The 56,059-nt window shown below is 70.1% G+C and carries 53 protein-coding genes; 28 read left to right on the top strand and 25 right to left on the bottom strand.

Going from position 1 to position 56,059, the window contains the following annotated elements; translation table 11 throughout:
- Positions 1–368: 368 nt before the first annotated feature.
- On the bottom strand, positions 369–521 hold the full coding sequence (locus tag ACLZN2_RS40605; RefSeq protein ID WP_416984683.1) for a hypothetical protein: 153 nt from the start codon (positions 519–521) through the stop codon (positions 369–371).
- A 335-nt stretch (positions 522–856) separates the two neighbouring features.
- On the opposite strand from ACLZN2_RS40605, the gene ACLZN2_RS40600 reads away from it, so the two are divergent.
- The 3 genes from ACLZN2_RS40600 (at position 857) to ACLZN2_RS40590 (ending at position 4,140) form a co-directional block, all read left to right on the top strand.
- A complete protein-coding gene (locus ACLZN2_RS40600) occupies positions 857–1,018 on the top strand; it encodes a hypothetical protein (RefSeq protein WP_416984682.1) in 162 nt (53 codons plus the stop codon).
- Between the two features lie 108 nt (positions 1,019–1,126).
- The gene (gene alr / locus ACLZN2_RS40595) at positions 1,127–2,344 is read left to right on the top strand and encodes an alanine racemase (RefSeq protein ID WP_416984681.1); all 1,218 of its coding nucleotides are present in this window, start codon (positions 1,127–1,129) and stop codon (positions 2,342–2,344) included.
- Between the two features lie 305 nt (positions 2,345–2,649).
- The gene (locus ACLZN2_RS40590; protein ID WP_416984680.1) at positions 2,650–4,140 is read left to right on the top strand and encodes an MFS transporter; all 1,491 of its coding nucleotides are present in this window, start codon (positions 2,650–2,652) and stop codon (positions 4,138–4,140) included.
- 209 nt (positions 4,141–4,349) lie between these two features.
- Here ACLZN2_RS40590 and ACLZN2_RS40585 read toward each other — a convergent pair whose 3' ends face one another.
- On the bottom strand, positions 4,350–5,483 hold the full coding sequence (locus tag ACLZN2_RS40585; protein WP_416984679.1) for a hypothetical protein: 1,134 nt from the start codon (positions 5,481–5,483) through the stop codon (positions 4,350–4,352).
- A gap of 539 nt (positions 5,484–6,022) precedes the next feature.
- On the opposite strand from ACLZN2_RS40585, the gene ACLZN2_RS40580 reads away from it, so the two are divergent.
- Positions 6,023–7,372: a hypothetical protein gene (locus tag ACLZN2_RS40580; protein WP_416984678.1), complete on the top strand. Its 1,350-nt coding sequence runs from the start codon at positions 6,023–6,025 to the stop codon at positions 7,370–7,372.
- Between the two features lie 509 nt (positions 7,373–7,881).
- Positions 7,882–10,164, top strand: coding sequence for an Ig-like domain repeat protein (locus ACLZN2_RS40575; RefSeq protein WP_416984677.1), 2,283 nt, complete (start codon positions 7,882–7,884; stop codon positions 10,162–10,164).
- 106 nt (positions 10,165–10,270) lie between these two features.
- Here the strand turns inward: ACLZN2_RS40575 and ACLZN2_RS40570 are convergent, their stop codons facing one another.
- From ACLZN2_RS40570 to ACLZN2_RS40560, 3 genes are read right to left on the bottom strand one after another with little or no spacing between them, the layout of a single operon-like run.
- On the bottom strand, positions 10,271–10,600 hold the full coding sequence (locus ACLZN2_RS40570; protein ID WP_416984676.1) for a TfoX/Sxy family protein: 330 nt from the start codon (positions 10,598–10,600) through the stop codon (positions 10,271–10,273).
- The gene (locus ACLZN2_RS40565) at positions 10,597–10,728 is read right to left on the bottom strand and encodes a hypothetical protein (RefSeq protein WP_416984675.1); all 132 of its coding nucleotides are present in this window, start codon (positions 10,726–10,728) and stop codon (positions 10,597–10,599) included. The genes ACLZN2_RS40570 and ACLZN2_RS40565 overlap by 4 nt, the downstream gene beginning before the upstream one ends.
- Positions 10,722–12,053, bottom strand: a complete 1,332-nt coding sequence (locus ACLZN2_RS40560; RefSeq protein ID WP_416984674.1) for a hypothetical protein — start codon at positions 12,051–12,053, stop codon at positions 10,722–10,724. The genes ACLZN2_RS40565 and ACLZN2_RS40560 overlap by 7 nt, the downstream gene beginning before the upstream one ends.
- Before the next feature lie 66 nt (positions 12,054–12,119).
- Here ACLZN2_RS40560 and ACLZN2_RS40555 point away from each other — a divergent pair, with 66 nt between their 5' ends.
- Positions 12,120–13,400 carry a molybdopterin-dependent oxidoreductase gene (locus ACLZN2_RS40555; RefSeq protein WP_416984673.1) on the top strand — a complete coding sequence of 427 codons (1,281 nt, stop codon included), beginning with the start codon at positions 12,120–12,122 and terminating at the stop codon, positions 13,398–13,400.
- Between the two features lie 328 nt (positions 13,401–13,728).
- On the opposite strand, the gene ACLZN2_RS40550 is transcribed toward ACLZN2_RS40555, so the two are convergent.
- The 3 genes from ACLZN2_RS40550 to ACLZN2_RS40540 are packed head-to-tail and all read right to left on the bottom strand — an operon-like array spanning position 13,729 to position 15,820.
- Positions 13,729–14,517 (bottom strand): class I SAM-dependent methyltransferase, encoded by a 789-nt coding sequence (locus ACLZN2_RS40550; protein WP_416984672.1) that lies wholly within the window; start codon positions 14,515–14,517, stop codon positions 13,729–13,731.
- Positions 14,514–15,131 carry a TIGR04282 family arsenosugar biosynthesis glycosyltransferase gene (locus ACLZN2_RS40545; protein WP_416984671.1) on the bottom strand — a complete coding sequence of 206 codons (618 nt, stop codon included), beginning with the start codon at positions 15,129–15,131 and terminating at the stop codon, positions 14,514–14,516. The genes ACLZN2_RS40550 and ACLZN2_RS40545 overlap by 4 nt, the downstream gene beginning before the upstream one ends.
- Positions 15,128–15,820: a glycosyltransferase family 2 protein gene (locus ACLZN2_RS40540; protein WP_416984669.1), complete on the bottom strand. Its 693-nt coding sequence runs from the start codon at positions 15,818–15,820 to the stop codon at positions 15,128–15,130. Before ACLZN2_RS40540 ends, ACLZN2_RS40545 begins: the two co-directional genes overlap by 4 nt.
- Before the next feature lie 112 nt (positions 15,821–15,932).
- Between ACLZN2_RS40540 and ACLZN2_RS40535 the strand changes: the two genes are divergently transcribed.
- Both ACLZN2_RS40535 and ACLZN2_RS40530 read left to right on the top strand, forming a co-directional pair.
- A complete protein-coding gene (locus ACLZN2_RS40535; RefSeq protein WP_416984667.1) occupies positions 15,933–16,652 on the top strand; it encodes a response regulator transcription factor in 720 nt (239 codons plus the stop codon).
- 2 nt (positions 16,653–16,654) lie between these two features.
- Positions 16,655–17,773, top strand: a complete 1,119-nt coding sequence (locus ACLZN2_RS40530) for a sensor histidine kinase (RefSeq protein ID WP_416984666.1) — start codon at positions 16,655–16,657, stop codon at positions 17,771–17,773.
- A gap of 21 nt (positions 17,774–17,794) precedes the next feature.
- On the opposite strand, the gene ACLZN2_RS40525 is transcribed toward ACLZN2_RS40530, so the two are convergent.
- Positions 17,795–18,796, bottom strand: a complete 1,002-nt coding sequence (locus tag ACLZN2_RS40525; RefSeq protein WP_416984665.1) for an NAD-dependent epimerase/dehydratase family protein — start codon at positions 18,794–18,796, stop codon at positions 17,795–17,797.
- Between the two features lie 239 nt (positions 18,797–19,035).
- Here ACLZN2_RS40525 and ACLZN2_RS40520 point away from each other — a divergent pair, with 239 nt between their 5' ends.
- On the top strand, positions 19,036–19,773 hold the full coding sequence (locus ACLZN2_RS40520) for a flavodoxin family protein (RefSeq protein ID WP_416984664.1): 738 nt from the start codon (positions 19,036–19,038) through the stop codon (positions 19,771–19,773).
- 281 nt (positions 19,774–20,054) lie between these two features.
- Here ACLZN2_RS40520 and ACLZN2_RS40515 read toward each other — a convergent pair whose 3' ends face one another.
- Positions 20,055–20,708: a TetR-like C-terminal domain-containing protein gene (locus tag ACLZN2_RS40515; RefSeq protein ID WP_416984662.1), complete on the bottom strand. Its 654-nt coding sequence runs from the start codon at positions 20,706–20,708 to the stop codon at positions 20,055–20,057.
- Positions 20,709–20,899: 191 nt separating this feature from the next.
- On the opposite strand from ACLZN2_RS40515, the gene ACLZN2_RS40510 reads away from it, so the two are divergent.
- The 6 genes from ACLZN2_RS40510 (at position 20,900) to ACLZN2_RS40485 (ending at position 26,253) form a co-directional block, all read left to right on the top strand.
- On the top strand, positions 20,900–21,670 hold the full coding sequence (locus tag ACLZN2_RS40510; protein WP_416984661.1) for an SDR family NAD(P)-dependent oxidoreductase: 771 nt from the start codon (positions 20,900–20,902) through the stop codon (positions 21,668–21,670).
- A gap of 220 nt (positions 21,671–21,890) precedes the next feature.
- Positions 21,891–22,670 (top strand): SDR family oxidoreductase, encoded by a 780-nt coding sequence (locus tag ACLZN2_RS40505; RefSeq protein ID WP_416984660.1) that lies wholly within the window; start codon positions 21,891–21,893, stop codon positions 22,668–22,670.
- Between the two features lie 518 nt (positions 22,671–23,188).
- Positions 23,189–24,520 carry a ferric reductase-like transmembrane domain-containing protein gene (locus tag ACLZN2_RS40500; RefSeq protein WP_416984697.1) on the top strand — a complete coding sequence of 444 codons (1,332 nt, stop codon included), beginning with the start codon at positions 23,189–23,191 and terminating at the stop codon, positions 24,518–24,520.
- 44 nt (positions 24,521–24,564) lie between these two features.
- Positions 24,565–25,185, top strand: coding sequence for an FMN-binding protein (locus ACLZN2_RS40495; protein WP_416984659.1), 621 nt, complete (start codon positions 24,565–24,567; stop codon positions 25,183–25,185).
- Positions 25,186–25,576: 391 nt separating this feature from the next.
- The gene (locus tag ACLZN2_RS40490; protein WP_360346029.1) at positions 25,577–25,858 is read left to right on the top strand and encodes a hypothetical protein; all 282 of its coding nucleotides are present in this window, start codon (positions 25,577–25,579) and stop codon (positions 25,856–25,858) included.
- Complete coding sequence (locus tag ACLZN2_RS40485; protein WP_416984658.1) at positions 25,855–26,253, top strand: PIN domain-containing protein; 399 nt, start codon at positions 25,855–25,857, stop codon at positions 26,251–26,253. Before ACLZN2_RS40490 ends, ACLZN2_RS40485 begins: the two co-directional genes overlap by 4 nt.
- Here the strand turns inward: ACLZN2_RS40485 and ACLZN2_RS40480 are convergent.
- The 3 genes from ACLZN2_RS40480 to ACLZN2_RS40470 form a co-directional block, all read right to left on the bottom strand.
- On the bottom strand, positions 26,213–26,854 hold the full coding sequence (locus tag ACLZN2_RS40480; protein ID WP_416984657.1) for an SUKH-4 family immunity protein: 642 nt from the start codon (positions 26,852–26,854) through the stop codon (positions 26,213–26,215). The genes ACLZN2_RS40485 and ACLZN2_RS40480 overlap by 41 nt on opposite strands.
- A 725-nt stretch (positions 26,855–27,579) precedes the next feature.
- On the bottom strand, positions 27,580–28,854 hold the full coding sequence (locus ACLZN2_RS40475; protein ID WP_416984656.1) for an MFS transporter: 1,275 nt from the start codon (positions 28,852–28,854) through the stop codon (positions 27,580–27,582).
- A gap of 56 nt (positions 28,855–28,910) precedes the next feature.
- Entirely contained in the window at positions 28,911–29,819 is a 909-nt protein-coding gene (locus tag ACLZN2_RS40470) for a DMT family transporter (protein WP_416984655.1), read from the bottom strand.
- 131 nt (positions 29,820–29,950) lie between these two features.
- Between ACLZN2_RS40470 and ACLZN2_RS40465 the strand changes: the two genes are divergently transcribed.
- The 4 genes from ACLZN2_RS40465 to ACLZN2_RS40450 all read left to right on the top strand — a co-directional run bounded on the left by ACLZN2_RS40465 (position 29,951) and on the right by ACLZN2_RS40450 (position 35,789).
- The gene (locus ACLZN2_RS40465; RefSeq protein ID WP_416984654.1) at positions 29,951–30,883 is read left to right on the top strand and encodes a LysR family transcriptional regulator; all 933 of its coding nucleotides are present in this window, start codon (positions 29,951–29,953) and stop codon (positions 30,881–30,883) included.
- A gap of 613 nt (positions 30,884–31,496) precedes the next feature.
- The gene (locus ACLZN2_RS40460) at positions 31,497–32,597 is read left to right on the top strand and encodes a hypothetical protein (protein WP_416984653.1); all 1,101 of its coding nucleotides are present in this window, start codon (positions 31,497–31,499) and stop codon (positions 32,595–32,597) included.
- Between the two features lie 99 nt (positions 32,598–32,696).
- Positions 32,697–33,443, top strand: coding sequence for an isopenicillin N synthase family dioxygenase (locus ACLZN2_RS40455; RefSeq protein ID WP_416984652.1), 747 nt, complete (start codon positions 32,697–32,699; stop codon positions 33,441–33,443).
- Positions 33,444–33,617: 174 nt separating this feature from the next.
- Entirely contained in the window at positions 33,618–35,789 is a 2,172-nt protein-coding gene (locus tag ACLZN2_RS40450; protein ID WP_416984650.1) for a glycoside hydrolase family 3 protein, read from the top strand.
- 15 nt (positions 35,790–35,804) lie between these two features.
- Here the strand turns inward: ACLZN2_RS40450 and ACLZN2_RS40445 are convergent, their stop codons facing one another.
- Positions 35,805–36,809: a LacI family DNA-binding transcriptional regulator gene (locus tag ACLZN2_RS40445; RefSeq protein WP_416984649.1), complete on the bottom strand. Its 1,005-nt coding sequence runs from the start codon at positions 36,807–36,809 to the stop codon at positions 35,805–35,807.
- A gap of 766 nt (positions 36,810–37,575) precedes the next feature.
- On the opposite strand from ACLZN2_RS40445, the gene ACLZN2_RS40440 reads away from it, so the two are divergent.
- Both ACLZN2_RS40440 and ACLZN2_RS40435 read left to right on the top strand, forming a co-directional pair.
- Positions 37,576–38,277, top strand: coding sequence for an SDR family oxidoreductase (locus ACLZN2_RS40440; RefSeq protein WP_416984647.1), 702 nt, complete (start codon positions 37,576–37,578; stop codon positions 38,275–38,277).
- 32 nt (positions 38,278–38,309) lie between these two features.
- Positions 38,310–38,681, top strand: a complete 372-nt coding sequence (locus tag ACLZN2_RS40435; RefSeq protein WP_416984646.1) for a DUF1330 domain-containing protein — start codon at positions 38,310–38,312, stop codon at positions 38,679–38,681.
- 98 nt (positions 38,682–38,779) lie between these two features.
- On the opposite strand, the gene ACLZN2_RS40430 is transcribed toward ACLZN2_RS40435, so the two are convergent.
- The gene (locus tag ACLZN2_RS40430; protein ID WP_416984695.1) at positions 38,780–39,595 is read right to left on the bottom strand and encodes an oxidoreductase; all 816 of its coding nucleotides are present in this window, start codon (positions 39,593–39,595) and stop codon (positions 38,780–38,782) included.
- A gap of 91 nt (positions 39,596–39,686) precedes the next feature.
- Between ACLZN2_RS40430 and ACLZN2_RS40425 the strand changes: the two genes are divergently transcribed.
- Positions 39,687–40,211 (top strand): TetR/AcrR family transcriptional regulator, encoded by a 525-nt coding sequence (locus ACLZN2_RS40425; RefSeq protein ID WP_416984645.1) that lies wholly within the window; start codon positions 39,687–39,689, stop codon positions 40,209–40,211.
- A 25-nt stretch (positions 40,212–40,236) separates the two neighbouring features.
- Here the strand turns inward: ACLZN2_RS40425 and ACLZN2_RS40420 are convergent, their stop codons facing one another.
- From ACLZN2_RS40420 to ACLZN2_RS40405, 4 genes are all read right to left on the bottom strand, one after another.
- On the bottom strand, positions 40,237–40,806 hold the full coding sequence (locus ACLZN2_RS40420; protein ID WP_416984644.1) for a TetR/AcrR family transcriptional regulator: 570 nt from the start codon (positions 40,804–40,806) through the stop codon (positions 40,237–40,239).
- Between the two features lie 273 nt (positions 40,807–41,079).
- Entirely contained in the window at positions 41,080–42,210 is a 1,131-nt protein-coding gene (locus ACLZN2_RS40415) for a 4Fe-4S binding protein (RefSeq protein ID WP_416984643.1), read from the bottom strand.
- 272 nt (positions 42,211–42,482) lie between these two features.
- Positions 42,483–43,052: a TetR/AcrR family transcriptional regulator gene (locus ACLZN2_RS40410; protein WP_416984642.1), complete on the bottom strand. Its 570-nt coding sequence runs from the start codon at positions 43,050–43,052 to the stop codon at positions 42,483–42,485.
- Positions 43,053–43,188: 136 nt separating this feature from the next.
- Complete coding sequence (locus tag ACLZN2_RS40405; protein WP_416984641.1) at positions 43,189–44,688, bottom strand: MFS transporter; 1,500 nt, start codon at positions 44,686–44,688, stop codon at positions 43,189–43,191.
- A 422-nt stretch (positions 44,689–45,110) separates the two neighbouring features.
- Here ACLZN2_RS40405 and ACLZN2_RS40400 point away from each other — a divergent pair, with 422 nt between their 5' ends.
- Both ACLZN2_RS40400 and ACLZN2_RS40395 read left to right on the top strand, forming a co-directional pair.
- Positions 45,111–45,980, top strand: a complete 870-nt coding sequence (locus tag ACLZN2_RS40400; protein ID WP_416984640.1) for an alpha/beta fold hydrolase — start codon at positions 45,111–45,113, stop codon at positions 45,978–45,980.
- Positions 45,981–46,007: 27 nt separating this feature from the next.
- Complete coding sequence (locus ACLZN2_RS40395; RefSeq protein WP_416984639.1) at positions 46,008–46,178, top strand: hypothetical protein; 171 nt, start codon at positions 46,008–46,010, stop codon at positions 46,176–46,178.
- Between the two features lie 20 nt (positions 46,179–46,198).
- On the opposite strand, the gene ACLZN2_RS40390 is transcribed toward ACLZN2_RS40395, so the two are convergent.
- Genes ACLZN2_RS40390 through ACLZN2_RS40375 form a run of 4 tightly spaced genes read right to left on the bottom strand, consistent with a single transcriptional unit; the run spans position 46,199 to position 48,522 of the window.
- The gene (locus ACLZN2_RS40390) at positions 46,199–46,549 is read right to left on the bottom strand and encodes an ASCH domain-containing protein (protein ID WP_416984638.1); all 351 of its coding nucleotides are present in this window, start codon (positions 46,547–46,549) and stop codon (positions 46,199–46,201) included.
- The gene (locus ACLZN2_RS40385) at positions 46,546–47,667 is read right to left on the bottom strand and encodes a hypothetical protein (protein ID WP_416984637.1); all 1,122 of its coding nucleotides are present in this window, start codon (positions 47,665–47,667) and stop codon (positions 46,546–46,548) included. Before ACLZN2_RS40385 ends, ACLZN2_RS40390 begins: the two co-directional genes overlap by 4 nt.
- A 46-nt stretch (positions 47,668–47,713) precedes the next feature.
- Positions 47,714–48,118, bottom strand: a complete 405-nt coding sequence (locus tag ACLZN2_RS40380) for a hypothetical protein (RefSeq protein ID WP_416984635.1) — start codon at positions 48,116–48,118, stop codon at positions 47,714–47,716.
- Positions 48,118–48,522, bottom strand: coding sequence for a recombinase family protein (locus ACLZN2_RS40375; RefSeq protein ID WP_416984634.1), 405 nt, complete (start codon positions 48,520–48,522; stop codon positions 48,118–48,120). Before ACLZN2_RS40375 ends, ACLZN2_RS40380 begins: the two co-directional genes overlap by 1 nt.
- 120 nt (positions 48,523–48,642) lie before the next feature.
- On the opposite strand from ACLZN2_RS40375, the gene ACLZN2_RS40370 reads away from it, so the two are divergent.
- From ACLZN2_RS40370 to ACLZN2_RS40360, 3 genes are read left to right on the top strand one after another with little or no spacing between them, the layout of a single operon-like run.
- Positions 48,643–49,686: a helix-turn-helix domain-containing protein gene (locus ACLZN2_RS40370; RefSeq protein ID WP_416984633.1), complete on the top strand. Its 1,044-nt coding sequence runs from the start codon at positions 48,643–48,645 to the stop codon at positions 49,684–49,686.
- The gene (locus ACLZN2_RS40365) at positions 49,683–50,372 is read left to right on the top strand and encodes a YdcF family protein (RefSeq protein ID WP_416984632.1); all 690 of its coding nucleotides are present in this window, start codon (positions 49,683–49,685) and stop codon (positions 50,370–50,372) included. Before ACLZN2_RS40370 ends, ACLZN2_RS40365 begins: the two co-directional genes overlap by 4 nt.
- Positions 50,373–50,389: 17 nt before the next feature.
- Entirely contained in the window at positions 50,390–51,196 is an 807-nt protein-coding gene (locus ACLZN2_RS40360) for a WbqC family protein (protein ID WP_416984631.1), read from the top strand.
- Positions 51,197–51,236: 40 nt separating this feature from the next.
- On the opposite strand, the gene ACLZN2_RS40355 is transcribed toward ACLZN2_RS40360, so the two are convergent.
- Complete coding sequence (locus ACLZN2_RS40355) at positions 51,237–52,952, bottom strand: mobilization protein (RefSeq protein WP_416984630.1); 1,716 nt, start codon at positions 52,950–52,952, stop codon at positions 51,237–51,239.
- Complete coding sequence (locus tag ACLZN2_RS40350; RefSeq protein ID WP_416984628.1) at positions 52,949–53,290, bottom strand: plasmid mobilization relaxosome protein MobC; 342 nt, start codon at positions 53,288–53,290, stop codon at positions 52,949–52,951. Before ACLZN2_RS40350 ends, ACLZN2_RS40355 begins: the two co-directional genes overlap by 4 nt.
- Before the next feature lie 899 nt (positions 53,291–54,189).
- On the opposite strand from ACLZN2_RS40350, the gene ltrA reads away from it, so the two are divergent.
- Entirely contained in the window at positions 54,190–55,986 is a 1,797-nt protein-coding gene (gene ltrA, locus ACLZN2_RS40345; protein WP_416984627.1) for a group II intron reverse transcriptase/maturase, read from the top strand.
- The last annotated feature ends 73 nt before the right edge of the window (positions 55,987–56,059 follow it).

The following is a 56,059-nucleotide window of genomic DNA, read 5'->3' as shown; positions in this document are numbered from 1 at the left end:
GCGCCCGGGCATTCACGGGCAGCGGGCTGATCCGTCGTTCACCCCGCCGCGCACGATCCCGATCCCGATCCCGAGGCGGCGACAGGCGCGTTGAGGCGCTGGTATCCCTGGAACACCGGGATGCCCCGAACGCTCCTCAGAAGACTCTCCAGACGCGAGGACACCTCGCCCGCGTCCGTTCCCCGGAAGAACAGGTGCAGTGCCATACCGCTGCCGTCCTCCTTCGCCCTGACGTGCTGAAGACCGTATTCCGGTCGCGAATGCACCCAGAGAGCGTCCTGGACGACCTGGGACTCGCCCGCCGGGGGCGGCAGACCGTCATGCCGCCGCAAGTACGTGTATGCGCAGATCACCCTTCATCCCCTCGGTCAGTCCCAGATGACGCTGTCCGTGCCCACCTTCGCGGCACCGACACCCCGGTCACCGCTGCCCCACGACGTCCCGCCCACGGCGGACGCGAGGCCGACCAGCACCGCGGCCGACAGGACCAGGGCGAACAGGGTACGAGTGGTGACGCGCATGGCAGATCCATTCATTCGGGGAAGCCCGGCGGCTCCGTCCTTCCTGAACGAGTCTGTCCCAGCCGGGTGGGTGCGCGGAAGGCGAGAAGGCTGTCACCAATGGGCCTGGCCACAAGGTGACACCGGGACGGCGCCGGCCTTCGCGGGGACCCCGTGGACGCTTCCGGACAGGCCGCTTCCGACCAGCGCGAACGGCTGTCATCCGCTGCGAACGGCCCGCAATGATGAAGACCTCGCCGGGAGGGATCACAGCGGATCGCCGTCCGCGCCCTCCGGCGATGTTCGGATCGTCAACGCCGGTCGCCGATACCGGCCGCGCCCAGGGAGAACCGATCATGGCCAAGAACCTTGCCCCCACCGCCCGTACGGCCGAAACGACCGCCGTCGGTGGCACCCGGGACACGAGGACCCGCGACCGTGGCGCGCACACCGTCGTCGTGACGGTCGCCGCGCACCCCCGGAAGCTGACCAGGGCCGACTTCGTCCTCGTCAACTGAGAGACCCCTTCCTCTGAGAGATCCCTCCCTCTGAGAGTCCCTCACTCTGAGAGATCCCTTCTTCCGAGAGATCACTTCCTCCAACTCGCCGGCAGGAGAGCCGCAGTCATGCGCCATTCACCCCATCTCAGGGCACCCCATCTCAGGGCACGCGCCGAGATCGACCTCGCCGCGCTGCGCTCGAACGTGCGTGCCTTGAGCGCGCGGGTCGCGCCCGGTGGCGCCGCACTCATGGCCGTGGTGAAAGCCGACGCATACGGTCACGGCATGGTCGAGTCCGCCCGCGCCGCACGGCAGGCCGGCGCGCGATGGCTGGGCACGGCCACCCCGCACGAGGCGCTCGCCCTGCGCGCCGCAGGCATCGAGGGACCCCTCATGTGCTGGCTGTGGACCCCCGGCGACCCCTGGCTCCCCTGCGTCGAGGCCGACATCGACGTGTCCGTCAGCGACCTCTGGGCGCTCGCCGAGGTGAGAGACGCCGCCCGCCGGGCGGGGCGCACCGCCCGCGTGCAGCTGAAGGCCGACACCGGACTCGGCCGCAGCGGCTGCCAGCCCGCCGACTGGACCGAACTGGTCGCCACGGCGCTCGCGGGACAGGCCGCCGGCGAACTGACCGTCACCGGCCTCTGGTCGCACCTCGCGTGCGCCGACGAGCCCGGACACCCCTCCATCGACGCGCAACTCGACCGTTTCCACGAGATGGCCGAGCACGCGGAAAAGGCCGGCGTCGAACCGGAGGTCCGGCACATCGCCAACTCCGCCGCCGCGCTCACCCTCCCCCGGACACACTTCGATCTCGTACGGGTCGGCATCGCCCTGTACGGAATATCGCCGAGCCCCGACATCGGCCGGCCCGAGGACTTCGGCCTGCGGCCGGTGATGACGCTGTCGGCATCCCTGGCACAGGTCAAGGGAGTTCCGGCGGGGCACGGTGTCGGCTACGGCCACACCCACACGACCGGGCACGACACCACGCTGGGTCTGGTGCCCGCCGGATACGCCGACGGCATCCCACGCCAGGCCTCCGGTCACGGGCCGCTGCTGATCGAGGGCGAGACCGCGTGGCGACGGGTCGCCGGACGGGTGGCGATGGACCAGTTCACCGTGGACCTCGGCGGCGCCACCTTGGCACCCGGTTCCCGAGCGCTGCTCTTCGGACCGGGCGACCGAGGGGAACCCACCGCCCAGGACTGGGCCGACGCGGCGGGCACCATCGCATACGAGATCGTCACCAGAATCGGCCCACGAGTCCCACGCGTCTTCCTCAACGAGAGCACCACCCCCACTGACGCACGCGGTTCGTGGGAGGCCGCCTGGTCGCGCTGAAGCGCGGCATCCCGGCATCCCGGCACGCCTGCCCGCCTGCCCGCGCACGGCCGCCGACGGCGCCTTCCGCCCTGGCCCGCACACGAGCCACCCGCAGCCCGGCCAGAGGCTTCCCCCCCCCCGCCCCGCCCCGCCCCGCCCCGCCCCGGTCCGGCTCGGCCGGTAGACACCCCTGCTGCCCACGGCGCCCACGGCGCGCGACATCGCACACCGCGCACGCCCGCCGCCGCGGCCCCGCACGCTCACGCTCGTCCCCACTGGCACCGGCCCGCCCCAGGGGCCGTACGACACCCACGGATGTCCCCATGTCTCTTGTCACGTCCACGCGGCCCGCCGCGATCGCCCCGCCGTCGCCCCGTACGGTCTCCAGCAGCCGTTTCGTCCTGTACTCGGCGCTGGTCAGCTTCTTCCTGATCTCGCTCGACGGTGCCGCCATCAATGTGTCGCTGCCCGCGATCTCGCAGGACATCGGCGGCGGTATGTCGGGCCTCCAGTGGGTCATCGACGGCTACACCCTCACGTTCGCGGCGTTCATGCTCTCCGCGGGGGTGTTCTCCGACCGACTGGGCGCCAAGCGTGTGTACGCGATCGGACTCGCCGGGTTCAGCCTCGCCTCCGCCGTCTGCTTCCTGGCTCCGAATCTGGGCGCGCTGGTCGCGGCCCGGATGGTGCAGGGCCTGGCTGCGGCGCTGATGCTCCCGACCTCCCTCGCCCTGATCCGCCAGTCGTACGACGACCAGGCGGAACGCGCGCGTGCCATCGCGGTGTGGACGGCCACGGGCGGTGTCGCGATCGCGCTGGGTCCCGTCATCGGAGGGATCGTGACCTCTGCCACCGGATGGCGCATGATCTTCCTCCTCAACGTACCCATCGGCATTCTGGGCCTGGCCCTCCTCAGCCGCGTCGCCCCCTCGCCCCGCCGCTCCGCCCCCATCGACATCCCCAGCCAGCTGACGTTCCTCCTGGCTCTCGTAGGCATCACCCACTCCATCATCACCATGAGCCACGCCGGGTTCGCCTCCCCCGTACCGCAGACACTGCTTGTCTCCCTGGTGGCCCTCGGCGTCTTCTTCGTCCTGCAGACCCGCCGCGCCCAGCCGATGGTCCCCCTGCGGATTCTGCGTACCCGCTCCGCCCTGGTGACCATCACCTCCGGATTCGCCATCAACGCGGTGTTCTACGGGATGGTGTTCGCGCTCGGCCTCTACTTCCAGCAGGTGAACGGCTACAGCCCCGTACTGGCGGGGGCCGTGTTCCTGCCCATGTGCGCCATCGACCCCGTGGGCAACCTGGTCGTGATGAAGCTCGAAGCGCGGTACGGAAACCGGGCAGCCCTGGTCCTGGGCCAGCTCCTCATGGCTCTCGGGGCGGGCCTCATGCTGATGATCGACAGCTCGACCCCGGCCTGGCTCACCGCCCTCCTCCTGCTTCCCCTCGGCTTCGGCGCGGGGCTCGCCGTACCGCCCCTGACCTCCACGCTCCTGGAGGGCGTGCCTGCCGGGCTCGCCGCCACCTCCGCGGCCGTGCTCAACACCTGCCGACAGGTGGGAAGCTGCTTCGCCATCGCCCTGCTTGGTGGACTCGTGGCCAAGCCGGCCGGATTCCTGGACGGACTGCACACGGGCATCCTGGTGGGTGTGGCGATCCTGGTAGCCACCGCCGCCATCGCGTTCGTCTTCCTCCGCCGCACGCCCGCCCCGACCACGCAGTCGACGTCCAGCACGGTCGTCGCCCCTGTGGCGATCACCGACCAGGCCCAGGTCAAGACCCGGGACGACCTCGAACTCGCGTCGTGAGGCTGGAGTCCGAGTCGCGCGACGTGCAGGAGAAGCCGGCCCCGGGTGCACCAGAGACCGGCGCGGACAACGCCCTGGCCATCCGGGCGACGGTGCGGGATGCGATCGTCCCCCCCCGGGGCGAGGCCGGAGCCCTGCCCGGCTCAAGCCCCTGGAGCGCGGCGGTGAGCGGCACGGCGAGGCGGTCGACCGGGCACTCGCGGACCTCGCTAGCCGGTGCAGCCGGGGAGGGCGCCTGGAGGTCGGCAGTTGTCGGGTGTGTTGGCGAAGACGAAGCTGTTGACCAGGTTGACGGTGCTGCCGGGGGTCTCGAAGATGCCGCCGCCCTCGAGCACCGCACGGTTGCCCACCACGAGGCTACGGGTGAGGGTGGCTGTGCCCGTCCAGTTGTAGAGCCCTCCACCCCGGGAGTTGGCAGCGGTGACCTTGTTCGCCCAGAGGGTGGAGGAGTTGACGTTGAGGGTGCCGTCGTAGTTGTGCAGCCCACCGCCCTCGACGGTCGCGGTGTTTGCGTGAACGGTGCTGTGGTCGACGGTCAGAGAGCCGGTGAGGTTGAAGACCCCGCCGGCGGTGTCGGCGGTGTTGTCCTGCACTCTGCTGCCGGTGATCGTCCCGGTGCCGGCGTTGTAGACGCCACCCGCCACCTCGGCGGAGTTGTTCCGCACAGTGCTGGACTCCATGAGGAGGGTGCCGAGACTGTGGACGCCGCCGGCGTGGTGGGCTTTGTTGCCCGACACGGTGGTGGAGCGGATCGTGAGGCCGCCGCCGTAGACGCCTCCGCCGCCCCAGTCGACGGTGTTGTCGCTGACGGTGCTGCCGGAGATCGTGGCGCTGCCGACGCCGATGGACGCGACGGCGCCGCCCTCATGCGCATGGTTGCCGGTCAGGGTGCTGTTGTTGACGAACAGGCTGCGGTCGTTGTTGACGAAGACGGCGCCGCCGAGTTCGTCACCGAGACGTCCGTTGCGCAAGGTGACCCTGTTGAGGGTGAGTCTGCCGTCCGCGCCGCCGACCTCGAGGATGCGGAAGTTCGGGGTGGTGGGGTCGGCGGCGCGTTCGATGACGGCGTTCGAACCGTTGATGGTGACGGGCTTGCTGATCACCGGCAGCCCGTTCGGTCCGTTGCCGCCGACGGCAGGAGCGACCGTGTCCAGGGTGTACACGCAGTTCGCGGCCAGGTCGATGACACCGCCGCCCGCCTGATTGGCGGCGTTGACGGCGGCCACGAGGGCCGCTTCGTCACAGGCGATCGGTGCGGCGTGGGCCGGGGTGGGAAGGGTGGCGAGCCCGAGGGCCAGTGTCATCGCGGAGAGTGCGCCACCCGCTCTGGGTGTGAAATGCAAGGAAGGCTCCTTACGGCGGTGAGAGTGCCCGGCGAAATACCATGACAACCCGGGTGAATCAGACCTGGCTCCTGAACGCTATGGGAGCCGTCCGCCACGAGCCCGCCGCACTGGTCCGAACGGTGAACGGCTGCCTCCCTCGATGGCACCAGGGGGCTGTGTGATCGCGGAGTAGCGGTCGCCTCGGGAGAGGCAAGCGGCCATGGATCGGCTGACCGCCGAACTGCGCGCTCACAGGCTCGCGGACGTCAAGCGTGAACAGGCGCTGACTTCTTCATGGAGCGGGTGGCGAGAACCGAACTCGCGCTCTCAGCTTGGGAAGCGATGGCGCCTGGGCGGACTCGATGGTTCTGACCTGCGATCGTGGCGCTGGTGGGACACATGAGCCTCGCTGCCCCCTACGCGAGTGATCAAGAAGACGGTAAGAATCAGGCACCGCGGGCCCGTCACCTACAACTTTTCGTCTCGGCAGGCCGTCCAATTCGCGCCCGGTGCTGGTCACTGCGCCGGGGTTTCTTCTGTCCCATTTGGGGGATGCCATGAGTTCTGTCTCCATCGGGCGGGTACTGCGTCGCGGGGCATGTGCCGGAGCCGTGGGAGCGTTGGTGGTCGCCGGTCTCGGGAGCGGGGTCGCCTTCGCCGACGACGAGGCGCAGAGCGATCAGCTGTGGATCCAGGCGCCGTACGAGCAGACGGTCACCGTCGCTCCGGACGGCGGCACGGCGCAGTACCGGTCGCTGGCGCTCGGCCTGTACCACGACAACGACAACTTCACCGTCACCGACGGGCGGCTGACCGTCGACGTCTCCGGCCTCGCCGGTGTCGCGGACGTGTCCTGGCCCGACAACTGCACGCCGGACGACGCCGGCACCGTCGCCGTGTGCGATACCGGGAACGTGCCGACCCGCTACAGCGCGCAGGTGCGGCTGCAGGTGCGGGCCGCCGCCGGCGCCGCCGTGGGAGCGCAGGGCGCGATCGAGTACTCCGCCGAGGCCACCGGCGGACCCGACGGCACGCTCGTCGCCCCGGAGGGTTCCGCGGAGACCTTCGTCACCGTCGGCTCCGGCCCGGACCTGGGCATCAGCGCCCCGCAGGACGTCACCGACGTCGCGCTCGGCACCAGCCTCACCGTGCCGTTCTCCGTCACCAACACCGGCAACGAGACCGCCCACGGCTTCAGCGTGAAGATGTGGGCGACGTACGGCCTGGACGTCGTCACCCGCTACCCGCAGTGCACCTACACCGGGCCGGACGACGGCGGCGAGTACACACCCATGACGTACGTGACGTGCTCCTTCGACACCGACGTCGCGCCCGGCGCCACCGTGGAGCTGCCGGAGCCGCTGCGGCTCGCCGTCACCGACCACGCGCTGTACGAGCGGTTCGACTACGGGGTCGAGCCCGGCGGCGACGCCACCGACCTCGACGGCTCGGACAACGGCCGCTCCTGGCACATCAACGCCGACAACACCGCCGACTTCGCCGTGCGCGGCTCTGAGGTGAGCGGCGCGGCCGGTGACACCGTCACCGCCGGCTTCCGCTTCGTCAACCGCGGCCCGGCCTGGGTCGGCAACGTCGCCTCCGGCGACCCGGTCGCCGTGATCGACTACTACCTGCCGGAGGGCACCACCGCCACGTCCGTGCCCGACACCTGCCACACCGCCTGGACGTCCGGCGACGACCCGGCCATCGGCCACTACGCCTGCACCCTCCCGCTGTGGGCCAAGCCGGACCTGAAGGTCAGCTTCCCGTTCCAGCTGCGCATCGACCGGGTCGTCCCCGACGCGACGGGACACGTCGTCGTCCACCCCCACTCCGACACGTCCACCACCTTCGACCCGAACACCAAGAACAACTCGGCCAAGGTGGTCGTCAACCCGTCCGCCTGACAGCGGTTGGGGGCCGCGCAGGGAGACGTCGCTCTTGAGATCGTGTCCCTGCGCGGCGGTTGGCCGCAAGAACAAGGCCGCCGAACGACGCATCACCACCGACGCCCAGGTCGACGCCCTGGCCGAAGCGATCGCTATCCCCCGCCGACGGCTCACGGTCTGCCGGCGGGTACGGACCGATCCGCCCGAGGAACTGGTCGGCCTCCGCCGCCGGGACCTCGACGACCTGCGGATCGGGGTCCGGCTCGCCGAGCCGGAGAGTCGCCGTCGGCGTCGACGGGACCGTCCGATGGCGCGGGCCGCGGCAGCAATGAAGGCAGCCGTCTGCCCGAAAAGACGAGGTGGACATCGCCGTGTGAGGGGCCCCGGATTCTCCTCTTCCCGAGCACAACCATTCCGACGGCTCCGTTGTCACACCCGTGTCATAGGCATCCGGAACATGCCGCGCCCGGTGCCTTCCAACCTCCGGTGACGCGCGGCCTCCCACGGCTCATGGGGTTTGAACCACCTTGCGCAACCGCAGAATCTCCACCGCGACGGCACTCGCCGTCCTCTTCAGTTCCGTGGCGCTGACGGGCCTCGGGTCCACGGCCGCCCACGCCGACGGCAACACCGTCCTGCCCGTCGCCTCAGTCGCCGACATCGTCGTGGACAGCGTGCACGAGCGCGTCTTCGTCAGCGACCGGGCCGACGGCAAGGTCGTCGCCACCGACTACAGCGGCAACGTCGTCGGGACGCTCGGCTCGCTGCCGGAGGCCGGCGGCCTGGAACTCTCGGCCGACTCGCAGACGCTGTACGTGGCCGTCGCGGGCAGCGACGAGATCGCGGCGATCGACACATCCGGCCTCACCGAGTCCGCGCGCTACTCGACCGGCACCGCCGACGCCCCGACGACCCTCGCCCGCGCCGGCGGGAAGCTGTGGTTCGGCTACGGCACGGCGGCGTCCGGGAACATCGGCTCCCTCGACCTCTCGGGACCGGACCCCGTCCTCGCCGTGGCCCAGGACAGCGGCAGCCGCTGGTACTACGCGCCCCGGCTGGCGTCCAACCCTGCCGCGCCCGGTGTGCTGGCCGCCGCCGTGCCGGGCCTCAGCCCCTCCGCCGTGGCGACCTATGACGTCTCCGGCGCCGACGCGCCCAGGCTCGTCGCCCAGGGCGAGGCCGGCAGCAACCTGCGCGATCTCGCGGTGACCCCCGATGGCGACCAGGTCGTCACGGCCAGCGGCGCACCCTACGAGCACCAGGTGCTGTCCACCACCGACCTGCAGAAGGTCGGTAGCTACCCGACCGACGCCTACCCGAACGCCGTCGGCATCGCCGCGGACGGCACCGTAGCCGCGGGCATCGACGGCTACTACGAGCCGGACGTCTACATCTTCAAGCCCGGTACCACCCAGCCGGTCCGGACGTACGACTTCGCCGACACCGGCACCGGCACCCTGGTTCCGGGCGGCCTGGCCTGGGAGCCGGACGGCAACCACCTCTTCGCGGTCACCGGCAACGGCAGCACGTACCGCCTCAACACACTGGACGCGCCGACCAAGGCCGCCACCACGGTGACGGTGAGCGCGCCTTCCTCGGCCGTTCCGGGTAAGTCGCTGACTGTCACCGGGAAGGTCAGCGGCGGCGATGCGCTGCCGGCCGGGACGTCGCTGACGGTCACCCGTACCGATGCGGAGTCGCCGTCGGGCAAGGCGCTGGCCCCGGTGACGACGGGTGAGGACGGGTCGTTCTCCTTCACCGACACTCCGTCGGTCGAGGGCGACGTGACGTACACCGTCTCCTACGCGGGCGACACCGCCCACGCCTCGGCGTCGGCCACGCGGACCGTGGCCGTCGCCCGCAACGCCACCACCGTTACGGTGAGCGCCCCCGCCACGGCCACCCGCGCCAAGTCGCTGACCGTCACCGGCAAGGCCGCCAACGCCGACGCGCTGCCGGCCGGCACGGTGCTGACCGTCAAGCGCACCGACCTGGAGTCACCCTCCGGCAAGGCGCTGGCCTCGGTGACGACCAAGGCGGACGGCACCTTCTCCTTCACCGACACCCCGCCCGCCGGCGGCGACGTGAAGTACACCGTCTCCTACGCGGGCGACGCGACCCGTGCCCCGGCCTCCGGCTCGGACACGGTGGCCGTCTCCCGGACCGCCACCACGCTGAGCCTGAACAACAACGGCAAGGTGTACTCCTACGGTCAGGACGTCACCTTCACCGCGCACCTGGGCACCACCTACAAGAACCGCACGGTGGAGATCTGGGCCAACCCCTACGGCTCGGACAAGCCCAACGTCCTGGTGAAGAAGGCGACCGTCAACTCCAGCGGAAACGTCTCCGCCGTGGTGGACATGAAGCGGGACACCACCGTCACCGCGGTCTTCGCCGGTGACGCCCGCACCGCCCCGAAGTCGGTCAAGGTCACCGCGTACGCCAAGGTGAGAGTCTCCACCTCGCTGACGAAGTACTACAAGACGGGCAAGCTCAGCGCCAGCTCCTCGACGACGTACTACTGGTACCGCAAGACCACCGGCCCGCTGTTCACGACCACGATGAGCTACTACCCGGGCCGCAGCCACCGGCTGGACATCGACGTCTACTACCAGGGCGCGTGGCACCGCGGTTACGAGGAGTTCATCAAGCTGGGCGCCGACGGCAAGAGCGTCATCGACCTCGGTGCCTCCGACGAGGCGGGCCTCCGCGTCCGGGTCCGGTCGGCCTACATCAACGACTCCTCCGGAGACAACGTCAACTCCACCACCTACAGCTCCTGGAAGTACATCTACTTCACCAACTGACCTGCGGACCAGAGACAGCCGGGACTCGTCAACGTGTGCGTGTCTCGGCTGTTTCAGTCGGCCAGGAAGCCGAAGGGACCCGAATCCCGCATGCCGTGCCCCCGCCTCACTTGGGCGGCAGGCCCGCCGCGAACGCGCGTCCCTCCTCGACCCAGGTGCCGAGCGCATCGTCCTCCGCGACCGCGGTGCCCTCCACCACGACCCAGCCGCGCATCGGACGGCCGGTCATGTCGAAGATCCGTGCCCCCGGCCGTGCCAGCGCCGCGTCCGTCGCCTCCGGGCCGACCCTGTCGTCGCCGGTGACGCCCACGGCCATGTGGCCGCGGTACAGAAACGCGAGCCCGCCGAACATCCGTTTCTCGCTGATCGCCGGGTCCGCCCAGCCGTTCCCGGATCCGCTCGGCCAGTCCTTCGTCGTACGCCATCGCCGGCTCACCCCTGTTCCACAAGCCGTGCCTGCAGGTCGCGCAGGTCCTTGGCGAGGTTGCCCCGCACCTGGCGGGCGAGCAGCGGGGCGGCCAGCCGGTAGAAGCCACCGTCCTCGCTCCCGCCCGGCGTCACCACCCGGTACGCAGCAGATGGTTGAGAAGGAGTGCGAGTGCCGCCTGGGCGGCAAGCCAGGCGCGGGGTCGGGTGAGGAACGCGCAGGCCGGCAGCAGCCACACCGCGAAGGGGAGCCAGATGCGTTCGGTCTCGGCTTTGCTCATGCCGGACAGGTCGGCGATCAGGAGGGCGAGGAGGGCCGCGGTCACGAGAAGGGCGAGGCGGACGTGGCCGGGAGGTTCGGTGCGCCGCCGGAGCAGCACGGCACCCGTCCGCCGTAGCCCCGCTGCCGTCGCCAGGCCCGTGATCAGGACCGTGCAGGCGAGGTTCGCCCATACCCAGTAGCCGTAGGGGCGGATGCCACCCGCGCCCTGGTGGTAGCGCGTGACCAGCAGACGGTACGCCTCCCACCAGTCGAACCCGGCGAGGGCGAACGCCGTCGGCACGACGGCCAGACCTGCGAGCAGCGGCGCGAGCAGCATGGGCCGTTCCCGGACGTGTCGTCGGCCGAGCAGCAGCGCCGCCGCGCCGATGAGTGCGACGAGGGTGAGGCCGTACGAGAGGTAGCAGGTGAGCCCGAAGAGGAGTCCCCCTGCTGCCGCCCTCCACAACGACCGACCGCTGACCGCGAGTGCCGGCAGTGCCACGGCCCACGCCGCGACGGCCGCGAAGTACGCGTCGGCCGAGGTGCCCATCCACACCGCGGCAGGGGCCAGGACCAGGAAGGGCGCCGCCCGTCGCGCGAGGCTCTCACCGGCCAGTGCCCGTACCGCGACCAGCACGGCCAGGCACGCCGTCGCGCCGACGGCGATGCACCACATCCCGGCCCAGCCGCCGCCCCGCAGGCCGATCCGGTCGAGGAGGACGAAGGTGAGCGTCGCCGCCGGGGGGTGCCCGGCGACATGGGCGGGCCAGTTGTCGGGGGAGTCGATGAGGATGTGGTGGGTGAATTCCCGCAGGGTGGCCGGGATGTCGTCGAAGCGGTCGATGACCTGGAGATACTCGTGGGGTGTGGTGAGTCGGCCGGCGATCCCTCGTTGCCGGCCGTCGATCAGGGCGAGGGAGGCGATCCAGGCCGTTGCGGTCGCCCAGGCCGTGGCGAGGAGGGTCGGCCAAGGCAGGCGGGCGGCGAGGACCGGGCCGTACGCCACCACGGCCGCCGCCACCAGCACGGCGGCCGGGGTACCGGGGCCGACGTGCGGGTCCCAGGTGGCGAGCAGCGGGGGCCAGTTGACGAACAGGGTGTGATGGGAGTGCTGGATGTGCCGTCCGACCAGTACGGCCGCCGTGACGAGGAGGGCGGCGGCCAGGGCGGCGCACAGGTCGCGGAGGAGGGGGCGGGTCACATCCGCACGCTAGGCCGGGCGATGGGTTGAAGTACCTCCGTCCGGGCCGGACGTCAGCGTTTCGTCATGGGTCGCGGGGCCGTTCCGGGGGTGTGTCGGACCTACGGTCGAGCCATGACACGGTCTCCTTCCTCGCCGGGTTTCTGGCGCAGCCCCCTGCGCGGCCCGTGGCTGACCTCGGTGCTGGGCGTCGTCCTGCTCGGCGGGATCACGGTGCTGTTCGTGACGGGGCTGGTGTCCTACGCCGCCTACAACCCGAACCTGGCGCCGGTGAACGACAAGACCCCGGACAAGGGGATCCTGGGCTTCTACCTGTTCTCCTGGCCGACCGACCCGCACTGGCTGTATCGGCTGAACCAGGGTGTTCACGTCACGCTCGGCATCACCTTGATTCCTGTGCTGCTGGCCAAGCTGTGGTCGGTGATCCCGAGGCTGTTCGCGCTGCCGCCGGCCCGCTCGCTCGCGCACGCGCTGGAGCGGATCTCGCTGCTGTTGCTGGTCGGCGGCGCGCTGTTCGAGTTCGTGACGGGCGTACTCAACATCCAGCTGGACTACGTCTTCCCGGGCTCCTTCTACACCCTGCACTTCTATGGGGCGTGGGTGTTCATCACCGCGTTCATCGTCCACGTCGTACTGAAGACGCCCATGGCGCTGCGCAATCTGCGGCAGCTGCGGGATCTGCGGGAGGAGAAGGACGACCTGGTCTCCCCGCGCCCGGATCCGCCGACCGTCTCGCGGCGCGGTGCCCTGTGGTTCGTCGGCGGCGGCTCGCTGCTGCTGTTCGCGACCACGGTCGGGCAGAACTTCGACGGGCTGCTGCGGCGCACCGCCCTGCTGGCCCCGCACGGCGGAGCCGACCCCGGTAGCGGCCCGAGCGGCTTCCAGATCAACAAGACGGTCGCATACGCCGGAATCGATACGGCGGAGACGGCCGAGGACGCCTGGCGGCTCGTCGTGACCGGACGCACCGGCACCGTCCGGCTGAGCCGCGCCGAGCTGGCCCGACTTCCTCTGCGCAGTGCGGCGTTGCCCATCGCCTGCGTCGAGGGCTGGTCGACCTCCGACCAGTGGTGGCGCGGGGTGCGGTTGCGCGACCTCGCCGCGCTCGTCGGATACGACGACGATCCGCCGGACGTGCTCGTCGAGTCCCTCCAGCGGCGCGGAGCCTTCCGTCGCGCGGCCCTGCGGGCCAACCAGGTCGCCGACCCGCGCTCCCTGCTCGCCCTGTACGTCAACGGCGAGGATCTGTCCCCCGACCACGGCTTCCCGGCGCGGGTCATCGTGCCCGCGGCGCCCGGTGTACTGAACACCAAGTGGGTGGCCCGTATGACGTTCGGAGACCTCTGATGCGCCGACTGATGCGCCCAGCGCTGATTCCTGTGGGCAGTCCCTTCCAACTTCTGCTGCTCGCCGCCTCGTTCGCTCTCGCCGGTTACGCGGGCGTCCGCCTCCTCGCCGACGACTGGTTCGGGGTGGCGGTGTGGTTCGTGGGGGCGGCGCTGCTGCACGACCTCGTGCTGCTTCCGCTGTACGCGCTGGCGGACCGGGCCGTCGTGCAAGGGCTCGGCGCGACGGGACGACGGGACTGGGCGATGTACGTCCGGGTCCCCGCAGCGCTGTCCGGCCTGCTCCTGCTGGTGTGGTTCCCGCTGATCAGCGGGATGGTGGAGCGGCGTTACCGCCTGGGCACCGGATTGTCTCCGGAGGGCTTCCTGGCCCGCTGGCTGCTGATCACCGCCGTGCTCTTCGGCGGCTCGGCGCTGCTGCTGGCGATGGGGGTCCCCCCGCTCGAGCGAAGCCGAGAGTGGGGGAGGCTGCGCAGGGCGACGAAGCAGCGCCCCCCGGCCGTCCACTGACCGACAGCCCTCCACCCGGCCCTGCGGGCGTGCCGCAGCAGGGCCGGGGTGCCGAGCCGCGCCCAGGGGAACGCGCCGTCCGATCCACAGCTGTGGATGACGTCGACGACCTGCACCTCGACGCGCTCGTCGATGTCCACCGGCGCTGTCTCGGCGATCAACAGGCCGCCGGGGGTGAGGAGTCCGGCCACCCGGTCCAGCAGGGCGCGCGGATCTCCGCCGATGCCGACGTTGCCGTCCATGAGCAGGACGGTGCCCCAGCGGCCCTCGCCGGGCAGGGAGTCGAAGACGGAGCGCCGCAGTGCCTGGCCCCCGAGCCGTACGGCGTGGTGGACGGCGGTCTCGCTGACGTCGATGCCGAGGACGGTCCGGCCGCGCGCGGCGAGTTCCGCGACGAGCCGCCCGGGTCCGCAGCCGACGTCCAGCACGGCACCCTCGCACCGGTTCAGTACGTCCAGGTCGACCGGGTCGGCGTGCGCGCACCAGCGTTCGACGTCGAGCGGCAGCAGCCAGCCGTCGGCGCGGCGCAGGAACAGTGGGCCCCGACCGGCACGCAGGGCGGTGGCGTAGGGGGCGGCGGCGGCCCAGGCCGCGGGCGTCGTGGTCATGGGCGCGTCACCGCCCGGCACCGGGCCAGCCTGGCCGCGAACTTCCCGCGCGGGGCCAGAGCGGCGACGGCGTGGGCGTCCGCTGCCGTGTCGACGTCCCGCAGCAGGGGCATGTCCCGCACGCGCAGCCCCGCGCGCACCAGCCGCTCCCGTTGTGCGGCGCCGGTGACCGGCGTCGACATGGGCACGCCCCGGAGCAGGGCGGGATCGGGCTCGGCCAGCCCGAGGGCCCAGAAGCCGCCGTCCTCGGCCGGACCGAAGTACGCGTCGCAGCCGGTGAAGCCGACGGTGAGCAGCTCGGGCGTCACCTGCGGGGTGTCCATGCCGATCAGCAGAGCGGGGCCGTCGCACCCGGCGAAAGCGGCCGCGAGCCGTTCGTCGAGACCGCCCGCGCACTGCCGTACGACGTCGAAACCGGGCGGAAGCCAGGGACCGGGAGTGCCGTCCAGCACGAGGACGCGGCGGGCGGCGGGCGTTGCCGCCACGGTCCGCAGGGTGTCGGCGAGGGCTGCCTCCGCGAGCGCCGCCGCTTCCGACGGCGTGAACGGCGGGGTGAGCCGGGTCTTGACGCGGCCCGGCACCGGCTCCTTGGCGATGACGAGGAGAGTGGTCACCGGGGCGTCCTCTCGCGTACGGGGGCTTCGTTCAGCACGCGGCTCATGTCCCGTACCGCCTGCCAGGTGCCGCGCCAGGTGCCCGTCACCTTCGAGGCGCCGGTGCGGGGCAGGTAGGGGACGTCGTGCTCGGTGATGCGCCAGCCCGCGTCGGCGGCGCGCACCACCATCTGGAGCGGGTAGCCGCTGCGCCGGTCGGTGAGGCCGAGCGCGAGCAGGGGCTCTCGGCGGCCGGCGCGCAGGGGGCCGAGGTCGTGCAGGCGCAGACCGGTGCGGCGGCGCAGCAGCAGGCTGAGCGCGAGGTTGCCGGCGCGGGCGTGCGCGGGCCACGCGCCGCGGCCGCTGGGCCGCCTTCGCCCGAGTACGAGGTCGGCGGAGCCCTCACGCACTTCGTGCACGAAGGGCGTGAGCAGTGCCGGGTCGAGGGAGGCGTCGCAGTCGCAGAAACAGACGACGTCGGCGGTCGCCGCGCCGAGCCCGGCCTGGCAGGCGGCGCCGAAACCCCGGCGGGGCTCGTGCACGACGGTCGCGCCGAGTGCGCGGGCGATGTCCGCGGAGCCGTCGGTGGAGCCGTTGTCGACGACGAGGGCCCGCCAGCCTGCCGGGATGCGGGCCAGGACCCAGGGGAGGGCCTCGGCCTCGTCGAGGCAGGGGAGCACGACATCCACGGTGTTCGTGTCGGTGGTCACGACTTTCACCCTACGAACACGAACGGGACATATCGGACTCCGGCTCCTTACGAAACAGGGACGTCGAAGGCTGTCGGGGTCTTCGGGGGCGGCGCGGTGCGACGCTGGAGGCATGCAGCAGTCGTACGAGGTCACAGGGCAGGCCGGGCGGATCCTGGTGGTCGATGACGACCCCACGGTCGCGGAGGTCGTCGCCGGCTACCTGGACCGGGCCGGATATGTCGTCGACCGGGCCGACGACGGTCCGGCAGCCCTGACCCGGGCCGCCGCACACTGGCCGGACCTGGTGGTGCTGGACCTGATGCTGCCCGGCATGGACGGCCTGGAAGTGTGCCGGAGGATGCGCGGCCGCGGGCCCGTGCCGGTCATCATGCTCACCGCGCGCGGCGACGAGGACGACCGCATCCTCGGCCTGGAGGTCGGCGCCGACGACTACGTCACCAAACCGTTCAGCCCGCGCGAACTCGTCCTCAGAGTGGAGTCGGTGCTGCGCCGCGCACGGCCCGAAGCGGGTGCACGGGCGCTGAGCGCGGCCGGCCTGACCGTCGACCCGGCCGCCCGCCGCGCCACCAAGAACGGCAGCGAACTCGCCCTCACCCTCCGGGAGTTCGACCTCCTCGCCTTCTTCCTGCGCAATCAGGGACGGGCGTACGGCCGCGAGGACCTGATGCGCGAGGTGTGGGGCTGGGACTTCGGCGACCTGTCCACGGTCACCGTCCACGTCCGCCGCCTGCGCGGCAAGGTCGAGGACGACCCGGCCCGGCCGCGGCTGATCCGGACGGTGTGGGGCGTGGGCTACCGCTTCGAACCCGACGGCGGGGAGGAGGACTGACCGTGCGCGACACCCTCCTCATCGCCCTGTACGCCTTCGTCGGCGCCGCCGTCACCGGCCTGGCCGGAGCCGGTGCGCTGCGCCTGCTGCGGCGCCGCTCACTCACCACGTCGCTCACCGTGGTCGCGGCGGTGGGAGTGGTCGCGATGCTCGCGGGCACGCTCGCCGTCGCCTGGGCGATGTTCCTGTCACCGCACGACCTCACCGTGGTGACGACCGTGGTGGCGATGGCGGCCGTGGTCTCCCTCGCGACCGCGCTGCTGCTGGGCCGCTGGGTCGTCGCTCGCAGCCGCGAACTCGCGGTGGCCGCCCGCTCGTTCGGCGACGGCGGTGACTTCTCCCCGCCCGACGGCCCCGCCACCGCCGAACTGGAGTCACTCAGCCGGGAGTTGGCGGCGACCAGCGCCAAGCTCGCCGAGTCCCGCGACCGGGAACGCACCCTGGAGACCTCCCGACGCGAACTGGTCGCCTGGATCTCCCACGACCTGCGCACCCCGCTGGCCGGCCTGCGTGCCATGTCCGAGGCGCTGGAGGACGGGGTCGCCGCCGACCCCGACCGCTACCTGAGGCAGATCCGCACCGAGGTCGAACGCCTCAACGGCATGGTCGGCGACCTCTTCGAACTCTCCCGCATCCACGCCGGAACCCTGCCCCTGAACCCCGCCAGGATCTCCCTGTACGACCTGATCGGCGACGCCCTCGCGGGCGCGGACCCGCTCGCCCGCGAGCACGGCGTACGGCTGGTCGGCGTTGACGTGAACGCCGCCGCCGTCCCGGTCGAGGTCGACGGCAAGGAGATGAGCCGCGTCCTCGGCAACCTCCTGGTCAACGCCATCCGCCGCACCCCCGCCGACGGTACGGTCGCGGTCGCCGCCGAGCGCTCGCCCGACGGCGTGGTCGTGTCCGTGACGGACGGCTGCGGCGGCATCCCCGAGGAGGACCTGCCCCGGGTCTTCGACACCGGCTGGCGCGGCACGCATGCCCGTACGCCCCCGGCGGGCGCGGGTCTGGGTCTGGCCATCGTCCGCGGGATCGTGGAGGCCCACCACGGGCGGGCCACCGTGCGCAACATCCCGGGCGGCTGCCGCTTCGAGGTGGTGCTGCCCGCCGCCGCTTCCTGAACACGGGCGGCACCACCGGTCCTACGCCCGCCGCATCCCGGCCCGCGCGAACTCCGCCATGCCCTCCTCGAAACCGACCTGGGGCTGCCAGCCGAACTCGGCCCGCAGCCGTGCGGAGTCCGCGGTGATGTGCCGGACGTCGCCCAGCCGGTACTCGCCGGTGACGACGGGCTCGGGTCCGCCGCACGCCGATGCCAGCGCCCGTGCCATCTCGCCCACGGTGTGCGGCTCACCGCTGCCGGTGTTGTAGGCGGTCAGCACCCCTGTCCGAGCCCCGCCCTCCAGCGCGGCCACGTTGGCGGCGGCCACGTCCCGTACATGGACGAAGTCCCGGCGCTGACGGCCGTCCTCGAAGACGCGCGGCGCCTCGCCCCGGGTGAGTGCGGACCGGAAGAAGGAGGCGACCCCGGCGTACGGGGTGTCGCGGGGCATCCGGGGCCCGTACACGTTGTGGTAGCGCAGCGACACCGCCGAGCAGCCCGTCGACCGGGCCCAGGCGGCGGCCAGGTGCTCCTGCGTGAGCTTGGTCGTGGCGTACACGTTCCGCGGATCGACCGGCGCGTCCTCCCCCACCAGCCCGGGAGCCGGCGGCTCCCCGCACACCGGGCACGCAGGCTCGAACCGCCCCGCGTCCAGATCGACGACGTCCCGCGGCCCCGGCCGCACCACCCCGTGCCGCCGACACTCGTACCGCCCCTCCCCGTACACGACCATCGACCCGGCCAGCACGAGACGCCGTACCCCCGCGTCGGCCATCGCGGCGAGCAGTACGGCGGTGCCCAGGTCGTTGCGCGAGACGTACTCCGCCGCGTCGGCGATCCCGTTGCCGAGCCCGACCATCGCCGCCTGGTGGCATACGGCGTCGACACCGGCCAGCGCGGCGGCGACCGCCGCAGGGTCCCGCACATCGGCGCCGGGATCCGTCCGGACGTCGTACACGACCGGCTCGTGCCCGTGGGCCGCGAGCGCCTCGACGACATGGGACCCGATGAACCCGGCACCGCCGGTGACCAGTACACGCATACGGCCACGCTAGGTCCGCGACGGCGCCGGACCCCGTGACCGGCCCGGCACGTCATCACTCCGTAAGACGTCGAAGGAGCGTGGGAAGGAGCGTGGGAAGGAGCGTGGGAAGGAGCGTGGGAAGGAGCGTGGGAAGGCGCGTGGGAAGGCGCGTGGGAAGGCGCGTCGGAAAGGGACAAACCGGCACCTCCGCGAGACGCTGCCGTACGCGCCCCTCATCGCCGCCCAGGGAGACCGTCATGGCAACGTCGCCTTCCCCCGCCCGCAACGACTCCTACCGCTTCGACGACCTCACCGCCCTGTTCATCAACTGCACGCTCAAGCCTTCCCCGCAGCTCAGCCACACCCAGGGACTGATCGACAAGAGCTCGGCGCTCATGATGGAGCGCGGTGTCACCACCTCCGAGATCCGGGCCGTCGACCATGACATCGCCGCCGGTGTGTATCCGGACATGACCGAGCACGGCTTCGCGGCCGACGAATGGCCCGCGCTGTACGAGCGGGTGATGGCCGCCGACATCCTGGTCCTGGCCGGCCCGATCTGGCTCGGCGACAACAGCTCCGTCACCAAGAAGGTCATCGAGCGCCTCTACGCCTGCTCCTCGCTGCTCAACTCCCAGGGCCAGTACGCCTACTACGGCCGGGTCGGCGGCTGTCTGATCACCGGAAACGAGGACGGCGTGAAGCACTGCGCGATGAACGTCCTCTACAGCCTCCAGCACCTCGGCTACACGATCCCGCCCCAGGCCGACGCCGGCTGGATCGGCGCGGCCGGCCCAGGACCGTCGTACCTCGACCCGGATTCCGGCGGCCCGCAGAACGACTTCACCAACCGCAACACCGCCTTCATGACCTGGAACCTGATGCACCTCGCAGCCCTGCTCAAGCGCTCGGGCGGCGTCCCCGCCCACGGCAACCAGCGCTCCGAGTGGGACGCCGGCTGCCGTGCCGACGCGGCCAACCCCGAACACCGCTGAGACGCTCACGATCCGCAGGTGGCCGTCGTCGCGCGAATGAGCATGGTCAGCTGGAAAGCAAGCAGCCATGGACGGGCTGACCGCGCAAGTGCGCGCTCACACTGGCGGGCTCTCCGGTCTGGGCAACAAGGAACCCCCGGGTCCCTGACCTGGGGGTTTCGCATGGAGCGGGTGACGAGAATCGAACTCGCGCGCCTCAGGCCTTGCCCCGTGAGAGCGGGTTCCGCACAGCTGTTGTCCGCCCTTAAGGGCACGCCATGGGCAGGGCGCCGTGACCGGTATTACGAAGTGGCCGGTGCGTCGGCTCCGGTCGACAGGGCGAGCAGGAGGGGCTTGGTCGCGATCGTCATCTCGGTCGGCGTTCGCGGGCACCCGCGCTGCAGCCAGTCGGTGGCCACGCCGATGAGCGCGCCGGCGACGAATGCCGCGGGCACGTCGTGCGGGATCACGGACGCGTCCGTGGTGTCCGGCGTCGGGGTGTCGTCCGTGGCGGGAATCTGCCCGGAGGCGTGGGCGGCTGCCGTGGTGCGCAGCCGTACGTGCTCGATGACGCGTGCGCTTCCCGTCGGTCCGAGCAGGCTGCGGTAGAGGCCGGCGTGTTCGGCGAAGTGTGCGAAGAAGGCCGTCAGTGGCGGGTCGGGGTCCTCCGGGTTCTCCGAGGGGGTTGACGGGTTCGCACGGGCCGGGTCGATGGTGAGGACCACCCCGATCAGGTCGTCGATCATCGAGGTGCAGGCGGCCTCGGCCAGTTCGTGCACGTCCTGGTAGTGGGCGTAGAACGTCGAGCGGTTCACCTCGGCCCGATCGACGACGTCGGCGACGCCGATCTGTGAGAGGTCGCGCTCCTCGACGAGGTCGATCAGGGCGCGCTGCAGGGCTGCCCGGCTGCGCCGTACGCGTCGGTCGCCCGGCTGGGCGCTGCTGCTCGTGGTCATGGACATCCTCCGTAGCCTACCGCGCCCCACTCCAAAAACTCCAACGAATGTCGGTTTGCGGTCGAGTGTTGGACAACCAACAGATGTGGGTTAACGTGAGTCTGGAACGTCGCCGCGACGGACAACGGCCTCATCCATGCCGTGCACCGACCAGGAAGCGGTGCACGGCCACAGAGCAGACGGAGAAGGACATGAAGGGTTTGAAGGGCAAGCGGATCGTCATTGCCGGGGCTACCGCCGGGATCGGGGCGGCAACGGCCGAGCGGCTCTCGGAGGAGGGTGCCTCGGTCGTCATCGGTGGCAGAAACCTCGATGCCGGGCAGGTGCTGGCCAGGCGTCTGAACGAGGCCGGCGGCAAGGCGATCGCGGTGAAGTTCGACCTGGCCGACGAGGACTCGATCAAGGCGCTCATTGATACGTCCGCCACCGAACTCGGCGGGATCGACGGGCTGTTCAACGTCGGTGCCGAGCTCTCGGCCCAGCACCTGGCCCGGGACAAGAACCTGCTGGACATGGATGTGGCCGTGTGGCGGCGCACCTTCGAGGTGAACCTGTTCGGCTACGCCATCGCCATCCGTGAGGTCATCCCCCACCTGCTGCAGCAGGGCGGCGGGGCGATCCTCAACACCTCGGCGGGCGCGGCCTGGATCGGTGAGGCCGAGCGCCCGGCCTACGGGGCGTCCAAGGCCGCCATCAACTCGCTGGCCCGGCACGTCGCTTCTGCCTGGGGCAAGCAGAACATCCGCGCCAACACCCTCGGGGTCGGCGTGACCCTGACCGAAATCGCGCAGGAGCAGATCGGCGAGGAGTGGCAGGCCCGGATTCTGGCCACGATGCGCAGTCCGCGACTGGGCAAGCCCGCGGATGTGGCCGCGGCCGCCGCCTTCCTGCTGTCCGACGACGCGGAGTGGGTCAACGGACAGGCCTGGGCGGTCGACGGCGGCCTGACCATCCGCGACTGAAGCGCCCCACTGGCCGGGGTGACCGCACTCCTACAACGCCCCCCGCCCTCGATCACCGACCCCCATCAGCGCCGTCGGTGGGCCGCCCAGCGCCCGGTTCGCCGGCTGACGACGGCCATGCGTCGGCGGCTGGGCCCGACACGACCGGATGCCGCGTCCAGCCCGCCCCACCTGCTCACCATCCCCCTTGTGTATCCGCAGTTCGAGAAATTGGAGCGTCATGAACCTCAACCTCACCAGCAAGACCGCTGTCGTCACCGGAGCCAGCCGGGGCATTGGACTGGCCACCGTCCGGACCCTGATCGGCGAGGGTGTCCGTGTCGTGGGCGCCGCCCGTACCGTCACGCCCGAGTTGAAGGAGACCGGTGCGCATGCGGTGTCGGCGGACCTGGGCACCGCGGAAGGGGTCTCCGCTCTCATCGACGGCGCGCTGGCCGAGCTGGGCGGCATCGATCTGCTGGTGAACAACGTGGGCGGCGGGGACGGGGCGACCGTCGGCTTCCTCGACGTCGCCGAGTCCGAGTGGACCAGCGCGTTCGACATGAACGTGCTCAGCACCGTCCGTGCCACCCGGGCGGCCCTGCCCAGCCTGATCGAGCGCCGGGGAGCGATCGTCAACGTCTCGTCCATCATGGCCCTGATGCCCGGAGGCTTCCCGCCCGCCATCAGCTCGGCCAAGGCGGCGGTCACCGCGATCGGCAAGGCGCTGTCCGAGGAGTTCGGTCCCCAGGGTGTACGGGTGAACACCATTTCCCCCGGCCTGGTCAACACCTCCGTCTACTCGGACCCGGGCGGCGCGGTTGCCCAGTGGGCCGCCGCGTCCGGCATGAGTCTTGCCGACTTCCGCCAGCAGATGGTGAAGGGCCAGAACGTCACGACCGGCCGCATGACCGAAGCGGAGGAAGTGGCGGCCCTGATCGCGTTCCTCCTGTCCGACGTGGCCGGAAACATCACCGGCGCCGACTACGTCATTGACGGCGGCACCGTCAAGACCGTCTGAATTCGACTGGCGAAGTTGTTGACGTGTGCACTCCGAACGAAGGCCGACTTCTGTCGTAGGTGAGCGCGACGGTACGGGTGGGCATGGCCGAGGACTTGACGTCGTCCCCGCTGATACGGCGCAGGACCGGACCGCTCTCGTCCACGGCGCCTTGGGCAAGGGGCTGGTGCAGGGGAGCCGCGACTTGGCGGCGTCGCGCCGAGCGACTCACGCACCCATCCCCGGGGCGACGTCAATCACAGTGGATTCGGGAAATGTCCGTCCGGTGCCGGCGCTCGTCGAAGGGTGCTGCTCTTCCCGCTGATTTGTTTTCCCGGTCGCGCTCATGCATGGGCGGCGAGTGTAGCCACAGCCGGTACTGCGGGTGTGTCCGAAACAAACCAGGCGACCGCCATGCCACGGGGGTGTGACGCCAGGCTCCGTCAGTGCGCTGGACAAGGTGGCTACGGGGAAGTGTGCCAACGGAAAGACCAGCCTTGACGACGATCCAGCACAGCCGGGCGGGAAGACGGCAGGCCATGCGGCGGATCCGGCTGCGACGTTCTCCCGTCGCACCGTTGCTGGTGCTTGCCTGGACGGGCGCGGCGGCCGTGCTGTGGCTGTGGTGGCGGGGCACCCCCGCCGTCGCCGCGACCACCGCCGACCGGCTGACGAACGCGGGCCGGATCACCGGACTGCTCGCCGGCTATGTGATCGCCCTGGTGATCGCCCAGATGGCGCGGGTCCCGACCCTCGAGCGCCGGGTCGGGTCCGACCGCGTGGTGCGATGGCACGCGAGAAGCGGCCGCTACGCGCTGACCCTGACCCTCGCCCACGTCGTGCTGATCCTTTACGGATACGCGCTGCAGGCGAACACCGGCATCGTGGCGCAGACGGTCTCCGTCGTCACCGGCTACCCGAGGATGATCGAAGCGGCCGTCGGCACGGTGCTGCTGTTCTTCGTCGGCTTCGTGTCCGCCGGTGCAGTGCGCCGCCGTATGCGCTACGAGCTCTGGTACTACCTGCATCTGCTCACCTATGGCGCGGTCTACCTCGCCTTCTGGCACCAACTCGCCACGGGCAGTGAGTTCGTCGGCAACACCACCGCCCGCGCGGCCTGGTACGCCCTGTACCTCACGGTCGGCGCCCTCCTGCTGTGGTACCGCTTGCTCACCCCGGTACGGCTCAACCTCCGGCACCGCATGCGGGTCGATTCGGTCGTCCAGGAGGCGCCGGGCGTGGTCTCCCTGCTGATCCGCGGCCGGCGACTGCACCGACTGGGCGCCGAGGCGGGCCAGTTCTTCCGCTGGCGGTTCCTCACCAAGGGACTGCGGTGGAGCACCAACCCGTACTCGCTGTCGGCGCCGCCCCGCCCCGACCTGCTGCGGATCACCGTCAAGGCCGTCGGCGGACACAGCGCGGCGCTGGCAGGGCTGCGGCCGGGAACGCGTGTGTGGGCGGAAGGGCCGTATGGGGCGATGACCGCCGGCCGCCGCAGCCGCGGCAAGGTGCTGCTGCTCGCGGCCGGAGCGGGCATCACGCCGCTGAGGGCACTGTTCGAGACGCTCCCCGGCGCACCGGGAGACCTGACCTTGCTCTACCGGGCCCGTACGGCGGAGGAACTGGCGCTGCGGGACGAGCTGGAGGCGATCGCGGACGCGCGCGGGGCGCAGCTGCTGTACGCCGTGAACAAACCCGACGGCCGCCGGACGCCGATCACCGCGAAGATGCTGCGCAGGATCCTGCCGGACATCGCACGTCACGACGTGTACCTGTGCGGGCCGCCGGGGCTGGCCGAGGAGTCGTACGCCGCACTTCGCGAGGCAGGTGTCCCGCACCGCCGAATCCACCACGAGTCGTTCGAGTTCTGAGGCGGAGCCGTGACAGTTCGTACTGCTGATGCGCTGGTGGTCCAGTGAGGAAGAAACATCCGTTCCGCCACGCGCTGCTGGCCACGGTCGGCACCGTCTCCGGCATCGTGCTGCTGCTCGCACTCAAGCCGACCACGGACCCGTCACTGGCACGGGCCCAGCCGGTGATCACGTCGAGCGCCGCGTCCCCCTCCGCCTCGGCGTCCTCGCACTCCGCGTCCTCGCACTCCGCGTCCTCGCACTCCGCGTCCGCGTCACCCTCGCCGTCGAGGACGCCCAGGCAGAAGCACACCGCCGCGAGCGCGCAGCCGTCGCACACGCCGTCGGCCGCCCCCGCGCAGACCGGCAGCGCCTCCTCCGCACCCAGGACCACCTCGGCCGCACCCACCACGCGTACCGTCACCGGGGCCACCGCCCAGACGAAGTACGGACCGGTCCAGGTACGGATCACCCTCACCGGCAGCAAGATCACCGGGGCGACCGCGGTCCAGTCTCCCGACGAGACGGCCCGGAGCAAGGACATCAACTCCACGGCCGTCCCCAAGCTCAACCAGGAGACGCTGCAGGCGCAGAGCGCGAACATCGACACGGTGTCCGGCGCCACGTACACCAGCGAGGGCTACAAGCAGTCCCTGCAGAGCGCCCTGGACCTGGCCGGAGTTTAGGCCACTGACCTGGGTTTCATCGTGGAGCGGGTGACGAGAATCGAACTCGCGCTCTCAGCTTGGGAAACGACGGCGCCTGGGCGGGCTCTGATTGCTCTGACCAGCGGAGATACCTGGTGCTTGGGGTGCCCTTGTGGGTCGGATTGCACCGCTGTTGACCGTGGTTTTCCGTTCTTACGGGCACGCTGAGGGCACGGAATCCCGGAAGGGGGAGGCCAGTGCCACTGAGGGGACAACTCCGCACGGGCCGCCCCGCGCGGAGATCGGCTGTTGAAGCCGCGTTGCGGCTGCATGGCACGCACCAGCCTGCGGCACTGGATTCCTCCGTCATCCGGTCCGAAGCCCGTGCACTTGCCACCCGCTATGCCATTTTCAATGGCATACTCGAAGCGTGACCGATGACGACGTGGACTTCCTGCCTGGCGACGGCCCCACCAGCGGTATCTCCGTCACGCTGACCGCCGGAACTCTGCAGGCCATCCGCGAGCGAGTCGGCAAGCGGGGCGTCTCGGCCTACCTGGAGAAGGCGGCCCAGCGGCAGATCGAGCGGGACAACCTGGACGAGCTGATCGCGGACTTCGACAAGGTGCACGGACCGGCCGACCCCGAGGCCGTGGCAGCCAAGCGCGCCCGGCTGACCGGTGGCGCTTCACATGCTGGGGCGGCCGCGTGAGCGGTGCCCTGGTCCTGGACAGCGAGGGCCTGGCGAAGGCCGTACAGCGTGATCGGGAAATCCACGAGTGGCTGACGGCGGCTCGCGACGCGGACCTGCCGGTGATCACCTCAGCCGCCGTGCTGGTCGAGGTGATCCACCCGAAGATCAACGACGCCGCACTGAAGTGGACCCTGTCCCGCCTGAGTGTCGAGCCGGTGACCCAGGCCGTCGCGCAATCCGCTGCCGCTTTGCTGCGAGCAGCGGGGCTGCACGGCCACAAGTACGCCATCGACGCCATGCTGTGCGCGACCGCCCTGCAGCATCCCGGCCGGGTGACGATGCTGACTTCCGGTGCAGAAGACATCGGGCTGCTCACTGCCGAGCATCCACGCGTGAATGCGGAGAAGGTCTGAGCCGAGACGCCTGTAGAGACGGCGCTCGCTGTGCGGAGGTCGCCATGACGCTGACCGTGCTGGTTGTTCCGTCGCCGTACCAGGCACACGCACCAGGAAGGCGGTCAATGCTGCTCGTCTCCTGGCGGATACGCTCGACCTCGCGCTCCAGGCGCTCGAAGTCGGCTTCCTCGTCGCCGTCGTCGCTGAAGGTGAATTCTTCGAGCAGGCGCTGGAACCGGAGCGTGACCTGGACGAGGGAGGAGACGTCCGTGTGGAGTTCCTGCGCGGTCTCCTCGTCGGCGTCGAGGGCGTGCACCTTGCCGGAACCGGGGTCGAGGTGGGCGTTGAGCAGCCAGCCGATGACGGGCCATTCGCCCGCATCCTCCGAGGCGTCCTCGAAGTCCTCGGCGTCGACGACGTCCTGGACGAGGGGTAGCAGGCTGTCGTCCTCGTCGGGCTGACGCAGCAGGAGCGTCCCGGTGGGGACGCCGACGGTCTGCAGGAGGCGGGCGCCCTCGGTGTCCGCTGTGGAGGGCGGGAAGGCTGTGGCGGGCAGGGTCGCGAGCCGGTCCTCGCCGAAGATGTCGGCGAGTTGGCTGCGGGTGGCGTCGAAAAGCACTGCCGGAACTCCGAGTCTGAGGAAACCGGCACGGGCGGCGGTCCAGAAGACACGCCGTCCACGGACCGGCACGGCGGGCGTGCGGGGGCGCAGCAGCGTACTCCCGCCGCCGCCCGGAGTCGGCGGTGGACTGTGCAGCCTAGGGGCGACGGCGGATGGGTTTGAGGAGCTGGCGGTGGACCGGTTTCCGGGGTGGCGCGGATGCACCACGGCCAGCGGGATGCACAGCGCAGGACTGCCGCGTGCACCAGGCAGCAGCGGGTGTCCGTCAGCGGCCAGCACGACACCGGCGAGCTTTCGGACCACAAGGCTGAGGGCTCACGCACGTGGATCGCGCGAAGGCGCCCATGTGAAGCCGCAGGTCAGCGGTGGCCTCAGGCGCGGAGGTCGATGAGCGGTCGGCACTCGCCGGGCACTCGTGCCCTCCGCGTGCCCAATCTTCTGGCGTCCGGCAAGCCGAAATCTCTTCAAGAAGAGCGGGTGACGAGAATCGAACTCGCGCTCTCAGCTTGGGAAGCGACGGCGCTTGGGCGGGCATATGGCGTTGACCTGCGCAGACTCGATGTGATGCTGAGGGTGTGGGGGCCTCGTGACACCGTGTCGGCCGTGGTTGTCCGCTCTTACGGGCACGCTGCGGGCACGGCTTCGAAGGGTGGCACGCGGAGCGAGCGCGAGTACGAGTACGAGTGGCGGTCGGTAGGTGCCGGACGTCGGGGCCTGCGCGGTCAGGAGCCTTCCGCCGGAACGTCCGCGGCACGCGGTTCTTCCTGCCGTGGCAGCGCCCGGCGGGTACGGACCGGGGAGAGGAGGACGGGCAGGAACGCCGTCGCCAGGAGGGCACCGCCCGCCCAGAGGGTGGTTCGCAGGGTTGTCAGTTCGCCGAGCAGGCCGGCCACCGCGGCACCGACCGCTAGTGCGCCGGTGAGCAGGAAGCGGAAGGTGGCGTTCATCCGGCCGAGGAGGTGGTCCGGCGTCATGTGCTGGCGCAGGCTGACACCGAGGACGTTGTCCATGCCGATCTTGAGCATGGCCAGCAGCCAGCCCACCCCCGCCACCCACAGCCAGGCGCCGCGGTCGACGAGCGGTACGAGCAGTCCCGCAGGCGCCAGGCAGAGGCCGGCGAGGGCGAGGGCACGTCCATGGCCGAGGCACGCGGCGATGGGGCGGGCCCAGCGGGCGCCGAGGAGGAGACCGGCTCCACCCGCTGCCCAGAAGAGGCCCAAGGCACCTGCGGGGTAGTGGAGTTGGCGGACGAACAGTACCGGGAGCATGGTGTTGATAATCTGGGTGCCGAGATTGCTGAGTGCCGCGGTGAGGGCGAGGGCTCTGAGTTCCCTGTTGCCGAGGACGTGCCGCAGTCCCTCGGCGATCTGTGCTCTCAACCGGGTGGGCCGACCTCGGACGGTCAGGGGCGGTGCCGGTGTGCGATGGACGGCGGTGAGCCGCAGCGCGGAGGCCAGATACGCTGCCGCCGCGCAGGCCACGGCCACCGGTGCCGTGAGCAGTTGGACGAGTCCTCCGCCGGCGCCTCGCCCGGCGACGTTGCCGGCGGCGATGAGGCTCACCACCGCGGCGTTCGCCCGTACAAGGCCGTCACGGCCGACTAGTTGGGGCAGCACGCTCTGTGAGCCGACGTCGAAGAACACAGTGGCACAGCCGGTCAACAGTACGACCATGTAGAGGTGGCCGAGCGTGAGGGCGTCCAGCCACCAGACCAAGGGGATCGAGGCGAACAGCGCCGCACGGGTCAGATCGGCGGCGATCAGCACCGCACGATGGCGCATTCTGTCCACCCACGCTCCGGCGGGGAGACCGATGAGCAGAAAGGCGACGGTGCTCAGCGCGGCGAGCGCGCCGACCTGGCCGGGAGTGGCGTCGAGCGCGGACACGGCGATGAGCGGGACGGCGACGTAGGTGGTGCTGGTGCCGAGCTGGCTCAGGGCCGTCGAGGCGAACAGGGTGCGGAAGTCCCGTACGCGCCAAGGAGAGCCGGGCCGCACGGACTCCTTCGCCGATGACCGTGAGGTGGTTCGCGGCGTGCGGTGTCGCATCGTGGTCACTTACCGGGTCCGGGAGCGGTGAGCCCCGCAGCGCTCGCCCTCGCCGAGGGCGACGGCCCGCGTTTCCGCCACCGGGTGGCCGCGACGCCGGCGAGCACGATGGCCGCCCCGGCGATGACACGCGGGCCGAGTTCCTCGTCGAGGACGATCGCCCCCAGTGCCACCGAGACAACGGGCAGGAGATAACCGACGGCGGCCGCGCTGGTCGCTCCCTCGTCCGCGATGAGCCGGTAGCTGAGGTAGAAGGTGAACCCCGTGCTGAAGACCCCGAGGACGGCGACGGCGAGTACGGCCCGCGGAGCGATGTCCATGTGCGTCGTGCCGTCGGCCAACGCGGCCGGAGCGGAGAGCGCGGTGGCGGCGACGAGCTGGGCCGCCGAGAGAGCCAGGGGGCCGGTTCCCCGACCGGTCAGCCGGCTCCCCATGTAGGCGAAGCCGACCGCGTAGCTCGCCGACGCCCCGAGCAGCGCGAGCGCGCCCCCGCTCAGGAGTCCGGTCGCCTCCCAGGGGGCGAGGATGACCAGCGTTCCGGCGAATCCGAGCACCAGTCCGCCCAGGCGGACCGGATGCGTTCCGCGTTCCGTGCCGATGGCGAAGCCGATCAGCACGGACCACAGCGGAGTCGTCGCGTGCAGCACGCCGGCCGGCCCGGAGTCGACGGTCTGCTCGCCGATGCCGAAGAGGAGGAACGGCAGTGCGTTGCAGAAGAGGGCGGCCACGACGAGGCGCGCCCACGTTCCGCGGTCCCGTGGCAGCGACTGGCGCGCGGCGCGGGCCAGGACGAGCAGGACGGCCGCGCCGAGAGCGGAGCGGACGAAGGCGATCTGGAAGGGCGTGAGGCCGCTGTCGAGAGCGAGCTTGATCCACAGAAACGCCGACCCCCACAGCAGTGCGAGCGCGGTCATCCGTATGAGCGAGCCACCTCGGCCGTCGATCACTCTTCGCCTCCCTACGAGATCGTTCGGCTTCGAATGCTGCCGGGGCAGGTCACAACAGGACAAGCGCAAAGTTCTGCAAGACCTTTAAGCTCTGCTACATGCTTGATGTGCGGCGTATGCAGGTCCTCCGGGCGGTCGTCACCAGCGGGTCGATCACCGCGGCAGCCGCGAACCTGGGGTACACCCCGTCCGCGGTCAGCCAACAGGTGGCGGCACTGGAGAAGCAGGCCGGCATTCCGCTGCTGGCACGGGTCGGGCGCGGCGTCGAGCCGACGGAAGCGGGCCGATTGCTCAGTGAGTACGCGGCTGTCATCAGCAGGCAGGTGACCGCGGCGGAGACGGCGCTGGCCGACCTGCGGGCCCGCATCACAGGCGTGCTGTCGATCCGCTACTTCGCCACGGCCGGCGCCACCCTCGTGGCGCCCGCGCTCGCCCGGCTCCGGCAGGAGCACCCCGGCCTCCGGCTCGACCTCGGGATGACCGACCCCCAGGACCCGCTGACCGAGGTGACGGAGGGCCGGGCCGACCTCGCCGTGGTGGTCCGGCCGCGCGGCCGGACCCACGAAGGCGTTCACCTCGTCCATCTGCTCGACGACCCCTATCGCGCGGTCCTCCCCGCAGGGCACCCGCTCGCCGCCAAACGGGTGCTTGACCTGACCGACCTCGCCCACGAGTCCTGGGTCCGCGGCGACGGCCCCGGCCCCTGTCTGGACCCCGTGATCGAAGGCTGCGCGGCGGCGGGCTTCAGCCCGAACTTCGTGGTGGAGAGCGAGGACCACACCACGACGCAGGGGTTCGTCGCCGCCGGCCTGGGGATCGGCCTCATCCCGACCATGGGGTTGACGCACCGTCACCCCGCCGTCGTCGTACGCAAGGTGCGGGGGCCGGAACCGGTCAGGGTCATTCAGGCAGCGGTGCGGGAGGCGTCGTCCGGCCGCCCCGCACTCCGAGGGCTGCTCGCGGGGCTCCGGCACGTGGCGCAGGAACTTGCTCCAGCTGTTGAGCGTGGTCTCCCTGAGCGGTTTCGATGAGTCGCTTGCGCAGCAGGGCGGCTCCGGTTCCGGAGAGTCAGTCCGCGAGCGTACGCAGTCCGGCGTGGATGATGCGCAGCGCCTCGATGCCGGCGTGCCGGCGCCCCGACGAGGAGCGGCAACGGGAGGTCGCCGCCGGGCTCGATGGCCTGGGGCGGGCCGAGCGTGCGAAGCACCACAGCGACGACCCTGCCCGCCAACCCACGCACCACAACGAGGAGGCTGCCGAGAGCCAATGGTGCGGTTGTGGTGCGCGCTCCGCGCACCGGTCTAGACAACAAAGAACCCCTGGGTCTCTGACCTGGGGGTTCATCATGGAGCGGGTGACGAGAATCGAACTCGCTCAAGTGTGATTGCCGCGCGTCTGTCCACGTCTGCACAGGCATCCGTCCGCGCGGTGCATCTGAAGGCCATGTCGTCGCGTCGGCGTACGAGGTGATTCCGGGCACTCCCTGACGATCTCCCCCCGAAGCGCGTGCAGCACACGGTGCGGCCTCCGCCGTACTCGTCCGTGGCCCAGCCTGCTCACGCATCGCCCCCCTTCGTTCGCCTGTCGACCCATGCTAAGTTACGACTAGTAACCTACTGGTCGTAACTTAATGGGGTCGGTGAGATGGCGAACAGCAGCAGAGTTCTCGTGGTGGGCGGATACGGCACGGTGGGGATGCTCATCAGCGATCTGATCGCCCGTAGACATCCAGACGTGGACGTGGTCGTCGGAGGCCGGCGCTTCTTCAAGGCGGAAGCGGCGGCACGGCTCCATGGCCTCGCGGGCGGGGTACGGATCGACGTCACGGACGACGATCCGCTCGCCACCGTCGACCCGCTTCCGGACGCGGTCCTGGTGGCCGTCAACGATCACGACGACCGTCTGCTCCACTCCGCCGCCCGGCGGGGCATCCCTCTCGTCGACATCGCCCGCTGGCTGGACCGCGTCGAGGACGCGCACCGGGCCCTGGCATCGGAAACGGTGACCGCCCCGGTCGTCCTCGCCTCCGGCTGGATGGCGAGCGCGGCCGCGGTGACCGTGGCGGCACACGGCGGAAGCGCACCGGCCGACCATGTCGACATCGACATCCTGTTGAGCCTCCAGGACAGGACCGGCCCCGACTCCGCGACCGGCTTCGTCGACGTGCACCGGCCCTTCGAGCTCTGGAAGAACGGTGAGCCGCGCACCGTGCGAGGCATGTCCGAACCTCGCACGGTCACCTTCGGCAACGGCCGGACCCGTACCTGCCGCCTCTTCAGCAGCCCCGAGCAGGCGACCCTGGTGACCGCCGGTCACGCGCGAGGTGTCTCGGTGCGCATGGCCTTCGACCACCGTCCCACCAACTCGGCGTTCGCCGCGCTGGTGAACTCCGGTCTGTGGGCGAGGCTTTCGAAGGAGCGCAGGTTCGGGATCCTGCACAGTCCGGCAGAGAAGGACGGCGTTTCGCACGAGTTCGTCGTCACCGTCGAAAACGGCCCGTCCACCCGCACGATCCTGGTCAAGGACCCCGAAGGACAGGCTCATCTCACGGCGGTCGGCGCGGTGACGCAGCTGGAACGCGTGCTGGGGCTGAACGATCGCGACCGGCCCGATCCGGGGATCTCCTTCCCCGAAGGCGCGAAGGACGTCGCGGCCGATGTCGCCGCCATGGAGTCGATGGGCGTGCGGTTCACGGAACTCTCCCGAAGCCAAGCCGGTCCAGCCGCTCCGGCACGGACGGCATAAAGGACTGCGCGCACCTGGCCCGCCGGCCTCACCGCGCAACTGCTCCAGCCCAAGAGCGAGTCCCTGAGCCTGAGTCTGGGCGTCGAGTCGGCCAGCCGTATGAACGACTTCTTCGAGGCGTTCAACATCGGCACCGAGGCCCGCTCGTTCACCCATCTGGACCTGTCCGAGGACGACTACGGCATCAACGTCTGGCCCGACCTCGAAGGGTTCCGCGCGAAGACCGAGGCGTACTACGCCGAGGCGGGCCGGGTCGCGCGCACCCTCACCACGGTCTTCGCCGACGCCCTCGGCCTGCCGCACGACTTCTTCGCCGCCCTCACCGACCACTCCGTCGACGTGCTCCGGATGAACAACTACGCCCTGTCCGAAGGCGTGGTCACCCTGGACGGCGACCTGACGGGCATGGGCGAGCACACCGACTTCGGCCTCGTCACCGTGCTCTGGGCCGACCAGGTGGCCGGCCTCCAGGTCCTGGGCCTCGACGGGGTCTGGCACGACGTCGCTCCGGCGGACGGCGCCCTGCTGGTCAATCTCGGCGACCTGACCGCCCGGCTGACCAACGACCGCTGGATGTCGACCCTGCACCGGGTCAAGCCGCCGATCGTCGACGGCACCATCCAGCGCCGCCGCTCGGTCGCGTACTTCCACGACGGCAACATCGACGCCGCCATCTCCACGCTCCCGAGCCACCTGGACGCCGACAACGGCCTCGCCTACGAGCCCATCGTCGTCCGCGACCACATCAAGGCCAAGCTCGCCGGCTCCCGGCAGGGCAAGGCGAACACCGCCGCGGTCCGCGAAGCGGCCCGGGTGCTGGCCGCGGCGAAGGACGCTCCCGCGTAGGACGTCACGCCGGTGAAGTCCCGTTCCACCAGGGCCTGTTCGAGGCCCTTCCCTTCTGCGCGGCCATACCTGCTGCTAGGTTGGGCAGCGCAAGCGGCTAGCACGTGCTAGTTCCAGGTGTGCAAGGCTTCCGCTGCCCTTCCGCTGGACGACGACGCCTTCTGGAGGCGCCACATGACCCCCTTCGACACCGCCGTCGAAGCCGTACGAGCCGACGACCTCACCCCCGAGCAGGCGGCTGCGGACGTGTACGCCCTGCTCACCGATGACGAACGGCTCGGCCTGCTGGACGGGGACACCCCGTTCTGGCAGGGCCTGGGCATGATCCGCGCCGAGGGCTACAACTCCCGCCCGTATGTGCACGGTGCGGTCGACCGTCTCGGCATCCCGGGCATCCGCTTCGCCGACGGCCCGCGCGGCTGCGTACCCGGCCGGGGCACCGCCTTCCCGGTCTCCACGGCACGCGGCGCCACCTGGGACATCGCGCTGGAGGAGCGGGTCGGCGAGGTCATCGGCCGTGAAGTGCGCGCCCAGGGCGCCAACTTCTACGGCGGCGTGTGCGTGAACCTGCCCCGCCATCCCGCCTGGGGGCGCTTTCAGGAGACGTACGGCGACGACCCGTACCACCTGGGCGAGTTCGGCGCGGCCCTGACCCGCGGCACGCAGAAGTACGTGATGGCGTGCGTGAAGCACTACGCCCTCAACTCCATGGAGAACGCCCGCTTCACCGTCGACGTCACCGTGGCCGAAGACGTCCTGCACGACGTGTATCTCCCGCACTTCAAACGGGTGGTGGACGAGGGCGTCACCGGGGTGATGACCTCATACAACTCCGTCAACGGCGAGTGGGCCGGACAGCACCCCTACCTCCTGACCGAGGTGCTGCGCGAGCAGTGGGGCTTTCGGGGCATCACCGTCAGCGACTTCGTGTGGGGCTTCCGCGACCCCGCCAAGTCGCTTCAGGCGGGCCTGGACCTGGAGGAGCCCTTCGCCCAGCAGCGCACCACGCACCTGCGCGAGCGGCTGGACGCCGGGGCAACCTCGTGGGCGGCGGTCGAGCGGTCCGGTCTGCGGCTGCTGGCCGCCCAACTCCGCTCCTACGCCTCCCGGTCGGACGGCGACTTCGGCCCCGAGACCATGGCGACGGCAGAGGCCCGCGCCCTGGCCCGCACGGTCGCCGCCCGCGCCGTGGTCCTGCTGAAGAACGAGCCCGTGCAGGGCACCCCGGTCCTCCCGCTCGATCCGGCGCAGGTGACGTCCATCGCCGTGATCGGCCGCCTGGCGAACACACCCAACATGGGTGACCACGGCTCCTCCGACGTCCACCCGCCCAGTCACGTCACGCCCTTGGAGGGCATCAGGGCCGCCTTTCCCGGCGCCGAGATCACCCTGGTCGAGGACGACGGCCCGCTCCGCGCGGCCGAGGCGGCCCGCTCCGCACAGGTCGCACTCGTCGTCGCCGGGTACACCGCGGCCGACGAGGGCGAGTACGTGGGCCGTGACGCCACCGCCCGGCCCGAACTGCTCGCCCTGTTCCCGCCCGCGCCACCGCAGGTGCTGGAGGCCATGAAGGCGGGCGCGGCCACCTCCGAGCACACCGAGGCGATCACCGCGAACGGCGGCGACCGCACCTCGCTGACCCTGCGCCCCATCGACGAGGAGATCATCCGCGCGGTCGCCGCGGCCAACCCGCGCACCGTGGTCTGCGTCGTGGCCGCCGGTACGGTCCTCACCGAGTCCTGGCGGCACCACGTCCCGGCGATCCTGCTCACCTGGTACCCGGGCATGGAGGGCGGGCACGCGCTCGCCGACGTCCTCACCGGCGCCCACAACCCCTCCGGCCGCCTCCCGTTCGCCATCCCGACCTCGGCCGAGCACCTGCCGCCGTACGACCGCGACGCCACCGCCATCACCTACGGCCGCCTCCACGGCCAACGCCTCCTGGACGACCTCGGCGCACAGCCCGCCTACCCGCACGGCTACGGGCTCTCCTACACCACGTACACCATCGACAAGGCCACGACAGCCTCGGTCGAGGACATCGGGGCGCGCCTGACGGTACGGGTCACCAACACCGGCGGGCGCGACGGGCGGCACGTCGTCCAGGTCCACGGCCGCCACCCGCACGGCCCGCACCCCGACGAGAGGCCCCTCATAGGCTTCGCCACGGTCGAGGTCCCGGCCCGCGCCTCGGCCGTCGTCGAGGTCGAGACGTCCTTCCTGCCGCTCGCCCACTGGGACCCGGCAGCCCGGCTCCGCATCCCGCCCACCGCCGAGGAGATCGTCCTCACCGTGGGCTCGTACGCCAACGACCCGGACGCCGTGGTGCTGCGCCTGAACGGCTGACCTACGGCGGCTGCCTCACCGACGCGTGGACTCCCGGCGGACGAGGACGGCGTCCTCCAGCGATGCGCGGGGCGGCAGCGGCCGCCCGTCGAGGCGGTGGAGGACCAGAGCGGCGAAGGAACGGCCGAGAGCCGTCGTATCGATACGGACGGTCGACAGACCGGGCACGAAGACAGCGGCCGGCAGGGTGTCGTCGTGCCCGATCACCGCGAGCTGCCCGGGCACGTCGATGCCCGCGCGCACGGCGGCACCCACGACCACGGCGGCCGCGTCGTCGTTGAAGGCCGCGACGCCGGTGACCCCGGCCTCGCGCCACTCCCGTACGGCACGGTCGGCAGATCCGTCACGGTGGTCGACGTACCGGTGCCTGAGCGGCGGCAGCCCCAGGGAACGGGCCGCTTCCTGCGCGGCCCGGTACCGGGCGTCGACGAGGAAAGCCGGGCGGGCGGTGCGGTGGGTGACATAGGCGAGGTCCCGGTGTCCGCACGCGTACAGGTGCTCCACCTGAAGCCGCGGCCCCCTGCTGACGGCGACGGAGAGATCGACCGGCTCCGGGTCCACGGGATCGGGAACGATCTCCAGAACCCCGCAACGCCGCATGGAGGCGACGTCGTCCGCACTGAACGGGGTGATGCCATGGACGAGATCGGGATTCAGCGCCTCCCACAGCGGCCGCCCCCGGCCGCCGGTAGGACGCGTCTGCGTGACGAGGCAGTAGTCGTGCTCCGCCAAGGCCGACTCCACCGTCTCCAGATAGTCACGCAGACCCGCCGCGTCGATCGGCCAGTCCGGCAGCACGAGGAGAACGAGCCTGCTGCGGCCGCTGCGCAGGGTCCGGGCGGCACTGTTGGGCCGGTACCCGAGGCGCTGCGCGGCCTCCAGCACCCGCTCCCGCGTGCTCTCGGAGATCGTCTGCCCCTCGGTGCGGTTGAGGACGAAACCGACGGTCGCCCGCGACACCCCCGCCTCACGCGCGACATCCACGGCCGTCGCCCGCCGCGACGCCCCCGGCTCCGGCACCTTCCGCCCCACCTCGTCATAGGGGGACAACCCCCGGCCCGCCAACGCTACGGCGCCATGCTAGTTCGCGCCCACCCGCCATGGCCTGGCCCGGTGAGGGGCGTTGCCGTTCGCGGTCAGAGCCGGTTGTCCGCCGTGACCGCCGAGAACCCGTGCCCTACACGTGCCCAGTCTTCGTGGGCCCAGCGGCTGGTTCCTGCGGAGAAAACCTCGCCAATGCACAAGCCCCAGGCCGCTGACCTGGGGCTTCAAGAAGAGCGGGTGACGAGAATCGAACTCGCGCTCTCAGCTTGGGAAGCGACGGCGCTTGAAGCGGCGCAGGGCATCTGACCTGCGCATACGTACCCGGGTGTGGCGCTCGGGAGCGCACGATCGGACCGTAGTCGACCGTGGCTCACCGGTCTTATGGGCACGCAGTGGGCACGGCGCTCAGCGACGGGTGGGTGCCGCGTTGAAGGGGCCCACCTTTCGCACGGGGTCGTCCGCGTCGGGGCCGACTGTGCGGAGTCATCGCGTGTGCACATGGATGGCTGGCCCTTCCTGGGGTGCCGCCTGCCCTTGCCCGTGAGGTGGCGCTCTGGATCACCGACCGTCGCGCAGCTTCGTTTCTGTTCCGCCGAACAGGCCCCAGGGCACTCCATGGCAGCCCCCGGCCCGAGCTCACCTGCTGTCGCAGGGGATCGACCGCGCTTGAGCTTGCATCAGGAAACTGATCGGTTTACAGTCTCTGGAAACCGATCGGTTTCTCGTTCTCCTGGAGAGAGTCATGACTGTTTTGAAGGGCGCGAACGTCTTTGTCACCGGCGGCAGCCGCGGCCTCGGCAAGGCGCTGGTGGAGGAGCTGTACGCGCGCGGCGCCCGCAAGGTCTACGCCACGGCACGCGACCCGCGCAGCGTGACGCACCCCGACGCCGTCCCGGTCGCGCTGGAGGTCACCGACCCGGCCTCCGTGGCGGCCGCTGCCGCGCAGGCGCAGGACGTCACCGTGCTGATCAACAACGCCGGTGCCTCGGTCGGCGCCTCCTTCCTCGACGCCCCGGTCGACGACGTACGCCGGGAGTTCGAGACCAACTTCTACGGCCCGCTCCTGGTCGCCCGTGCCTTCGTGCCGGTCATCGAGGGCAACGGTGGCGGCCACCTTCTCAACGTGCACTCCGTGCTGTCCTGGCTGGCGCTCGGCGGCTCCTACAGCGCGTCCAAGGCCGCCCTGTGGTCGCAGACCAACTCCCTGCGCCTGGAGCTCCAGCCGCGCGGCATCGCCGTCACCGGCCTCCATGTCGGCTACGTCGACACGGACCTCGCGGCTGGCATCGAGGCGCCCAAGTCCGACCCCCGTGACGTCGCCGCACTCGCCCTCGACGGCGTCGAGACCGGCGCGTACGAGGTACTCGCCGACGACATCTCCCGACAGGTCAAGGCGGGCCTGGCGGGCGACCCGGCCGCGCTGTACCCCCAACTCGCCGAGTAGGCCAGTTTTCTGAGACCGGAAAGGGCATTGCGATGAGTGCGAGTTCAGAGACGAAGAAGTTCTACGCCCTGAACATGTTCGACGTGGTTGACCTGGAGAAATACCTTGCGTATTTCAGCCGCTTGCCCGAAGTGGCCCCGCAGTACGGTGGTCGAATGGTGGCGTTCGGCCGCTTCCGGGACAACGTGGCCGGTGACCTCACGCCACGGCAGGTGCTGTTCCTCGTTGAATGGGAGTCCGAAGAGGCGTTCAACCGCTTCCGGGACGATCCGGAACTGGCCGACCTGCATCCGCTGCGGGAGAGCGGGACGGCGTCCTACATCTGGCAGACGTTCGATGGTTCCGACATGAGTGACCCCACAGGCGTTTCGCTCGATGATGTCCTGGCGGTGCTCAAGCCTTAGCCTCCATCCTTTGTGAGGGCCCACCGGCGGAGTCGGTGGGCCCTTTCGCATTCCGGAGCGCAGGGGGGGGGTGGGCCGGCGACCCGGTGCCGACGGCGTCAGTCGGCCAGCTGGTTCATCTTGCGGATCTGCTTGTCGAAGACCGTGGCGGGAGCGAGGCGGCGCAGTACGCGTGCGCGTCCGGCCAGGGGGCCGGCGGTGTAGCGCGGCCTCGGCTTCGGGTCGGTCGCGGCCGCCACGATCGCCCTGGCGACGACGGCGGGGGCGTCGCCGCTCCTGACCGCTTCCGCCATCACGCGGTCGACGGTCTGCCGCTGCTTCGCGTACGCGTGCAGGGGCGTGTCGGGCTTCGCGCTGTTGGCCTCGAACCCCGTCCTTGTGTAGGCGGGCTCGACGATGAGAGCCCGGACGCCGTGGTCACGGATCTCGTGGTCAAGGGACTCGGTGTAGCCCTCGATAGCGTGCTTGGAGGCGGCGTAGGCGGCCATGTAGGGCTGGGGCAGGAACCCGAGCACGGACGAGATGTTGATGATGCGCCCGCGCCGCTGGGCGCGCATGTGCGGCAGGACCTCGTTCACCATGCGCATGACCCCGAAGACGTTGGTGTCGAAGAGGGACTGAGCTTGTTCGACGGAGGTTTCCTCCGCTGCTCCCATCGAGCCGACGCCGGCGTTGTTGACCAGGACGTCGATCCGCCCGAACCGCTCGGTGACCTCCTGGACCAAGGCGGTGACCGAGGCGTGACTGGCGACGTCGAGTCCGAGGAACGTCGCGCCGTCGAGCGGGGTGACGCGTGAGGCGTCACGGCTTGTGCCGACCACGTTGAATCCGGCTGCGACGAGGGCGAGCGCGGTTTCCTTCCCGATACCGGAGGAGGCGCCCGTCACGAGGGCCACCGGCCGACCTGTCGTCATCATGGACTCCTGCATTCACTCGAAACCGATCGTTTTCCGCTACAGTAAACCGATCGGTTTCCGTGTGCAAGGTCAAGCAGGAGATGGGGCCATGGGCAGGATCAGCGCGCAGGGGCGACGTGAAGACGTCATTCGTGCGGCGATCGCCGAGTTCGCGCGCGCCGGGTATCGCGGCACCACCACCGCGGCGATCGCCGAACGCGTCGGCGTCACGCAGCCCTATCTCTTCCGGCTTTTCCCGGACAAGAAGGCGATCTTCGTCGCCGCTCTGGTGCGAAGCGCGGAAGACACTCGCCTGGCTTTCGAGAGGGCGGCCGACGGGGTGGAGGGAGGTGAGCGAGCTCGGCAGGCGATGGCGGACGCCTATGCGCAGCTGATCTCGACGCGCCCCGAAACGCTCCTGATGCAGATGCAGGGATACGCCACCGTGGCGGCCGCCGAGGCCCGTGGCGACGACCTGATCGGTCAGGTCGTCCGGGCCGGCTGGATGAAGATCTGGGACACCGTGCACCAGTCGCTGGGCGCCGATGCCGACAAGACCGCAAGCTTCTTCGCCTGCGGCATGCTCGGCAACACGCTTGTGGCCATCGGGCTGCCCTCGGCTGCCGGGCGGTGAGTGAAGAGCCCTGGACGGTGGTGCGTCAGCGCACGCCCGCCGCGTCGAGCAGCGTGGTGACCGTGGGTGCGACGAGCCCGGTCAGGTTGTCGGCCTGAATCCCCGCGCGGGCGCTTGCGCCGTCGAAGACCAGGATCAGCTGCCGGGCCAGCAGATCTGGATCGCCCGCCCCGCCCTGCTCGGCCTCGGCGCGGAAGAAGGCCGTCAGGTTCGCCTTGACCTGGTGGGCCACGCGGCTCGCCGGATGGCTCTGGTCCTTGAGCTCGACCTGCACGGCCAGATACCGGCAGCCCCGGAACTCGGGTGCCCCTGCCTGCGATTCCACCTGCTCGAAGACATGCAGGATCCGCTCGCGGGGTGACCGGCCGTCGTCTGTGGCGGGCAGGAGAGTCGCCGCGTAGGCGGAGGTGCGCTCCTTCAGGCTCGCTGCCAGGAGTTCGTCCTTGCTGTCGAACAGTTGGTACATGGAGCGCTTCGACACCCCCGCCGCCTTGCACAGCGCCTCTACGCCGATGCTGACGCCGTCTCGGTAGGTGAGCGTGGCCGCCGCCTCCAGTAGGCGCTCCCTGGGGCTCAGTTTCATTTCGGTGGTCATGCCGTGAGGTTAACCCGGAGTGGACGAAATGAAAACCGATCGGTTTCCGAAGGTCCTCGGAAGGAGCTCGGCGACGGCCTGGGGGAAGGGCCGTCGCCGAGCCGTGATGGTGTGCGCGCCTGCCGTCCCCGTGGGCGACGCACACCGGGGCCGCTCCGAGTAGTGGCCCGTCTTGGGAAACCTGCCGTCATGCCGGTACGGCGGTCTTCCCCGGCTTCGTCTCCGCCGGGATGCGGTGCAGTCCCTTGCGGTCGCAGAAGGGGTGACTGTCGCTCATGGCGTATGTGTCTCTCGGCCGGTGGACGCGCCGCGTTTCGCTGGGGGATGCCAGCCACCGGTGACTTCCTTGACGGGTTTGTGCGGGAAGCGGCGCCGGGCGTACTCCTGCGCGGGGGAGCCCGGAAGGACGTACAGGGTCTCCTTCTTGTCCTGGAGCGGCCGCAGCACCGTGTCCATGAAGCTCTTGCGGTCGTCCAGGTACGGTCCCAGGACGTCCTCGCCGGCCGGGCAGACGGCGAGGCAGTAGCCGGACTTGTAGCCGGGCGGAGAGGACAGGCTCTGCCACATGGAGGCGTTCTCGGAGTCGCTGACCCGGGAGCGGTAGTCCGCGGCGTCCTCGCTGTCGGCCACGGTCTGCGCCCAGTCGGTGAACCCGCTCATGAACTCGCGGTAGTTGTGCGTGGTGCAGGCCAGGGCGTCGAAGGAGCCGTCCTTGGCGATGGCGCCGACCGGGCAGGCGGCGACGCACAACTTGCAGTCGATGCAGGGGTTGTAGTCCAGCGGCTGCCCGTACTCGCTCACCTCCGCGTCCACCAGTACGGTGACCAGCAGGACGAAGCTGCCGAACTTCGGGTGGATGACGTTGCGGTGCAGGCCCATCACGCCGAGCCCGGCGGCCACCGCGACCGTCTTGTGTGCCACCACCCAGATCCGCTCGCTGGGGAAGTGGTCCATCTCCTGGGGGAAGCCCACGGAAGGGTTGAGTGCGCGGTATCCGGCGTCCTGGAGTGCCTGGGTGACGCTGCGGGCGGCGTGGTTGGCCTGTTCGTCGGTCTGGTGGAACTCCTGGTTGGCCACGCTGCGGGCGGGGGAGCGGCAGTTGTCGCGGTTCATCCGGACCGCCATCGCGATCAGGCTGTGGGTGCCGGGCAACGCGGACAGCGCGTGCTCGCGCTCACCGGCCAGGTCCGGGTGGTCGAGGCTGACGGCGGCGACGTCGTCAGCCCCGGCCGCCAGGCACAACTCGCGCAGCCAGGCCGCGTCGATCACCGCGGGCGGGCGGTCCGCGGCACCGACCCTGCGCCGGGCGAGTACGGCCCGTACCGACGGGTGGGCGGCCAGCTTCGCCGGAAGCCTGGGGGGCGGCGCTGTCGTCCGCTCGTCGGCGTCACGCGCGGCAGTCATCCGTACTCCTGAGGACTCGGGTGCGAGACTCGCCTGCACGGCGAGAAACCGATCAGTTTCACCACTGTAAACCGATCGGTTTCCGTGCGCAAGTCCCAGCGGCGGGCTGCTGGATGCCTGTGAGGCGGTGCGCCTGCGGCTGGGGCTTTTGGTGATGAGGTCGCGACCCTCGCAGTGGTTGGTGACGCCGGCGGATTTTCTCGGGTCGCCGGGGGTCGGCTGTGACTCGCCGGGTGCGTCGGTCGCCGCGGTTGTTCGTGAAACGCGATGCGTCAGTGCATGTGCGCCGCATCGAGCAGGGCGGCCACGGTGGGGGCGACGAGTCCGCCCTGTGTGTCGGCCTTGATTCCCGCGCGGGCGCTCGCGCCGTCGAAGACAAGGATGAGCTGTCGGGCCAGCAGGTCCGGGTCGCTCGCCCCACCCTGTTCGGCCTCGGCGCGGAAGAAGGCGGTCAGGTTCTCCTTGACCCGGCGGGCCACCTGGCTCGCGGGGTGGCTCGGGTCCTTGAGCTCGATCTGCACGACGAGGTACCGGCAGCCCTGGAAGCCGGGTGCACCCGCCTGTGCCTCCGCCTGTTCGAAGACGTGCAGGATCCGCTCGCGGGGTGGACGGTTGTCGTCCGCCGCGGGAAGGAGTGCCGTCACGTAGGCGGAGGCGCGCTCCTCCAGGCTCGCCGCCAGCAGTTCGTCTTTGCTCTCGAACAGCTTGTACATGGAGCGCTTGGACACTCCCGCCGCCTTGCAGAGCGCGTCCACGCCGATGTGGACGCCGTCCTGGTAGGTGAGCGTGGCCGCTGCATCCAGCAGTCGCTCTCGGGAGCTTGGCGTTGCTTCGGTGGTCATATGGCGAGGTTAACTCGATTCCGATGCACCGGAAACCGATCGGTATCCGGTGGGTGTCGCGAGGAGGCTGGAGAAGCCGGGCGGCGCCTTGATGGGGGCGCGTCCGAACGTCGGCACCCCCATCGTGGTCCCCGGCTCAGTGGGCGAGCACAGGCTCGCCCTCCGACGGCGCCAGAGCCGAGTTCGGCATCAGAAACGCTGTGAGCACCGCACCGACCGCGAAGATCCCGGCGCCCCACGCCAGGGTCGCCGTGTAGCCCTTGACCCCGGCCTGCGCTGCCGTCAGCGCGGTCGGCTTGTGCGAGGACAGGTAGTCGGTCGCGGCCGACGAGGCGACGGTGGTCAGCAGCGCCGTACTGATCGAACCGCCCACCTGCTGGCTCGTGTTGATCAGCGCCGAGGCGACACCCGCGTCCTCGTGGTGGACGCCGGAGGTCGCCCCCTGGAACGAGGTGGTCATCACCGCACCGATCCCGAGACCCAAAAGGATCATGCCCGGCATGATGTCGGCGACGTAGGCGCTGTCCAGCGTGAGCCGGGTCAGCAGGGCCATGCCGGATGCGGAGACCAGGAAGCCGGCGACTACCACGACCTTCGGGCCGACCCTGGGCAGCAGCAGCGAGGGCACCGTGGTCGACGAGGCGACGATGCCGCCGACCATCGGCAGGAAGGACAGCCCGGCCTCGATCGGCGAGTAGCCGATGCTGGCCTCCAGGTAATAGGTCAGGAACAGGAAGATCGAGAACATCCCCATGCCCAGGACGAACACGGCCAGGAACGAACCACCCCGGGTCCGGTCCAGCACGACCCGCAGCGGCAGCAACGGATGCGCGACCCTGAGCTCCAGCCAGGCGAACACTGCGAGCAGCATCACACCGCTGATCATGGAGCCGAGCGCGACCGGGTCGGTCCAGCTGGTGGATTCGACGTGCGCGAACCCGTAGACGATGCCGAACAACGCGGCGCTCACCACGACAGTGCCGGGGATGTCGATCTTGGGCCGCTCGGTGTGTGCGGGCTTGGCCAGCAACAGCAGTGCACCGACCAGCGCGACGCCCGCGAAGACGACGTTCACGTACATCACCCAACGCCATGATGCCCACTCGGTGAGCATCCCGCCGAGCAGTAGCCCGACCGCGGCGCCCGCACCGGACAGCGCACTGAAGATGCCGAACGCCTTCGGCCGCTCGGCCGGGTCGGTGAAGGTCACACTCAACAGCGACAGCGCCGCGGGTGCGAGCAGCGCGGCGAACAGGCCCTGAGCCACACGCGCCCCGACGAGGATCTCGAAACTGCCGGCCGCGCCACCGACCACGGACGCCACCGCGAAACCGGACAGACCCGTCACGAACGTCGTACGCCGGCCGAACAGGTCACCGAGCCGGCCCCCGAGCAGCAGCAGGCTGCCGAACGCCAGGGCGTACCCCGTGATCACCCACTGCCGGCTGCCGTCACTGAAACCGAGGTCGTGCTGCGCTTCGGGCAGCGCGATGTTCACGACGGTCGCATCGAGCGTGACCATGAGCTGCGCCACGCCCAGCACGACGAGTACCCACCAGCGCACGGCATGTGAGCCGCGGCGGCCCGAGTCTGTTTTTCCGGAGGCGGGTGCTCCGCGGTCGAAGGTCGTAGTCATGTCTTCCCTTTGCTGCTGGTCGAGGGCAGGGCACCGGCTGGAAACCGATCTGTTTCCATCTAGGGAAACAGATCGGTTTCCTGTGTGCAAGTGAACGGGTTGCTTCTGGCCTGGGTGCGGCCCGGCAGGGTCGGGAGTCCGTGCAGGTCGACGCCGCCTTGACAAGTCATTGGCTGTTCCGCGTCGCGACACGGCTGATCGGCCGCCGGGATGGCCGACGTCTATCGGGCCGGGCAGGCAGGCGGAGAGCTCGTCATCCCCGGGATCCACGGGTACGGAACGCCCCGATGGAAGCCGGTAGCCTGTCGGGCTTGCGCTCGGAAACCGATCGGTTTACTTTAGTGGAAACCGATCGGTTTCTCATCCTCCGGTGAGAGTCATGACCGTTTTGGTGATCCACTCACACCAGAGGAGTCGGCGAGATGCCCAGCCAAGAATCACGTCCCACGATTCACATTCCGGGGACCACCAGCCACACGATCCCCCCTCGCGGCGGCCGGGAGGGAGAACTGCGCTACCTCAAGGCGGGTACCGGTGCCCCCCTGGTCCTGCTGCACACCGTGCGCACGCAGGCCGAGCACTTCCGCCACCTCATCCCGCTGATCGCGGACCACTACACCGTGTACGCCCTCGACCTGCCAGGGATGGGCTACTCCGAGATCGTGCCGAGGGCGTCGTACGACGAACCCGCGATGCGCGCGGGCGTCGAGCGGCTGCTGACCGAACTCGACCTGAACGACGTGACGTTGGTCGGGGAGTCCATGGGCGCGGTGCTCGCCCTGACCGCCGCGGCCGATCTCCCGGAGCGGGTGCGACGTGTGGTCGCGGTCAACACCTACGACTTCCCCGGCGGCATCGCCCGGTCGAGCCTCCTCGCCCGTGTGGTGGTCAGCGGAGTCCTCGCGCCCGGAGTGGGCCCGGTGATCGCCGGGGTGGAGCCCAAGCCCGCCCTCAGCAAGATCCTTCAGGGCGGCCTGGGCGACAAGAGTGCACTGCGGGAGGACTACGTGGACGAACTCCTCCAGGTGGGAAGCCGCCCCGGCTACTCGACCGTCGCCCGTGCCGTGTATCAGGCCCTGCCCAGCCTCATCGCAGCCCGCTCGCGTTACCCCGAGATCAAGGCTCCCATCCACCTCGTCTACGGCGAGAAGGACTGGTCCCGCCCCTCGGACCGGGAAGCCAACCGGCGGCTGCTGCCGGCCGCCGAGTTCACACAGGTATCGAAGGCCGGGCACTTCATCGCCCTGGAGCGGCCCGACGTGCTGGCCGACCTGCTGAACGCAGCGGCCTGACCACCACCGCGGCCCGAGGAGCGGCGCATGACGGAAACTCGGATCGAGTTCGACGTTCCGCCGGAGATGCATGACGGCACCGTGCTGCGCCCCGATGTCTACCGGCCGGGCGGCAGCGGGCCATGGCCGGTCCTGCTGAGCCGACTGCCCTCGGGAAGCGTGGGTATCTGCTCGGCGGGAAGACGGGACGCGCCGTGATCGCTGGTAGGTACGTGGGGCTAGAACAGGGCGATCTCGATCGCCAGGGCGCCGAGGGCTTCCTTCTCGGGTGGGTAGATGGCGCGGATGTTGGCCAGTTGCTCATCGCGGGTGGCCGTCGGGTTGACGTTGGCCGGTCCCTCGCCGTCGAGCAGGGCCTCGAAGTCGGCGTACTCAGCGACCCTGATGACCCTGACCTCGCAGGTCTCGTCGGTGCCCTTGATACGGAAACGGATGGTGTCGCCGGCGGCGAGGTCGGCGAGGTGTGGGTATTTCACCCGTACCTCGATGGTCTTGGTGCCCGCGGTGACGAGGTCGAAGTACTGCCGGTACAGGTTGAGTTCGCGGACGCGGGCGGCGGTGTCGGTCATGGGGCAGGAACGCTCCTGGGCGCTGGGGCGGTCATCATGCGGCCGATCTCGGTTGCGGAGTACGAGCGGAAGAAGTGGCGGGGGTCGGACAGCATCGTCTCGGTCAGGGCCAGCAGCTGGTCGGCGTACTCGGTGACGCTGCCGGGCCATTGCCGGATGTCGAGCATCCAGTCCGCCGCGCCTGTCGGCAAGGAGGCGTGCCCCTCGCGGATCAGGGTCTTGGAGAGTTTGGCACCGGTGTCGGTGACGATCTGGGGGCAGAAGAGGCGGGGAGGAAGCTGGGCGCGGGTGAGGCCGACGGCCTGGAGGGCTTCGTCGATGAGGAGGGAACCGAAGATCCAGTCGCCACCCTTGACCATGACGTGCAAGGTGCCGCCCTCTGTCGGGTTGGTCAGAGCGAGTTCCTTGACGAGATTGCGGTACAGGGTGGCCAGGTCGAGATAGGCGCCGGACGTGGGTGTGATGGCGGCCTGGTAGGGGCCGTGGTGCAGGCAGACCGCAGCGACGGTGGCGCTGTCGCCGTCGGTGAGGTGTACGCGGGTGCGTTCGGCGTGCTTCTCGGCCCAGCCGCAACCCGCGTGCGGGCACGGGATGCGCAAGTGCGGGATGCCGGTGGAGGGGGCGAGCCACCAGCGGGCGGCGTCGAGGCGGGGGAGGAGCCGTAGCCAGGTGCGGCGGAAGTGCTCGCCGGCCTGCTGCTGGGTGTAGGTCTCGATGCGGTACTGGATGCCCAGGCGTCGGGACAGGGTGGTGAACAGAGGCTGGTAGAGGGCGTCGACGAGGTCGGTGAGGGCCTGGGCGTCCACGGCCTGGGCGTAGGCGCGCTGGTAGTCGTGGCCGCTGATCGGGTCCGTGGCCAGCTGGTACGGGGCGTTGTCGAGGGCGCTGAACAGGACCTCGGTGCGGATGCCGAAGCGATCGCACAGGCGAGAGGCCATCGCGAAGGCCAGGGACTGTACGAGGGAGGTGCCGATGTGTGGGACGCCGTTGATCTGGGTGCCGACGACGAGCACGATCCGCGCTGGCGGAGTGGCCAGGATGCGCGGGGTCAGGACGTCCTCTGCACGCAGCAGGGCGTTGGCCAGGACGGTGTTCGGGGAGACGGGGTGGGTCGTCACGGATGTCCCCTTGCGGTCGGGTCGGAACGGGGGGCGTGATCGCGTCCTAGTGGGCGTCGGCCACGTACGGGTGTTGGAGGGCGGCGCGCAGGAGGCCCGGGTCGGTGAGGGTGTCGTCGTCCGGCAACTCGCACCAGCCGCCGAACCAGGCGTCCATCAGCTCCAGGCCGGGTGCCACGAGCCATGAGTTGCGTGAGAGGTGCCGTACCGGAAGGTCGCCCCAGTCGCTGTCGGCGGTGCCGGTCCGGATCGCGTAGTAGAGGCGCTCGTTGGGGCCGTCGTAGAGCACCGGGCCGATCGGGGCGCCGATGGCGCGCAGGTGGGCCAGGGCCAGGAGACCGACCTCCGCGGACGTTCGTACGAGATCCCACCCGTCGCCGACTTGCAGCATGCGCAGTCCGGGAATGTCGCCGACCATCGGGGCACGGCGCAGTGCGGTTCGTACGGACATCAGGTGCCTCCCTTCAGCTGGAGGCGGACGAGGTGCTCGCTGCCCGCTGTTGGCTTCGCGGAACGAACCACGATCAGTCGAACGCCAGTCGCTGTTATCAGCCGCTTCCGCTCGGCGGCGACGTGCCTGGGACCGAGATGCCCGAGCGCGGGGACCAGGACGCCGTAGACGTCGGGAAGCTGAAGGGCGTCGAGGAGCCCGACGAAGGCGGGGGCACGGATGGCGATGGCCGGCTCGCGGTCGGTGAAGACGCCGCACAGGGTCAGTTCGTGGCTGTGGCAGTACTCGGTGAGGCAGTCGGCGAGTGCCGTGTGGCGGGCCGTGCTGCCGGTGAGGTGGCGCAGGTAGCCGAAGACGCGCGGGCCGGTGACGGAGCGGCGTTCGGTGAGGGGTTCGTCGTCCATGACCAAGAGCGTCGGCCGTTGCGAACGGCCTTGAAATGACCTGCTGTTGTACTTCCGTTGCACTTCCCGCCCCACATGGTCACTGAGAGTGCTTCCATACGTGACGGAGGGAGGTCAGCCGTGGTCAGCGTGCAGCAGTGGAGTGGCCGGGAGGCGAGCGCCCTGCGTGCCGCGCTGCGCATGAGCACCCGCGCCTTCGCCGACCACCTCGGCGTGGCCCTGCGCACGGTGGCCAAGTGGGAGAGCCTGGGCGCCGAAACACATCCCCGGCCCGATACGCAGGCGATCCTCGACACCGCGCTCGCCCGCGCCGACTCCGCAGCCCACGCCCGGCTCGAAGCGCTGCTGTACCCGGAGCGCAAGAGCGCGCGCCCGGCGGACTACGAGACGTGGACCGAGGACATCGAGCGCGCCGTGGTCTGCGTGAGCCGCCAGAACTTCCCCTTCGCCTCGACGCTCCTCAACCGCTGGCTGGGCAGACACGACCCACGCGACCTCGACGACAAGGGCCTGTACCTGTACAGCCGTTCGCTCGTCCTGCTCGGCGATGTGCAGCGGGATCAGGGAGCGATTCTCGGCCCGCTCTCCGCCCGCCAGTCCTACCTGACCGCCCGCGGCATGTTCAGCGAACTCGACATCCCGCGCCGGGTGGCCCAGATCGAACTGTCCCTGGCCGTGGTCCAGGAGATGTCCGGCCAACTGGAAGCCTCCGCCCGCCATTACGAGCAGCTCTCCCGGGACGAACGCCTCAGCCGACGTGACCGGGCGCGCGCCCGGCTGTGGGTGGGTACGGCGCTGAGCAAGGAGGGCGACAACGACTACGCCACCGAGATCATGGCCGCCGCCACCTGCGAGTTCGAGGCCATCGGTGAGCCGGAGGACTGGTCCGTGGCACACCAGAAGCTGGCCCTGGCCCACCGCGGTGCAGGCCACCTGGACCAGGCACTGCACTACATCGACATCGCGCGTACCACCGGAACGGTCGATTCCCCGATGCAGCGGGTGCGGTTGGACACCGCGTACGGGCACATCCTTCTGTCGGATGCGGCGACCCGCAATGATGGGCTGTCCGTCCTCGACCAGGCGGCGCAGGTGGCCCAGCAGTTCGGGCTGAGCCACCAGCTGCGCAGCATCGAGGGCATCCGAAAGGGCCAGCAAGGATGAGCCAGGGAGTGCCAGTGCCGCAGCACCAGCAGCGCCAGATCACCGACGAGCAGTTCCACGACGCGACGCTGATCTGGAACTACCACCAGATGGGCCACGAACTGCGGCCCTGCTCGGCGGCGATTGGCCTCGGCAGTCACGACCTGGGGGTCGCGACCACAGCCGCCGACCTCTACCGCGCGGGCCTCTTCCCGGTCGTGGTGTTCAGCGGCGGAAACAGCCCCACCACCCGGGCCCGCTTCCCGCGCGGGGAGGCCGTGCACTACCGGGAACATGCGCTGAGTCTGGGGGTGCCGGACGAGGCGATCCTCGTGGAGCCGAAGGCTGCGAACACCGGCCAGAACATCACGTTCTCCAGGGAGCTGCTGGTCGGGGCCGGTGTCCAGGTCGACTCCCTGTTGCTGATCTCCAAGCCGTACATGGAACGCCGCAGTTACGCCACCTGCCGCAAGCTGTGGCCCGAGGCCGACGTCGTCTGCGCCTCTGAACCACTGGAGTTGGACGACTACATCAAGTCGATCGGCGACGAGAAGCTCGTCGTCGACATGCTCGTCGGCGACCTACAGCGGGTGATCGAGTACCCGAAGCTCGGCTTCGCCGTCGAGCAGGACGTACCGGGGGATGTGCATGACGCTTACGACCGCCTTCTGCGGGCCGGCTTCGACAGCCGCCTCATCGCTACCTGACCCGGCCCCGGGGCGGGGTGTGTGCGATCCACCAGCCGAACCTCTTCCCGAGGCTGTCCACGCTGGCCAAGCTGTATGCCGCCGACCGCTGGATCGTCCTGGACGAGGTCCAGTTCGCCCGCCGCGACTACCAGCATCGGGCTCGTCTCGCCGATCTGGACGAGCCCGCACGCCAGCAGTGGCTCACACTCCCCACGCGTCTTCCCCAGGGGCGCTCGACGTTGATCAGCCAGGCACGGCTCGTTGACCCCCAGCGCTCGCGCAAAACGGTCCATCTGCTCGTGCGGCAGTACTACGGCCGAAGCCCCCACTGGAAAGCCGTGTCCGATGTCCTCGATGCGGTCCTGGACACGCTCGACACCTCGGACCGCCTGGCCGACGTCGCGAAAGAATCGACGATTGCCCTGCTCATGGTCCTTGGCTGGTCAGGTGCCGTGTTGACCAGCGGCGAGATCCCGACCCGCCCAGGTCGCTCCGAGCGCCTGGCGGATCTCGCGGCAGCCACCGGCAGCACCCACTATCTGTGTGGCACCGGTGGTCTGCGCTACGTCGACGCCGCACCCTTCGATGCCCACGGCATTCCTGTGCTGCCCTTCCACACCCCTGTGGATGACCTGCTCTGGCTGTGGGCCCGACGAGCCAGCAGCCTCTGGGCGCTGAGCGCGGTCGGCCCCGGTGAACTGGCTAGCCAACTCGCCGCCCTCGGATCGCGCCCGTTCACTCAGGAAACACCCGTAACCACTGCTGCGGTTCGGAAGGGGCGGCGCGCTCACCGCAACGGCTCCGATGATCGTTCGCGAGGCCCAGGTCTCCCACTGATGTAGCCCCTCAGCCTAGGGACGGGGGCTCTTCGGATTTCCGGAATCATCGCGCCCTGCGGGGTTGATCGTCTCGGCCCGCCAAGGGGTGGGTGACGCGGCGGTTGCCCGGCTCCGCAGCGGAGGCGCGTACGGGCATCGCGGTGGCGTCGGCGGGCAGGTCGGCCATGCGGCGCAGCCGCCACACCAGGACGTCGGTGATCGAGTCCGCGGTTGCGAGCTCCCGCCGTTCGGCGGCTTCGGACAGGAGACCGGCCGGGTCGTGTCCGACGGCCTCGGCGTCGGCGAGTGTGGCGGCCAGCGCAAACCAGCCCGGCTCGGCCAGAGCCTGTTCCGCCAGCTCCGGCACGGCGTGGCGCAGGTAAGCGGCCTGTCTCTGACGCAGCGGCTGGGACAGGTGCCGGCCGCGCTGGTACAGCACTGCCAGTGGGATGCTGGCGGCGGCTTGGTAGGCGGCGCGCAGGTGCTTGGCGGCCTGGCGTGCGGCAGCGGCCTGCTGGGCGTGGTTCTTCTTGGCGTGCCAGTGGGCGGCGGCGGTGACGAGGAAGAACACCATGTCGATCACCATGGCGGTGGTGGCGCCGTCTTCTCCACGGCCGAGGGCGGGGCCGCTGTGGACGAGGTCACGGGCGGCTTGGCGCAGCGCGCGGTCGTGCCCGCGCTCGGCCTGGACGTGGGAGCGGGTGGCCCGCTCGAACACGAAGGCTGCCTCGCGCAGTTCGGCGCGCGTGTGGGCGGCGGAGGTCTTGGCGAGCGCGTCCAGGACCTCTCCGGCGGCTGCGATGTGCGCTGCCACCTCGGCATCCTCGCCGTGATCGATGACCAGCATCGCCTGCCACGCGGCTGTGGTCGTCCGGCGCCGAGCTGTGGCGGGTCCGCTCGGCGCCTGGGCGGAGGCCGTGGTGTCCGGGTCCTGGCTTGGGGTGTCGCCGGAGAAGCGCTTGCGGATGCGGGGCAAGGACAAGTCGGGGGCGAGAGTGGAACCGGCATAGTAGACGGGCTCGTTGTCCCCGTTGCGGTCGTCGGGCAGGGCGACCTTGTATCCCTGCAAGTCGCCGGAGGGCAGCACCTTGGTGCGTACGAGAAGCCCGGCGCCCTTGAGACGATCGAGGAACTCCTCCTCACTGGTCGCGCCGGCCACCGCGCGGCGCACGGTCTCGCGCAGTTCCTCGCGGGCGGTGCGGTCCCGGCCCTCGTGTTCGGCCTTGTGCCGTTCGGCACTGGTCGGCCGCTTGGCGGCGGTGCCGTCCCCGGCCGGGACGCGGCGCAGGTCGTAGTCGGCTTCGATGCGTCGGCATTCGGCCTGGGCGCGGCGGGCCTCGTTGTGCAGGCGGGGCCGGCGGCCGTCGTCGCGGACGAGGGTGGCGATGATGTGGATGTGGTCGTCGGCGTGCCGGACGGCCGCCCACCGGCAGGCGGCTTCGTCGCCGTCGGGTGCGATGCCGGTGGCGGCGACCATGCGGCGGGCGATGGCCGCCCAGTCCTCGTCGGACAGGATCGGGTCCTCGGGGGCGGCCCGTACGGACAGATGCCATACGTGCTTCTCGGGGCGCTTGCCGGCGGGCAGGGCATTGACGGGCTGGTCGAGCAGGCGCTGGAGCTGTTCGTAGGTGGCCTTCGGGTCACGGCCGGGGTCGGGGGTGAGCGGGTCGAAGGCCGCGACCAGGTGCGGGTCGATGTGCTCCTCTTTGGTGCCGGGTCCGTAGAGGTAGTGGATCAGGCCGATCGTCTCGCTGCCGCGGTCGTGCATGCTGGGGATCACTCAGCGGCACCGCCGTCGCGGCGGGCAAGCAGCGCATCGGCGGCGTCCTCCATACGGCGGGCGGCGTTACCGACCGCCTCGGCCGCCGCGTCCAGGTGGGGTGCGTCGGCGCCGGAGTTGAGGGCCTTGGCGACCTGGTTGAACAGGCCGTGGATGCGGCCCAGGTGCCGGCGGGCGGCGAACAGCTCATTGATGACTTCCCGTTCCGTCGCGATCTCGGCGGCGGTGCGGTTCAGGTCACGGGCGGCCTTGTCAGCGGCGTAGGCGAGGAAAGCGGCTTTGGACATCTGGCAGTGGGCGGCGGCGTCGGTGAAGCGCTGGAACTCGGTGTCGTTCATACGGCAGCTGGGTTGCTTCAGTCGCTTGCGGGACTTCGGCAGACGGGGGCGCTGACGTCTGATCGACACGGACTCGGGCTGTTGCTTACCTCCCTGCTGCGGTCCGCCCTCCGTCGCAGCTTGACTGCTCGGTGCCCCCTGGCGCCGGGCTGTTCCCGCCACCGTCGGGGCGGGGACTTCGGAAGCATCGCTTCCGGTACAACTTGCTGTGCGACGTGAGGTCGCATTTTCCGAAGTGAGGTGGATTTCGTGGAGAGGTTCTGACAAGGGAATTTCCTCCGAATCAGTGTCTGGATTCGTCCCCGCGCTCACATGCGTCGCTGGTAACGGCGGGGTGTGAAGCTGAGCTTTCAAGCCCAAGGGCGTCTCGGCCATCGGGAGGCCACAGGTGAGGGGAAGACTGGACGGGCGAACACGTGTGAACCCCTGGTTAATGCCTCGGTAAATGGAACCCCCGCGGATGGCTTGCTCTCAGCGGGGCAGGGCCCGGCGCTGCAAGGCGCCAGCGGCTTCCGGTGCAAGCAACACCGGAAGTAAGACACCGCCGGCCACGGGGTAGAGGGGGCGCCCACCCCAGTCGCATCTTCGAAATGCGGAACACGGAAACCCTGACGGGGTCCGGCTACTTCCGGTGTACCGGAAGCAGTCCCGGTAAGCCGACTGCAAGGAAGGCCCAAGTCCCCGGCAGGAACAGGATGGTCCAAGAAGCCAAGGCCGGTAGGCCGAAAGGTCGGGGGAAAACCGGGCGGCGGTCCTCTCCGCCCACTGCCCGCTATAACCCGCCGGATACGGGCCCGGTGACCCGGCCCGAAAGGGCGCCCACGTGGACCAGGTGAGCCTTTGGAGCACCAAAGCGAAGCAACCGGAACCGACGGACAAGTTAGATACCGGAGGCGGACATGAGCACCATGAGGGTCGCGGCCGCGACTCGCCCGCCCGAGGGGAACGGACCCGAGGACGGAGCCCCCGACTGGCACGGAATCCACTGGGCCAGATGTGAGCGCAACGTACGGCGGCTGAGGCAGCGGATCTTCAAGGCAACGCAGGACGGGGACCTGAAGAAGGTCCGCAACTTGCAGAAACTCATGCTGAGAAGCCACAGCAACACGCTGGTGAGCGTGAAGCGGGTGACCCAGCAGAGCCAGGGCCGCAAGACGGCGGGCATCGACGGGGAAACAGCCCTCACCCCAGCGGCGAGGGCGCGATTGGTGGCCGAGTGCCACCGATCGCCATCCCCGTGGAGGGCCCAGCCGGTCAAGCGGGTCTACATCCCCAAGGCCAATGGCAAGCAGCGCCCACTCGGCATTCCGGTCATCCGTGACCGGGTGCTCCAGGCACGCGTGAAGAACGCGCTGGAACCGGAGTGGGAGGCGCGGTTCGAGTCGCGATCCTACGGATTTCGGCCCGGCCGCAGCTGCCAGGATGCCATCGCCTCCATCCGTCAGACGGCGCGCGGTCCTAGGGCGAAGCGTCGTTGGGCGTTGGATGCGGATCTGGAAGGGGCCTTCGACCGCATCAGCCACGATCACCTGACCGCCATGCTCGGGCAGTTCCCCGCCAGGGACCTGGTCCGGGGCTGGCTGCGGGCGGGAGTGATGGATGCGGGGCGATGGGCGCCCAGTGTGGAGGGCACTCCACAAGGCGGCGTCATCAGCCCCTTGCTGCTGAACATTGCGCTGCACGGGATGGAGCAGGCAGCGGGATTCCGCGCCGACGGATATCACACGCGTGTTCATCACGCGTCCGCCGGTGTGCCCGTATTGGTCCGCTACGCCGATGACTTCGTAGTGCTCTGCCACTCGAAGGAGGAGGCATACCGGGTCAAGGAGGATCTGAGTGCTTGGCTTGCGCCGCGCGGTCTGCGCTTCAATGAGGCAAAGACGAAGGTCGTGCATCTCGATGAGGGGTTCGACTTTCTGGGTTTCACGATCCAGCGACACGGCGACAGGCTGAACATCAGGCCGAGCAAGGCGGCTTGTAACGCGCTGCGGAAGCGGCTGCGAACGGACATGCGGGCCCTTCGGGGCGCACCTGCCCAAGCGGTCATCGCGAAGTTCAACCCGGTTGTCCGGGGCTGGACGGCGTACTACCGGAGCGTGGCGTCCTTCCGCGTGTTCTGCGCGATGGACTCCTATATGTTCAAGCTGCTCTACAAGTGGGTGAAACGCGGTCACGAGAATCGTTCGGGGCTGTGGATCAAGCACCACTTCTTCGGCAGGTTCAACAAGACCAGACGGGATAACTGGGTGTTCGGTGACCGCGCGAGCGGCGCCTACATTCAGAAGTTCGCCTGGACACGCTGTTCCATGCATATCACCGTCAAGGGGGCGGCATCCCCGGATGACCCGTCCCTGGCGGAGTATTGGAAGGCGCGACGCCGCGACACAGCGCCACCGCCGATGGATAAGACGAGTCTGATCCTGGCGGCCCGGCAGAAGGGCTTGTGTCCGCTCTGCGGGCGGGCGCTGATCGAAGGTGCGGAATACGAGCCGGACAATCTGCGGGAATGGATTGAATGGTTCGCAGCGACGAAGAAGATGCTGAACAAGCACCACTTCGTCTACCGCAGTAGCGGCGGCACTGATAGACGGACCAACCTCCGCCTTGTTCATGCCGATTGTCACCGTTCGTATCATGCAAACGACGGAGATCGGAACGTAAGTTACCGTCCAGCGGAGCCCTCGCGGCTTGCTTGAGCCGGATGCGTTGAAAGGCGCACGTCCGGTTCTGAGGGGGCCGGGGCCCAGAGATGGGCTCCGGCTACCCGAC

This window comes from Streptomyces sp. T028, assembly GCF_048159505.1.
GTDB lineage: Bacteria > Actinomycetota > Actinomycetes > Streptomycetales > Streptomycetaceae > Streptomyces.
The sequence above is the reverse complement of the archived record's forward strand: the minus strand, read 5'-3'. Positions and strand labels throughout refer to the sequence as shown.

Coding starts and splice junctions, on each gene's coding strand:
- ACLZN2_RS40520 (WP_416984664.1), top strand. CDS start 19,036: ATGGCAACGTCGCCTTCCCCCGCCCGCAACGACTCCTACCGCTTCGAC.
- ACLZN2_RS40465 (WP_416984654.1), top strand. CDS start 29,951: ATGCTTGATGTGCGGCGTATGCAGGTCCTCCGGGCGGTCGTCACCAGC.
- ACLZN2_RS40580 (WP_416984678.1), top strand. CDS start 6,023: ATGAGTTCTGTCTCCATCGGGCGGGTACTGCGTCGCGGGGCATGTGCC.
- ACLZN2_RS40590 (WP_416984680.1), top strand. CDS start 2,650: ATGTCTCTTGTCACGTCCACGCGGCCCGCCGCGATCGCCCCGCCGTCG.
- ACLZN2_RS40460 (WP_416984653.1), top strand. CDS start 31,497: ATGGCGAACAGCAGCAGAGTTCTCGTGGTGGGCGGATACGGCACGGTG.
- ACLZN2_RS40535 (WP_416984667.1), top strand. CDS start 15,933: ATGCAGCAGTCGTACGAGGTCACAGGGCAGGCCGGGCGGATCCTGGTG.
- ACLZN2_RS40525 (WP_416984665.1), bottom strand. CDS start 18,796: ATGCGTGTACTGGTCACCGGCGGTGCCGGGTTCATCGGGTCCCATGTC.
- ACLZN2_RS40550 (WP_416984672.1), bottom strand. CDS start 14,517: ATGACCACGACGCCCGCGGCCTGGGCCGCCGCCGCCCCCTACGCCACC.
- ACLZN2_RS40365 (WP_416984632.1), top strand. CDS start 49,683: ATGAGCCAGGGAGTGCCAGTGCCGCAGCACCAGCAGCGCCAGATCACC.
- ACLZN2_RS40510 (WP_416984661.1), top strand. CDS start 20,900: ATGAAGGGTTTGAAGGGCAAGCGGATCGTCATTGCCGGGGCTACCGCC.
- ACLZN2_RS40435 (WP_416984646.1), top strand. CDS start 38,310: ATGAGTGCGAGTTCAGAGACGAAGAAGTTCTACGCCCTGAACATGTTC.
- ACLZN2_RS40410 (WP_416984642.1), bottom strand. CDS start 43,052: ATGACCACCGAAGCAACGCCAAGCTCCCGAGAGCGACTGCTGGATGCA.
- ACLZN2_RS40380 (WP_416984635.1), bottom strand. CDS start 48,118: ATGTCCGTACGAACCGCACTGCGCCGTGCCCCGATGGTCGGCGACATT.
- ACLZN2_RS40400 (WP_416984640.1), top strand. CDS start 45,111: ATGCCCAGCCAAGAATCACGTCCCACGATTCACATTCCGGGGACCACC.
- ACLZN2_RS40505 (WP_416984660.1), top strand. CDS start 21,891: ATGAACCTCAACCTCACCAGCAAGACCGCTGTCGTCACCGGAGCCAGC.
- ACLZN2_RS40425 (WP_416984645.1), top strand. CDS start 39,687: ATGGGCAGGATCAGCGCGCAGGGGCGACGTGAAGACGTCATTCGTGCG.
- ACLZN2_RS40455 (WP_416984652.1), top strand. CDS start 32,697: ATGAACGACTTCTTCGAGGCGTTCAACATCGGCACCGAGGCCCGCTCG.
- ACLZN2_RS40420 (WP_416984644.1), bottom strand. CDS start 40,806: ATGACCACCGAAATGAAACTGAGCCCCAGGGAGCGCCTACTGGAGGCG.
- ACLZN2_RS40600 (WP_416984682.1), top strand. CDS start 857: ATGGCCAAGAACCTTGCCCCCACCGCCCGTACGGCCGAAACGACCGCC.
- ACLZN2_RS40555 (WP_416984673.1), top strand. CDS start 12,120: ATGGGTCGCGGGGCCGTTCCGGGGGTGTGTCGGACCTACGGTCGAGCC.
- ACLZN2_RS40350 (WP_416984628.1), bottom strand. CDS start 53,290: ATGAACGACACCGAGTTCCAGCGCTTCACCGACGCCGCCGCCCACTGC.
- ACLZN2_RS40450 (WP_416984650.1), top strand. CDS start 33,618: ATGACCCCCTTCGACACCGCCGTCGAAGCCGTACGAGCCGACGACCTC.
- ACLZN2_RS40470 (WP_416984655.1), bottom strand. CDS start 29,819: ATGACCGCGCTCGCACTGCTGTGGGGGTCGGCGTTTCTGTGGATCAAG.
- ACLZN2_RS40430 (WP_416984695.1), bottom strand. CDS start 39,595: ATGACGACAGGTCGGCCGGTGGCCCTCGTGACGGGCGCCTCCTCCGGT.
- ACLZN2_RS40605 (WP_416984683.1), bottom strand. CDS start 521: ATGCGCGTCACCACTCGTACCCTGTTCGCCCTGGTCCTGTCGGCCGCG.
- ACLZN2_RS40515 (WP_416984662.1), bottom strand. CDS start 20,708: ATGACCACGAGCAGCAGCGCCCAGCCGGGCGACCGACGCGTACGGCGC.
- ltrA (WP_416984627.1), top strand. CDS start 54,190: ATGAGCACCATGAGGGTCGCGGCCGCGACTCGCCCGCCCGAGGGGAAC.
- ACLZN2_RS40440 (WP_416984647.1), top strand. CDS start 37,576: ATGACTGTTTTGAAGGGCGCGAACGTCTTTGTCACCGGCGGCAGCCGC.
- ACLZN2_RS40395 (WP_416984639.1), top strand. CDS start 46,008: ATGACGGAAACTCGGATCGAGTTCGACGTTCCGCCGGAGATGCATGAC.
- ACLZN2_RS40415 (WP_416984643.1), bottom strand. CDS start 42,210: ATGACTGCCGCGCGTGACGCCGACGAGCGGACGACAGCGCCGCCCCCC.
- ACLZN2_RS40405 (WP_416984641.1), bottom strand. CDS start 44,688: ATGACTACGACCTTCGACCGCGGAGCACCCGCCTCCGGAAAAACAGAC.
- ACLZN2_RS40390 (WP_416984638.1), bottom strand. CDS start 46,549: ATGACCGACACCGCCGCCCGCGTCCGCGAACTCAACCTGTACCGGCAG.
- ACLZN2_RS40500 (WP_416984697.1), top strand. CDS start 23,189: ATGCGGCGGATCCGGCTGCGACGTTCTCCCGTCGCACCGTTGCTGGTG.
- ACLZN2_RS40375 (WP_416984634.1), bottom strand. CDS start 48,522: ATGGACGACGAACCCCTCACCGAACGCCGCTCCGTCACCGGCCCGCGC.
- alr (WP_416984681.1), top strand. CDS start 1,127: ATGCGCCATTCACCCCATCTCAGGGCACCCCATCTCAGGGCACGCGCC.